The sequence below is a fragment of the Blastococcus sp. SYSU D00813 genome, from assembly GCF_054050735.1.
In genome coordinates, this window is sequence record NZ_JBJGZX010000008.1 from 55,296 (window position 1) to 112,115 (window position 56,820).

Below are 56,820 nucleotides of genomic sequence, written 5' to 3' on the forward strand. Positions count from 1 at the left end.
AACGCCGACGACGAGCACGACCCCGAGGGCGCCACCATCGCCTTCGAGCGGCAGCAGGTCGCCGCCCTGCTCGCCGCCGCCCGCCGCCGGCTGGCCGACGCCGAGGCCGCGCTGGCCCGTCGGGCCGACGGCAGCTACGGCGTGTGCGAGGGCTGCGGCGGCGCCATCGCGCCCGAGCGACTGGCCGCCCGCCCCGCGGCGCGCACCTGCATCACCTGCGCCCGCTGAGCGTGCCGCCGGCCTCCTCGCAGGGCCCGCCGCGAGCCCGCGAGCGGTGAGGGACGAGGGGTCCTCCATCAGCTCACGTACCGCCGGGCCGTCGACCGGCGCTGCGCGGCGTCGAGGGCGGCGAACCGTGCCTCGGCGTGCGGCGGCAGGACCCGCCGCTCCCGGGCCACCCAGCCGGCGCCGCGTGCGGCCGCCAGCAACCCCGCCGCCGTCACCCGGTCCCGCGGCAGCGTCCGCAGCAGGTGGGCGGTGCGGCGCAGCGCCGGCCCCAGCGGCCGGCGCAGCCACGTGGTCCACAGGGTGTTGCGGATGCCGTCGCGGCGACGCCGGTGCGGGTCGCGCGCCCGGCTGGCCTGGTGGTGCACGGTGAGCTGCGGCAGGTAGCACAGCTCCCACCCGGCCGCGGCGAGGTCACCGGCCATGAGCTCCTCCTCGCCGCCGAGCCACAGGCGCGACGAGAACCCGCCGACCGCGTCGAAGGCCTCCCGGCGGACCACCGACGCGCCGGCGAGGAACGACCCCAGCGCCGGACCGGGCAGCCAGGGGGCGCCGGGGACGGGGGAGTCGCGCAGCTCCGGCACGATCGGGTCCTCCGTGCCGCCGGGCTCGATGAGGATCCGCGCGGTCACCACCGCCAGCCGCGGGTGGGCGTCGAGGACGTCGGCCGCCGTGCGCAGCGAGCCCGGCTCCCACCAGGTGTCGTCGTCGCAGAACGCCACGTAGGGGGTGCCCAGCCGGGCGACGCCGACGTTGCGGCCGGTGGCGCCCAGGTTGGTCGGGCTGGCGACGAGCTCCACCTGCGGGAACCGCGTCCGGACGGCGTCGGCCGTGCCGTCGGTCGAGCCGTTGTCGACCACGACGACGTGCGGCTGCTCGGGCAGCGCGAGCAGCCGCTCGAGGGCCAGCAGCAGCTCCTCCCGCCGCTGGTGGGTGATGACGACGACGGCGATCCGCGGGTCGGGGGACGGTTCGGGTGCTGGCGTCGGGGTCGGCCGGTCGACGGTGCTCGTCACCGGGCGCCCTCCAGCAGCCGCCGCTTCGCCAGGACCGGCTCGGGTGCCCGCCGCCGGCGGCGCAGCGCCCGCGGCACCTCGGGCAGGGCGCGGACCAGACCCCGGCGCTCCGCCGTCCCCGCCCGCAGGGCGGCGAGGGCGACCCGCGCCACGTCGCCGGCCGGCAGCCGCATGACCGCGGTCAGCACCCGGGACCGCCAGATGGCGGTGCGCCGGGCGGCCGGGTCGTGCCGGCGCACCGAGGGGTGGTGGTGCACCGTGACGCTGTCGACGTAGGCCAGCCCCCAGCCCGCCGCGGCGAGGTCGAGGCTGAGCCGCTCCTCTTCCCCGGGGAAGCGCACCACCGGGTCGAAGCCGCCCACGGCGAGGAACGCCTCGGTCCGCACCATGGCGCCGCAGGCGACGAAGCCCAGCAGCGACGGGCCGGGCAGGTCCGGCTCGGTGCCCAGCGGGCTGGCCGCCATCTCGGCGCAGACGGGGTCGAGCCGCTCCTCGGGGCCGACCAGGATGCGGGCGTTGAGCACCGCCAGCCGCGGGTGGGCGCGCATGGTCGCCGCGGCGCGGGCCAGGTCGCCCGGCGCCCACCACGAGTCGTCGTCGGCGAAGGCGACGAACGGCGTGCCGGCCGCCTCGGCACCGATGGTGCGGGCCCGTGCGCCGATGTTCTCGGTCAGCGGCAGCACCGTCACGTCGGGGTGGGCGGCCCGCACCGCCTCGACCGAGCCGTCGGTCGAGGCGTTGTCCACGAACACCACCGGCGCCTCGTGCCGCGGCAGCGAGGAGAGCAGGTCCTCCCGCCGGTCCCGGCTCATGACCACCACCGTGACGTCGTCGGTGACCGGCCGGGGCGGGTGCGGGGAGGTGCTGACCACGCCCACCTCCTGCCCGGCCCGGAGCGGGGTCAACCGGTGCGCGGGCTGAACTCCTCGCCCGCCTCCACCGGCGGCAGCGCGGCCGGGTCGGCGAACAGACCGGCGGCGCCCGTGGCGCCGCAGATGGCGTCGGCGGCCAGGACGACGGCGGCCGCCGTCCACGTGGTGCGCTCGACCGGCCAGCGCTTGCCGTCGGCGAAGACCAGGCCGGTCCAGTACGCGCCGTCCGGGTCGCGCAGGTGCTGCATCGCGGCGACCTGCTCGAGGGCGTCGTCGGGCCGGCCGGCGGCGGTGAGCGCCAGCGCGAGCTCGCAGGTCTCGGCGCCGGTGACCCAGGGCCGGTCGGACACGCACCGGATGCCCAGGCCCGGGACGACGAAGGTCTCCCAGCCCTCGGCGAACCGGTCGGTGGCCGCCTCCCCGGTCAGCGCGCCGCCGAGCACGGGGTAGTACCAGTCCATCGAGTACCGGGAGCGGTCGGCGAAGTCGCCGGGGCGGGCGCGCAGGGCCGTGCCGAGGTCGACGGCGGCGAGCTCCCAGTCCGGCTGCGGGTCGCCGACGAGCGCGGCGAGCGCCACGCCGCAGCGCAGCGCCTGGAACAGGCTGGAGTTGCCGGTGAGCAGCGCCGTCGTGTCCGGCGTGCCGTCGGGCCGCAGCGCCCAGCCGATCGCGCCCCCGGGCAGCTGCATGCGGGTGACCAGGTCCAGCCCGCGGCGCACGGCGGGCCAGAGCTCGGCGACCAGGGCGTCGTCCCCCGTCGTGAGCCACCGGTGCCACAGGCCGACCGCGAGGTACCCGGCGTGGTTGCTCTCCACGGCGGGGGAGGTCTCGGTGTAGCCGGCCCCGGGGCCGGCCCGGAACTCGGCGGCCCAGGAGCCGTCGGGCCGCTGGCGCCCGGCGAGCCAGCGGTAGGCCGCCGCCGACCGGTCGTGGCGCCCGCCGACGTCGAGGGCCATCGCGGCCTCGATCGAGTCCCAGGGGTCGAGCTGGCCGCCGCAGAACCAGGGCAGCGCACCGTCGGCGTCCTGCTGGCCGGCGATCCAGTCGACCGTCTGGCGCACCTGCCCGCCCGAGAGGACGCCGGGCAGCTCCGGCAGGTGCGCCCGCTCAGCGCGCAGCGGCCCGCTCCCGCTCGGCTCCGGCGGCGGTCGCCGACCAGCGCCGGGCCGCCGGGGCGCCGGCCACCGCCGCCTCGTCCGCGTCGGCGACCGGCTTGTCCGCGTAGACGACCAGGCTCTTGCCGATCAGGGGGTCGAGGACCTTCTCCGCCGCGCGGGTGACCCAGGGCCGCTTCGTCAGGTCCCAGACCAGCAGCCGGTGGTAGGCGCGGACGGCGGCGTTGTCGCGCTCGACGCCGGTCGCGCACTTGAGCCACCAGAAGGGCGCGTGCAGCGCGTGGGCGTGGTGCCCCGGGCCGGGCTCCAGCCCCACCGCGGTCAGCCGGGCCCGCAGGTCGGCGCCGCGGTAGATGCGGATGTGGCCGCCCTCGTTGGCGTGGTACTCGTCGGACAGGGCCCAGCAGATCCGCTCCGGCAGCCAGCGCGGCACGCTGACGGCGACCCGCCCGCCGGGCTTGAGGACGCGGGCGATCTCGGCCATGGCCGCGGCGTCGTCGGGGATGTGCTCCAGCACCTCGGCGGCGATGACCCGGTCGACGCTGGCGTCGGGCACCGGCAGGTGCAGGAGGTCGCCGCGGACCGCGGTGGCGGAGGCGCCGGCCGGGGCCTCGCCGGCCTCCCCGATGGCGGTCAGCCACCTCCGCGTGGTGCGGACCTCGTCGGTGCCCCAGTCGAGGGCCACGACCCGGGCGCCGCGCCGGAGGGCCTCGAAGGCGTGCCGGCCCTCGCCGCAGCCCAGGTCGAGCAGGGTCATGCCCGGGCGCAGGTCGAGCAGGTCGTAGTCGACGGTCAGCACGGGGGCGTCCTCACTGGTCGGCCTTCTTCCGGTCGAGCACCTCGGCGTACCAGGCGGCGGTGCGCTCGGCCGCGGCGCGCCAGGTGTAGGACGCGAGCACCCGCCGACGGCCGGCGCGGCCGAGCTGCTCCTGCAGGGCGGGGGAGTCGAGCACCAGCTTGAGCGCCGCGGTGAGCTCGTCGACGTCGCCGGCCTTGACCCGGACGCCGGCCTGGCTGCCGACCACCTCGGGCAGCGCGCCGGCGTCGGTGGTGACCAGCGGGGTGCCGCAGGCCATCGCCTCGATCGCCGGCAGCGAGAAGCCCTCGTACAGCGACGGGATCGCCACGACCGCGGCCTGCTGCAGCAGCCGGACCAGGTCGGCCTCGGGCAGCGAGCCGGTGAAGGTGACCGCGTCGTGCAGGGCGAGCCGGTCCAGGGCCGTCTGCGCCGGCCCGCCGGGCCGGGCGCTGCCGACGACGGTGAGCCGGACCGTGCGCTCGGTGCGCAGCTTCGCGACCGCCTCGAGCAGGTGCACCAGCCCCTTGAGCGGGACGTCGGCGCTGGTGACCACCACGATCGAGTCGGGGTCGCGCGGCCGGTCCGCCGGGGGCGGGGTGAACACGTCGGGGTCGATGCCGACCGGGATGACCGAGATCCGCTCCGGCGGCACGCCGAGGTGGGTGCCGATGTCGGTGCGCGAGTTCTCCGAGACGGTCGTGATGGCGTCCAGCCGCGGGGCGACGCGTGCCTGCATGCGGGTGAACGCGTACCAGCGGCGCAGGGTCAGCTTGCGGAACAGCGACGGCGCCGCGGCCAGGTCCAGCTGCCGGTCGATGGCCACCGGGTGGTGCACCGTCGCGACCGTGGGCACCCCGGCCCGCACCAGCCGCAGCAGGCCGTACCCCAGGCACTGGTTGTCGTGGACGATGTCGAACGGGGCGAGCGCGTCGTCCCCCCGGCGCGCCAGGAGCAGCCGCGCGGCGCGCAGGCTGAAGGTGAGCGGCTCCGGGAAGCCGGCGGCGGCCATCGTCGCCCACTCGGCGACGTCGACCCAGTCGCGGATCTCCGACGGGCGGACGATCCGGAAGGGGTCGGGCTCCCGGTACAGGTCGAGGCTGGGCACGCGGACCAGCGGGACGCCGTCGTCGAGCTCGGGGTAGGGCTGGCCGCTGAGGACCTGCACGTCGTGCCCGAGCTCGGCCAGTTCCCGCGACAGCGCCCGGACGTAGATGCCCTGACCGCCGCTGTGCGGCTTGCTCCGGTAGGACAGCAAGGCGATGCGCAGCGGCCGTCCCATGACCCGGACTCTAACGACTCGCTGTTCCAGGCCGGTGCAGCGCGGTCGGGTGCGTGGCCGCGGGGGTCGGTGACAGGGTGGCCGCATGCTGCGCCACGTGGTCGTGTTCACCTGGTCCGCCGACGCCGACGAGGAGCGCCGGGCCGCCACCCTCGCCGAGCTGCGCCGCCTGCCGGAGACGGTCGGCGGGATGACGTCCTTCGCCATCGGTCCCGACGCCGGCCTGCGCGAGGGCAACGCGCACGCGGCGCTGGTGGCCGACTTCCCCGACGCCGCGGCCTGGCGCCGCTATGCCGAGGACCCCGTGCACCTGAAGGTCATCGCCGACCACGTGACGCCGATCCTCGCGTCGCGCACCGCGGTCCAGTACGAGGTCTGAGACCGCACCGACCGGGCACGGGCCACCGACAGGTCCCGCGGGGACGTCCACAGCCCGGCGGTGGGTCCACAGTTCCCCTCGCTGCGCCCGACGGCGGGCCGGGGCGACCCACCGTCGGGGCATGGACGAACCCCCGCGCGCCTCGGTGCGCGTCTCCGGCACGGGTGCGGTCGTGGCCGCGCTGCCCGCCCTGCTCGGCTTCTCCCCGCGCGAGTCCGTCGTCGTCGTGGCGTTGGACGACGACGGGCTGGTCGCGCTGACCGTCCGCACCGACCTGCCCCCGGGGCCCGACCCGGCGCCGACCGTCCGGGACCTGGCCCGCCGGGCGGTCCGCGGGGAGCCGGCCGCGGTGCTGGTGGTGGTCGTGTCGGAGGCGCCGGACGACGCCACGCCCCTGCCGGGGGCGCCGGGCGAGGTGGTGGCCGGTCTGCCGCACCGCGCGGTCGTCCACGACCTGGTGCTCGCGCTGACCGCCCTCTACGTCCCGGTGCACGACGTGCTGCTCGTGCGGTCGGGTCGCTGGTGGTCCTACGACTGCGCGGGCCCCTGCTGCGCGCCCGGGGCCGGCACGCCGCTGCCGGGCGGGGTGTCCCCGGTGGCGGTGGCGGCCATCGCCGCCGGCGCGGTGATCGCGCCGGACCGGGCGGCCCTCGGCGCGCGGATCGCCCGGGTGCCGGGCCCGGACCCCGCCGTCCTCGCGGCGGCCGCCGGGCGGGTGACCGCGGCCGCGGCCGCCGCCGACCGCGGCTGGTCGCTGCTCGTCGAGGCCCTGGAGCTGTGCCGCCCGGGGGCGGCCGCCGCGGTCCCGGACCCCGTGCTGGCCGCGGTGGTGTGGGCGCTGACCGACCGGGACCTGCGCGACCGCGCCCTGGGGTTCGCCCTCGGCGCGGACGCCGCGGCGGCCGAGGTGCTCTGGACCGAGTGCACCCGGCGGGCGCCGGCGCCGCTCGACGCCGCGCCCGCGACGCTGCTCGCTGTCTCCGCGTGGCTGCGCGGGGACGGCGCGATGGCCGACATCGCGCTCGAGCGTGCGCTGGCCAGCCTGCCGGGCTACCACCTCGCCGGGCTGCTGACGCAGGGCCTGGCCGAGTGCCTGCCGCCCGCCGCGCTGCGCGCCGTCATCACCGACGTCGTCGAGCGCGGCACGTGACCCTCAGAGCAGCTCGGGGCGCTCCCAGGCCTGGTCGAGGACGTGCTCTGCCAGGAAGGACAGCACGGTCTCGTACCAGATCGTCGAGTTGCCGGGCGTGAGCACCCAGTGGTTCTCGTCGGGGAAGTACAGGAACCTGGAGGGGACGCCGCGTTTCTGCAGGCCGTACCAGAGCTGCAGCGCCTCACCGATCGGCACCCGGTAGTCCCGGTCGCCGTGGATCACGAGCATCGGGGTGCGGATGGCGTCGACGAAGCGGTGCGGGGAGTGCAGCTCGTAGCGGCGGGGCTCGGTGAACGGGTCGCCCCACTCCTTCTCCCAGTAGTAGGCCGCGTCGGTGGTACCGACGAAGGAGTCGAGGTTCCACAGGCTCGCGTGGGTCACGATGGCGCGGAAACGGTCGGTCTGGGTCGCGATCCAGTTGGCCATGTAGCCGCCGAACGACCCGCCCATCGCCGCCGTGCGCCCGGCGTCGAGGTCGGGCCGCTCGAGCGCGGCGTCGACGGCGGCCATCAGGTCGGTGTACGGCGCCTCGCCCCAAGAGCCCCAGCCCCGCCGGACGAAGTCCTGCCCGAACCCCTGCGACAGCGCCGGGTTGGGCAGCAGGACGGCGTAGCCCCGGGCGGCCATGACCCACGGGCACCAGCGCCACGACCAGGAGTTCCAGCTCATCAGCGGACCGCCGTGGACCCACAGCAGCAGCGGTGCCGGCGACTCGGCCGAGGCGCCCTCGGGCAGCACGAGCCACGACTGCACGCGCGCCCCGTCGGCGGCCGTCGCGACGACCTCGTGGAGGGTGCCGGGCAGCGGCCCCAGCGCACCGGGGGAGGGCAGGCCGGCCGGCTGCTGCATCGGCGTCTCGGGGTCCAGCCGCACCGGCATCGGCGGCTCGTCGTAGGCCGAGCGCAGCGCGTAGAGGGCGGTGCCGTCGCGGGCCACCCGCAGGTCGCTGTAGGCGCCGTCGGCGGTCAGCCGCACCGGCTCGCCGCCGGCGACGGGCACGCGGAAGAGGGCGTGCCGGCCGTCGTCGTCGGCGAGGAAGTAGACGACCGACCCGTCGGCGCCGAACTGCGGCGCGCTGGGCCACCGGTCGAACCCCGGGGTGAGGTCGCGGGCCTCACCGCTGCCGACGTCGACGAGCAGCAGCGTGTAGTCCGGCGGCTCGGTGTAGCTCGACAGCGCCTCGCGGACGCACACGACCGCCGAGCCGTCGGGGGAGAAGCGGGCGGAGTAGACGTCGGCCAGCGGGTCGTCGACCAGCGGCCGGGACTCCCTGGTGGCGGTGTCGAGCACCGCGACGCGGTTGCGCTGGCCGGCCGGGCCGTCGGGCATCGACTCGACGTACAGCAGCAGCGTGCCGTCGGGGGAGAGGGCGGGGTCCTCCCCGCCGCCGGCCGGCGGACGGGCCCCGGGCGTCAGGTCGCGCAGCGCGACCGGCTGCGGCGCCGCGGCGGAGGGGTCCTCCGCGGGCAGCTGCCCCGCCCAGTAGAGGTGCGAGGTCTCGGGGCCGAGGTCGCTGTCCCAGTAGCGCACCGGGTAGCGCTCGTGGAGCACCGCGGTGACCCCGGCGTCCTTGCGCGCCTTGCGCCGGGCGGCCTCCTGCTCGGCGTCGGTGGCGCCCGGCATGGCGCGGGCGACGACCACGACGTCCCCGCTGTCGGCGGCGACGGTGACCGCGCCGACCCCACCCGGGTGACCGACGACGAGCCGGGCCTCGCCGCCGTCTGCCGGCAGGCTCCACAGCGCGGGCTTCGGGTCACCGGTGTCCGCGCCGGCGTCGGGGTCGGGCCGGGCGGAGGTGAACAGCAGCGAGCCGTCGGGGGCGAAGACCGGCGCCGACTCGCCGGGGGCGCTGCGGGTGAGCCGCCGCGGGGCCCGCCGGCCCTCGGGGTCGACCTCCCACAACGCCGAGACCCACTTCTTCCGCTCGGGGTCCAGGGTCTGCACCGAGACCGCGAGCCGCCGCGCGTCGGGGGACAGCGCCAGTCCGGTGACCCGCGGCAGGGCGACGAAGTCGGCCAGCCGCTCGAACGGGTTCGTGGCGGGGGCGTCCCCCGCGGGGGCGGCGGGCTCGGCGGGGGGAGTGGCGTCGGGGGAGCTCACCCCGGCCACCGTAGTGAGCGGGGCCGACACGCGCCGGAGCCGCCGTCCCCGGGGGGACGACGGCTCCGGGATGCGTTGGTCGGGCTAGAGCAGCGGCGCCGCCTGGGCGGGCGTGAGCTCCTCGTCGAGCGCGTTGACGAACACGTGCTGGGCCACGCCGGCGGGCAGCAGCTCGCCGTCGACGCTCACCGTGTCGCGCTCCACCCGGGCCAGGACGGTCGCACCCGGCCGCAGTCCCTGCTCGGCCAGGGAGCGGATGAGGTCGGTGTCCTCCTGCAGCTGCTCGCTGATCCGGCGGATCTCCACCCGGCGACCGTCGGGCGTGGCCGTGGTCGACAGCAGGGTCAGCGCGTCGAGCACCGCCGAGGTCTCGCCGCCGACCGGCGCCGCCGGGGACTCGCCGCCGAGCTCGTCGAGCCCGGGGATGGGGTTGCCGAAGGGGGAGACCGTCGGGTTGCCGAGCAGGGCGAGGAGCTTCTTCTCCACCGCCTCGCTCATGACGTGCTCCCAGCGGCAGGCCTCCTCGTGGACGTCGGCGTACTCCAGGCCGATGACGTCGACCAGCAGGCACTCGGCCAGGCGGTGCTTGCGCATGACCGCGGTCGCCAGCCGGCGGCCCTCCTCGGACAGCTGCAGGTGCCGGTCGCCCTCGACGGTGAGCAGGCCGTCGCGCTCCATGCGGGCCACCGTCTGGCTCACGGTGGGACCGCTCTGGTGCAGGCGCTCGGCGATGCGGGCACGGAGGGGGACGACCCCCTCCTCCTCGAGCTCGAAGATGGTGCGGAGGTACATCTCCGTGGTGTCGATCAGGTCGTTCACAGCTCTCCTCCGTGTCACCGCCCATCGTACGGGCGGGCACCGACTTCCCGGGCTCGCCGGAGCAGGTGAACGGCGCCACGCCACGCCGGATTCCCGGCGGTAGCGTCGGGCACCCCGGGACCGGGCCCGACAGCGGGCGCGCGGCCCGCACGACCGGCGAGGAGGACGGCGCATGAGCGACTCGCTCGCCGTGATCTGGGACGACGCGCTGCTCGGTTACACGATGGGCGGCGAGCACCCCATGCACCCGGTGCGGCTCGACCTCACGGTGCGGCTGGCCGACGGCCTCGGCGTCCTCTCCGGCGACCGGGTCACCGTGGTGAAGCCGGCGCCGGCCGACGAGGAGCTGCTCACGCTGGTCCACGACCCGGCGTACCTGGAGGCCGTGCGGCGCGCGCCGGCCGACCACGGCGTCGGCCACGGCCTGGGCACCGACGACAACCCGATCTTCGCGGGCATGTACGACGCCGCGGCGCTGATCACCGGCGGCAGCGTCCAGGCCGCCCGCATGGTGCACGAGGGGTCGGCGCAGCACGCGGTCAACATCGCCGGCGGCCTGCACCACGCCATGCGCGACCGGGCGTCGGGCTTCTGCGTGTTCAACGACGCCGCGGTGGCCATCGCCTGGCTGCTCGCGCAGGGGTACGAGCGGATCGCCTACGTCGACGTCGACGTGCACCACGGCGACGGCGTCCAGGCCGCCTTCTACGACGACCCGCGGGTGCTGACGATCAGCATCCACCAGACCCCCCTCACGCTGTTCCCGGGGACCGGCTTCCCGGAGGAGACCGGCGACCCGGACAAGGCGCTGGGCAGCGCGGTGAACCTCGCGCTGCCCAACGGCACCGACGACTCGGGCTGGCTGCGGGCGTTCCACGCGGTGGTCCCCGGCGCGCTGAAGGCCTTCCAGCCGCAGATCCTGGTCACCCAGTGCGGCTGCGACGCCCACCACGAGGACCCGATGGCCGACCTGGGGCTCACCGTCGACGGCCAGCGGGCCAGCTACCGGGCGCTGCACGACCTCGCCCACCAGCTGTGCGACGGGCGGTGGGTCGCCCTCGGCGGCGGCGGGTACGGGCTGGTGCGGTGCGTGCCGCGGGCCTGGACGCACCTGCTCGCCGAGGCCGGCGGCGACCCGCTGGACCCGGCCACGGAGATCCCCGGGTCGTGGCGGGAGGACGTCGTCCGGCGCGGGCTGCGGGCCCGGCCGCCCACGCACATGACCGAGGGGGGCTACACCGGCTTCGCCCACTGGGACCCGTTCACCGAGTCCCGCGTGGACCGGGCCATCCTGCGCACCCGCCGCGCCTCCTACCCGTACTTCGGCCTGGACCCGGACGACCCCCGTGACTGAGGACCCCGTCCTCCTCACCACTCGCGAGCTGGCGGCGAGCCTCGGGACGGGGCCGAGGGCGCTGCTGGGCGGCCGGAGGCCGATGTGACCCCTGACGACGAACCACGTCCGCCCGCGCACTGGGAGGCCGACATCGTGGCCGCCGACGGCGGCACGGTGCACCTGCGCCCCATCCGGCCCAGCGACGCCGCCGGCCTCGAGGGCCTCATGGAGCGCAGCTCCGACCAGACCCGCTACTACCGGTTCTTCGGCCCGGTGAAGCGGCTGAGCGAGCGCGACCTGCGCCGGTTCACCCACGTCGACCACGACAACCGCGTCGCCTTCGTGCTGCTGCTGGGCGACCAGCTGATCGGCGTCGGTCGCTACGACCGCTACCCCGACACCGACGACGCCGAGGTCGCCTTCCTCATCGAGGACGCCCACCAGGGCCGCGGGCTGGGCTCGGTGCTGCTCGAGCACCTGGCGGCCGCGGCGCTGGAGCGCGGGATCAAGCGGTTCGTCGCGGAGGTGCTGGCGCAGAACAACCGGATGGTCCGGGTCTTCCTCGACGCCGGCTACACGCCCACCCGCACCTACGAGGAGGGCGTCGTCCACCTGGCGTTCCCAATCGCACCGACCGAGGCGGCGCTGGCCGTGGCCTCGGAGCGCGAGCAGCGCAGCGAGTCCCGGTCGATCGCCCGGCTGCTCACGCCCTCGTCGGTGGCCGTCGTGGGCGCCAGCAACGACGAGGGCAAGATCGGCAACGCCGTCCTGCGGCACCTGCTGGCGTACGGGTTCGACGGCCCGGTCTACCCGGTCAACCCCGGCGCCCGGCACGTGCGCGGCGTGCCCGCCTACGCCGGGCTGGAGGACATCCCCGGCGACGTCGACCTCGCCGTCGTGGCGGTCCCCGCCGAGGAGGTCGCCGGGGTGGTCGAGGCCGCCCGGCGCAAGAAGGTGCACGGCCTGGTGGTCATCTCCGGCGGCTTCGGCGAGTCGGGGGAGGAGGGGCGGGCCCGCGAGCGGGCGCTGGTCAGCGCCGCGCGCGCCTCCGGCATGCGGGTCGTCGGCCCCAACTGTCTGGGGCTGGTCAGCACCGACCCGTCGGTGCGGCTCAACGCCAGCCTCGCGCCGCAGGTCCCCGGCCGCGGCCGGGTCGGCTTCTTCGCCCAGTCCGGGGCGCTGGGCGTGGCGCTGCTGGAACGGGCGCGGGCCCGCAACATCGGGCTGTCCAGCTTCGTCTCGGCCGGCAACCGCGCCGACGTCAGCGGCAACGACCTGCTGCAGTACTGGGCCACCGACCCCGGTACCGAGGTCGTGCTGCTGCACCTGGAGAGCTTCGGCAACCCGCGCAAGTTCGCCCGGCTGGCCCGCTCGGTGGGGCGCACCAAGCCGGTGGTCGCGGTCAAGAGCGGCCGGCACGTGCGGATGACGGCGGGCCTGGCGGGCACGTCGGTCGCGGTGCCGGAGGAGTCGGTCGCGGCGCTGTTCGCCTCGGCCGGGGTCATCCGGGTGGAGACGCTCGCGCAGCTGTTCGACGTCGGCACGCTGCTGGCGCACCAGCCGCTGCCGGCCGGCGACCGGGTCGCCATCGTCGGCAACTCGACGGCGCTGGGCGTGCTGGTCGCCGACGCCGTCCTCGAGGAGGGCCTCGAGCTGGCCCACGACGTGCCGGTCGACGTCGGCACCACCGCCGGACCCGGGGCGTTCGCCGCCGCGCTGCGGCGGGAGGTCGAGGACGACGCCGTCGACGCGGTGGTGGCGGTCTTCCTGCCGCCGCTGGCGCAGCACGCCGAGCAGTTCGGCCGGGCCCTGCTGGAGGTGGCGCGGACCTCGCCGAAGCCGGTGGTGGCCACCTTCCTCTCCACGGAGGGGATCCCGCCGGAGCTGACCGTGCCCGGCGAGGACGGCTCGCCCGCGCGCGGCTCGGTGCCGTCGTACTCGACGCCGGAGCGGGCGGTGATCGCGCTGGCGAAGGTCGCCGAGTACGCGCGGTGGCGGCGCCGTCCGGTGGGCGAGCTGCCGGAGCTGGCCGACGTCCGCGAGCCGGCGGCCCGCGCGCTGGTGCAGGGCGTGCTGGCCGAGACGCCGGAGGGGCGGGTGCTCACCGACGACGAGCTCATCCGGCTGCTCGGCGCCTACGGGCTGCCGCTGCTGCGCACCCGCACCGCCACCAGCGACGCCGAGGCCGCGGCGGCCGCCGACGCGATCGGCTACCCGGTGGTGCTGAAGTCCACGGCGCCGTGGCTGCGCCACCGCACCGACCTCGGCGGGGTGCGGATGGACCTGACCGACGCCGCGGCGGTCCGGGCGGCGTTCCGTGCCATCCCGGCCGGCGACCCGGTGATCGTGCAGGAGATGGCGGCGCCGGGGGTGGCGACCGTCGTGGAGATCGTCGACGACCCGTCCTTCGGCGCGCTGGTCAGCTTCGGCGTCGGCGGCGTGGCCACCGAGCTGCTGGGCGACCGGGCCTACCGGACGCTGCCGCTGACCGACCTCGACGCCGCCGAGCTGGTGCGGGCGCCGCGGGCGTGGCCGCTGCTCAACGGGTGGCGGGGCTCGGAGCCGGTCGACGTCGCCGCCCTGGAGGACCTGCTGCTGCGCGTGGCGCGGCTGGCCGACGATCTGCCCGAGGTGCTGTCGCTGACGCTGGACCCGGTGATCGTCGGCCCGGCGGAGCCCTGGCACGGCGGGCGCTCGCTGGTCATCGCCGGCGCGACCGCCCGCGTCGGGCAGCCGACCGCCCGCGTCGACCCCGGCCCCCGCCGGATGCGCTCACCCGGCGTCTGACCGTCGCCGTGACCGGGTGAGCTGGTCGTCGCGGCCGGGGACGGCGAGAGCCCGCCACCCCGGACGGGGTGACGGGCTCTCGCGGACCCGGGATCAGGCCAGGTAGTCGCGCAGGGCGTCGGCGCGCTGCGGGTCGCGCAGCTTGGCCATCGTCTCCCGCTCGATCTGCCGGACCCGCTCGCGGGACAGGCCGAACTGCTTGCCGATCTGCTCGAGCGTCCGGGGCTGGCCGCCGTCGAGGCCGAAGCGGAGGACGACGACGTCGCGCTCGCGCTCCTCCAGCGTCTGCAGCACGTTCCGGACGTCGCCCTTCATCATCTGGAAGGCGACGGCGTCCTCGGCGACCGCGGCGTCGGCGTCCTCGATGAAGTCCCCGAGCCGGGACTCCTCGTCGGCACCGACGGTCTGGTCGAGGCTGACCAGGTCGCGGCTGTACTCGAGCAGCTCGGTGATCCGCTCGGGCGTCATGTCCAGCTCGAGGCCCAGCTCCTCGGCGGTGGGCTCCCGCTCCAGCTCCTGGTGGATCCGGCGGCGGGTGCGCACGACCTTGTTGACCTGCTCGGCCAGGTGGACGGGCAGGCGGATCGTGCGGCCGGAGTCGGCCATGGCGCGGGTGATCGCCTGGCGGATCCACCACGTCGCGTAGGTCGAGAACTTGAAGCCCTTGGTGTAGTCGAACTTCTCGACCGCACGGATCAGGCCGACGTTGCCCTCCTGGATGAGGTCCAGGAACGTCATGCCGTGGCCGGTGTAGCGCTTGGCCACCGACACCACGAGCCGGAGGTTGGCCTCCAGCAGGTGCCGCTTGGCGGCCTTGCCGTCGGCGGCCAGGGCCTTGTAGTCGCGCTGGAGCGAGGGGGTGAGCTGCCGCTCGGTGAGCAGCCGCTCGGCGTACAGGCCCGCCTCGATGCGCTTGGCGAGCTCGACCTCCTGCTCGGCGGTGAGCAGCGCGGTCTTGCCGATGGTGTTCAGGTACACGCGCACGAGGTCGGTGGACACCAGGCCGCTGGTGTCGGGCTCGCGGCGCGGCGAGCGGACCTCGAGGGCGTCGTTGGGGGAAGACTGCAGCAGCGTCACGATGTGTCTTCGTCCTTGCCTCTGGTTCGGATGCCCTGCCGGACGTCGATGGCGGCTGGGCGACCGGGCGTCGAATGTGAGGGCCCCGGTGCCGGCCGGCCGCCCTCGCTGTTCTCGTCTGTGTGGTACGCCCTGTCTAACGGCGGCGACGGGCCTCGGTGTTCCACAACAGGACCGTTCACAGCCAACCCACAGGACGTGTGTTGCGTCACCGGTCCGTACCCCGCCTGAGGCGGGTCGAACTACACGAGTGGGAGTTCAGACCTCGAGCAGCAGGGTCATCGGTCCCTCGTTGACCGAGGAGACCAGCATCCGCGCGCCGAACACCCCGGTGGCCACCGTCGCGCCGCGCCGCCGCAGCTCGGCGACCACCTCGTCGACCAGCGGCTCGGCCACGTCGCCGGGCGCCGCGTCGGTCCAGGACGGACGGCGGCCCTTCCTCGTGTCGCCGTAGAGCGTGAACTGGCTGACGACGAGGACGGGCAGGCCCAGGTCGGCGGCCGAGACAGCGCCCTCCTCGGAGGGGAAGACCCGCAGCTCGTGCACCTTGCGGGCCAGCTCGCGCGCCCGGGCGGCGTCGTCCTCCCGCCCGACGCCGACCAGCGCCAGCAGTCCCCGGCCGATCTCGCCGACGACGGCGTCCTCCACCGTCACAGCCGCTGAGACGACCCTGCTCACGACCGCGCGCACCGGCCCATCCTCGCCGGGGCCGGAGCCGGCTGCCCGGTCCCGCCGTTGCGTACGGTCGTTCCTCTGACCTCACTGCCCGCCCCCGACGACCCCCGCACCATGCGCGAGCGGATGCTCGCCGGCGACCCCTGGGCTCGCTGACCTACCACTTCGGCTCCCTGACCGGGGGGCCCGCTCCGCCGGCGGCTGCTCGAGGAGCTGCTGGGCGCCGTGGGCGATCACCATCGGGGCTGCTGGCCGCGGCGTTCACCCGGCACGTCGACGCCGTCGCGGCCCGGTTGGACGAGCGCATGCGGGCCGCCTCGGACCGTACAGCGGCGCTGGACGCGCTGGCCGACCACCTCACCTGCGACCTGCCGGCCTCCGGCCGGGACCTCGTCCTCGCCGTGGAGCTCTACACCGCGGCGGCGCGCGACCCGGCCCTGCGCACGGTCACGCAGGACAGGATGTCGCGCAGCCGCCGCAGCCTCGAGCGGCACCTGGACCCGGTGACCGCCCGCGAGGCGGACGCCCTGGTGGAGGGCCTGGTGCTGCACAGCGCCCTGTCCACCGACCCGATGGACGCCGCGCAGATCCGCGCGGCGCTCCTCCGGTTGGCCGGCTGAGCGGCGGCCCGAGCGGGCGAGTCGGGCTGGATGGCGCGGCGCCCGACCTCCGCCGCACCCGGGCCCCGCGCGTCGACGGGTCGCTCGGCCGCGACCCGCTGGCCCTGCTCGTCGGGGTGCCTGACACAGCCACAGGGCGGCAGCGACGTCGCCGTCGTGTGGGAGGGCACGGAGGCTGAGGGCACGGAGCGACGGCCGCGCCGGGGGGTCGCGCTCACCGATCTCCGAACCACGAGCGGCGGAGAGGGCAGCAGCGAGCGAGCCGCGGTGTCCCGACCGGTGCCCGCGTCCACACCCGCCAGGACGCCGCTGCGCAGCACAGGTAGTCAGGACCAGGCTCGTCGACCTGCGCTGACGCGTCGGGGCAGCTCCCTGCTTGGGCGTCCCCACCAGGCGAGCCACCGTCCGGACGGCGGGGCACTCCTCCCCTGTCGAGCACCTCCTGCAGCCGCCATCCTGCAGGCTCCGCCGTCCGTCGGGGCGGCGCCGGAGGAGGACCTATGGATGCCGTTCGCATGGCAGACGAGTGCTTCAGGGCGTTCGCGGCCGGAGATCAGGAGCTCCTGGCCCGGACCTTGCACCCCGAAGCCGTCAATCACATGTCCACCGACGAGCCACCGGCCTGCGCCCAAGTCGGCCTCCCGGGCTTCATGGCCAGCAGCGCATGGCTGCGCCTGGCCTGGCCCGGCTTCGGCTTCGAGCTCATCGAGACCGCGGCCGACGACGAGCGGGTCATCACCCATGTCTGGATGCGCGGGCGCCAGACCGGCCCGTTCGTCGTCTTCCCGCCCGGGGCTGAGCCGGTCGCCTTCCCGCCCACCGGACGGTCCTTCGCCGTTCGCCAGTGCCACATCTACCGTCTCCGCGACGGGCTGTTCGCCGAACACATCGCCGTGCGTGACGACCTCGGGATGATGACGCAGCTCGGCCACTTGCCGCCCGCACCGGCAGCGATCGCCCGCATGGCGCGCTTCCGCGTGAGCGGAGCGCACGGACGGGCGGTGACCGAGGCGGTCAACGTCGCGCAACAGGCCGCCGACGCCGCTCGGGGGTTCGTCCGGCAACCCGGCTGAGCCGCTTGACGGCGCTCCGCTGCGCCGGTCGTGGTCGCCTGGAGGAGCTCCGCGTGCGGACGACACCGGGACCGGTTCCTGCCGCGGAGCTCCGTCTCGGTGTCGTGGTGAGCAGCTGGGCCGAGGGAGTGGTCAGCGGATGCGGACCGAGGTCGACGGTGTCGGAGCCCAGCCGGGAGGTGCCAGCCACTCCCCCTGACTCTCGCGTAGGGGTCGGTCCCGCCCGCCCGTGCCGCCTGGCTCCGTCGGAGACAGGGGGCACCCGCCCCGCCTGGGAGGCGCTCCTTCTGGCGGGTGGTTGCGCATGGTCGGCCCTACGGCACCATCTCCCGTGTGCCGACCCTGACCCTGACCCAGGACCCGCGCGCCGACGAGCTGCTCGGCCGCGACCCGCTGGCCCTCCTCCTCGGGATGCTGTTCGACCAGCAGTTCCCCATGGAGCGGGCGTTCTCCGGTCCGCGGCTGCTCGCCGACCGGATGGGCGTGGAGACGCTCTCGGCGGCGCAGATCGCCGACACCGACCCCGAGCGCGTGGCCGCCTGGTTCCAGGGCCCGCCCGCGGTGCACCGCTACCCGGGCTCGATGGCCGCCCGCGCCCAGGCGGTGTGCCGGCTGCTGGTCGAGCGCTACGACGGCCGGGCCGAGGCGCTGTGGGCCGACGCCCCGGACGGGGAGGCCCTCCTCCGGCGGGTCGGGGAGCTGCCCGGCTTCGGTGCGCAGAAGGCGAAGATCTTCGTGGCGCTGCTCGGCAAGCAGTACGGGGTCACCCCGGCGGGCTGGCGGGAGGCCGCCGGCGAGTACGGCGAGGAGGGGTCGCGCCGCTCGGTCGCCGACATCACCGGCCCGGAGTCGCTGGCCGAGGTGCGCCGCACCAAGCAGGAGAAGAAGCAGGCCGCGAAGACCGCCGCGGCGTCCTGACCGGGCTCGCAGAAAGGCCCCGGAGGCACCTGCATCGTGCGCGATCGGGTGGCACGATGGGCGCCAGGAGCCGGGGGCTCCGGGGCCGACGGACATGCTCGCCGACTCCTCGCCACCACCCCCGGCCGGTCCAGGGAAGGGCACCCGTGGCCTCCAGCGAGCAGTTCGCACGACTCCGGCGAGCAGAGCCGGTGCTGATCACCGAGGCGGCGCCGAGCCTCGCCGAGCAGCACGCCGCCCGGAAGCGCCGCTACGTGATCACCATGGCGGTCCGCCTGGTCAGCGTCGTGCTGGCGGCGGCGTTCTACCAGATCCTGTGGCTGGCGATCGCCTTCGCGGTCCTGGGCACGGTGCTGCCGTGGGTCGCCGTCGTCATGGCCAACGACCGGCCGCCGAAGAAGAAGATCGACCCCAACCGCTACCGCCCGCCGGCGCCGGACCGGATCCTCGACGACCCGGCCGCCACCCGCCGGGCCATCGAGCCGGGCCGGGTCATCGAGCACTAGCCCGGGGCCGGCTCAGCCGCGCGGGGAGACCTCCGCCGGGGTCGTCACGTGGTGGCGGCCCAGCGGCAGCATCAGCGGCGCGCCCGACGTGGGGTCCAGGACCACCCGGCTGTCGAGCCCGAAGACCGCGCGCACGCACTCCTCGGTGAGCACCTCCGTCGGCGTGCCGACGGCGTGCACCCGCCCCTGGGCCATGGCGACCAGGTGGTCGGCGTAGCGCGCCGCCAGGTTCAGGTCGTGCAGGACCATGACGATCGTCGTTCCGCGGGTGCGGTTCAGGTCGGTCAGCAGGTCCAGGACCTCGACCTGGTGGGCGACGTCGAGGAACGTGGTCGGCTCGTCCAGCAGCAGCAGGTCGGTCTGCTGGGCCAGGGCCATCGCGATCCACACCCGCTGCCGCTGTCCGCCGGACAGCTCGTCGACCGCCCGGTCGGCCAGCGCGACCGTCTGGGTCGCCTCGAGGGCGGCGGCCACCGCGGCGTCGTCCTCCCGGCTCCACCGGGAGAAGACCCCCTGGTGCGGGTGCCGGCCGCGGCCGACGAGGTCGGCGACGGTGATGCCCTCGGGGGCGATCGGCGACTGGGGGAGCAGCCCGAGCGTGCGGGCCAGCTCCTTGGCCGGCATCCGGTGCACCGCCCGGCCGTCGAGCAGGACCTGCCCGGCCCGCGGCGACAGCAGCCGCGACATCGACCGCAGCAGCGTCGACTTGCCGCAGGCGTTGGCGCCGACGATCGCCGTGATGCGGCCGGCGGGGACGGCGAGGTCCAGGCCCTCGATCACCGTGCGCTCGCCGTACGCGAGGGTGAGCTCCTCGGCGGTGAGCGAGTGGGTGGCGGTCACAGTGAGCCTCCGGCCCGGTTCGTGCGGATGATCAGGTAGATGAGGTACGGCGCGCCCAGCACGCCGGTGACGACGCCCACCGGGTAGCGCGTGCCCAGCGCGAACTGCCCGACGAGGTCGGCCACCAGCACCAGCAGCGCCCCGACCAGCGCGGCGGGCACCAGCAGGGAGCCGTTGGGCCCGACGACGCGCGCGGCGATCGGCCCGGCGAGGAACGACACGAACGCGATCGGCCCGCAGGCGGCCGTGGCGAAGGCGACCAGGCCGACCGCGCAGACGATGGCGACCAGCCGGGTGCGCTCGACCCGGACGCCGAGCGCGGCGGCGGTGTCGTCGCCCAGCTGCAGCGCCGACAGGTCCCTCGTCTGCGTGAGCAGCAGCGGACCGAGCACCACCAGCGCGACCAGTGCGGGCAGCACCGCCGTCCACGTGGCGCCGTTGAGGCTGCCGGTCAGCCAGCGCAGCGCCTCCTGGTAGTCCCACTGCCCGGCCTTGGTCAGCACGTACTGGATGACGCTGTTGAGCATGGCGCCGACGCCGATGCCGATGAGGATCAGGCGGGTGCCGGCGACCCCGCCCCTGGAGGCCAGGCCGTAGATCACCAGCGCGACCCCGAGGGCCGCCGCGACGGCCAGCGTGGAGACGGTCGCCCCGTCCAGCGACAGGACGACGATGCCGATGACGGCGGCCGCGCTGGCGCCCGAGCTGATGCCGATCACGTCCGGGCTGGCCAGCGGGTTGCGCAGCATCGTCTGGAAGGTGACGCCGGCCAGGCCGAAGCTCAGCCCGGCGACGACGGCGAGGACCGCGCGGGGCAGCCGCAGCCGCCCGACCGTGAAGGTGGCGCCGGGCACGCGCTCGCCCAGGACCACCCGGACGACCTCGTCGATGGGGTAGGACGTCCGCCCGACCATCAGGGTCAGGACGAACGTCGCGACGACGAGCACCGACAGGACGGTGATCACCAGCCGGCGGCGGGAGGAACGGCGGACCCGGTCGCGGGCGACCGCCTCGACGGTGGCGGGCGGGGCGGGGACGACGGCGGTCACAGCTCCCGGACCTTCTGCCGGCGGACGACGGCGATGAAGAACGGCGCGCCCACCAGCGCGGTGATGATGCCGACGTCGAGCTCGCTCGGGCGGGCCACGACGCGGCCGAGCACGTCGGAGGCGACCAGCAGGCAGGAGCCGGCCAGGGCCGAGAAGGGCAGCAGCCACCGGTGGTCCACGCCGACCAGCAGCCGGCACAGGTGCGGCACCACGAGCCCGACGAACCAGATGGGGCCGGCGACCGCGGTCGCCGCGCCGCAGAGCACCACCGAGCCGAACGCCGCAAGCGCGCGGGCCCGGGCGACGCGCTCGCCGAGCCCTGCCGCCAGCTCGTCGCCCAGCGCCAGGGAGTTGAGGCTGCGGGCCGAGAGCAGGCTGACCGCCAGGCCGGTCACCAGGAACGGCAGCACCGGGGTGATGGTGTCGAAGGTGGCGCCCCCGACGCCGCCGACCTGGAAGGACTGCACGCTGGCGGCGATGTCGCCCCGGGGCAGCGCGATGGCGGTGATGAACGACGTCAGCGCGGCGGAGGTGGCGGCCCCGGCCAGGGCCAGCTTGAGCGGCGTCGGGCCGCCGCGGCCCAGCGAGCCCACGGCGTAGACGAAGACCGCCGCGAGGGCGGCGCCGGAGATCGCCGTGAAGACGATGCTGGTCGCGGTGAAGAGCCCGAACCAGGCGATGCCGGCGACGACGGCCAGCGAGGCGCCCATGTTGATGCCCAGGACGCCCGGGTCGGCCAGGGGGTTGCGCGTCACGCCCTGCATGACCGCGCCGGCGAGCCCGAGCGCCCCGCCGACCAGGACGGCCAGCACGGTGCGGGGGATGCGCTTGGTGACCGCCGCCTCCTCGATGGTCTCCGAGGACCCGCCGAGCGCGGCGAGGACGTCGGACCAGCCGACCCCGCGCGAGCCGATCGCCACCGAGGCGGCCGCGAGCAGGACCAGGACCGAGAGGACGACGAGCAGCCACAGGAACCGGACCGACCCCGGACGTCGCCGGGTGGCGGCGGCCGGGGTCGGGACGGGGTGGACCGAGGTCACGGAGCGGGGATCACGCGGCCGGGGACCCGGCCTTGTCGGCGGCCGCGGCGAGCAGGCCCACGTAGTCCTCGAGCACCCAGGAGATCGCCAGCGGGGTCGGGTTCGCGGCGGTGCCCAGCGGGGTGTCGGGCAGCAGGACGATCGCGCCGTTGGCGACGGCCGGCATCTGCGACAGCAGCGGGTCGCCGCTGAGCGCGTCGACCAGCTCCTGGTCGCCGTAGGTCACGATGATCTCGACGTCGTCCAGCGTGTCGATCTGCTCGGCGCTGATGGTCCCCGAGAACTGCTCGGGGTCGGTCGCCGCGGCCGCGACGCTGGCCGGGGTGGCCAGGCCCAGGTCCTCGAAGAAGGCGCTGCGGGTGTCGAACGGCGTGTAGTAGCTGACCTCGCTCAGGTCGGTCGTGTCGACGTGGGTGAGGAACATCGTCGAGCGGCCCTCGAGCTGCGGGTACTGCGCGACGGTGTCGGCGATCTCGGCCTCGAGGTCGGCGACGAGCTGCTCGCCCTCCTCGGCCATGCCCATGCCCGCGGCGTTGATCTCGATCATCTCCCGCCACGGGGTCGCCCACGGCGCCTCGGGGAACGCGATGGTCGGGGCGATCTCGCTGAGGGTGTCGTAGTCCTCCTGGGTCAGCCCGGAGTAGCCGGCCAGGATGACGTCGGGCTCGGTGTCGGCGACCGCCTCGAAGTCGATGCCGTCGGTCTCGTCGAACAGCACCGGGGTCTCGGCGTCCAGCTCCTCGAGCCGCTCGGAGACCCACGGCAGCAGGCCGTCGCCGTCGTCGTCGCCGAAGTTGGCCGCGGCCATGCCGACCGGGACGACGCCGAGGGCCAGCGGGACCTCGTGGTTGGCCCACTGCACCGTGGCCACGCGCTCGGGGGTGCCCTCGATCGTCGTGGTGCCGAAGGCGTGCTCGATCGTGATCGTGTCGCCGCCGCCGGAGGCGTCGTCCGACGAGTCGTCGCCGCAGGCGGCGAGGCCGCCCACCATCAGGGCGGCGGTGGTGAGCGCGGCGAGGCGCGGGGCGCGGCGCATGGGGTCCTTCCGGTCGGGGGACGGCGCGGTGCGCGCCGGGCGGTCGGCACCTCGCGGCCCGGGGGGAGTGGGCCGCCGCCCATCCGGAGATGGAGAGGTGAGGCTCACCGAACTTAGGGCACCCTAGCCTCAGTTCCGGTCACGATCAGGTCACGGTTGGCCGGTCAGCGGGCGCCCGGACGCCGCACCACCTCGGCGGCCACGGCCGCGCCGCGGTGGAGCAGGCGGGCAGGGTCCGCGTCCCCGTCGGCCAGCCAGGCCGCGAGCAGACCGGCGGTGAAGGCGTCGCCCGCGCCGGTCGTGTCGACCACCGCCGTCGCCGGCGCCGGCCGGTGCACCAGGGCGTCCCCGGCGCACCACAGCGCTCCCTCGGCGCCCAGGGTGACCGCGACCGCGGCGTGCCGCGCGGCCAGGGCGCGCGCGGCGTCGGTGACGTCCGCGCAGCCGGTGAGCAGCCGCGCCTCGTCGGCGTTGGGCAGCAGCAGCGTCACGCCCGCGGTGTCGGCCAGCCAGCGGTCGACCCCGTGGGCGGCCAGCGGCCCGGTGGAGGCCGGGTCGACCGAGGTCGTGGCCCCGCCCGCCGCGGCCGCGGCCAGCGCGGCGAGCCCGGCGGCACGCGGCCGCGGGTCCAGCAGCGTGTAGCCCGACAGGTGCAGGTGCCCCCCGGCCGCCGGGGACGGCACGTCGTCCGGCGCGAGGTCGAGGTTCGCGCCGCGGTCGGCGAGCATGCTGCGCTCCCCGCCGGGCTCGACGAGGCTGACGATGGTGCCGGTGACGCCGCCGGCCACGGTCCGCACCGCGACGTCCACCCCGGCCGCGGCGAGCTCGGCCACCAGCGCGGCGCCGGCGGGGTCCGCCCCCACGCAGCCGGCGAAGGTCACCGGGACGCCCTGCCTGGCCAGGTGCACGGCGACGTTCGCGCCGGCGCCGCCGCCGCGGCTCCGGATGGCAGCCGGCCGGTCGGACCCGGGCGCCGGCTCGCCGGAGAGGACGGCGACGACGTCGGTGGCGACGTCGCCGACGACCACGACCGGTCGCACGGCGCTCAGGCCGGCAGCGCGGCCAGCGCGGCGGCGATGCGGCCGGCGAGCTCGGCGTTGCGCAGCACCAGCCGCACGTTGACCTCGAGGGTGGCGCCGGCGCTGGCGCGGTGCAGGTGGTCGAGGACGAACGGGGTGACGCCCTTGCCGCGCACCCCGGCGGCCTCGGCGGCGGCCAGCGCGTCGGCGATGACGCGGTCGTGCAGCTCGGGGTCGAGCTGCTCGTCGACCGGCAGCGGGTTGGCGACGACGACGGCCCCCGGAGCCAGCCGGCGCCGCGCGGCGAGCACGGCAGCGGCCTGGGCGGGGTCCTCGACCGACCAGTCCAGCGGCGAGCCCGAGTCGGCCACGTAGAAGCCGGGGAAGCTGCGGGTGCGGTAGCCGATGACGGTGACCGACAGGCTCTCCAGCCGCTCGAGGGTGGCCGGGACGTCGAGGATGGACTTCACCCCCGCGCAGACGACGGCCAGCGAGGTCCGCGACAGCGCGGTGAGGTCGGCGGACTCGTCGAAGGTGTCGACCGACTGGCGGTGCACGCCGCCCAGGCCGCCGGTGGCGAACAGCCCGATGCCGGCGCGCTCGGCCAGCAGGGCCGTGCTGGAGACGGTGGTGGCGCCCGACAGGCCGAGGGCGGCGGCCACGGGCAGGTCGCGGACACCGAGCTTGGCCAGGTCGGGGTCGGCGCAGACCCGGTCGACCTGCTCGGGGGTCAGGCCCACGTGGGGGACGCCGTCCAGCACCGCGATGGTCGCGGGCACGGCGCCGCCGGCGCGGACGGCGGCCTCCACCTCGTCGGCCGCGGCCCGGTTGTCGGGGCGGGGCAGGCCGTGCGCGAGCAGGGTGCTCTCCAGCGCGACGACGGGGGCGCCGGAGGCGAGCGCGTCGGCGACCTCGGAGGACACCTGGAGCGGAGGGGAGGGGAGTGGTGCTGTCACCCTGTCATCATGGACGGCGGTGTCCGGACCTCCGGACGAGCCCCGTCCCCCCGATCCTGGGAGCCTGTCGTGAGCAGCACCGACCTCCTCGAGAAGCCCGACGTCCGCGAGGGCGACACCGGCAACGCCAACGAGGTCTTCCACTACGTGCGCAAGAACAAGATCGCCGAGAGCGCGGTCATGGGCACGCTGGTGGAGGCGCTGTGCGGTGAGGTCTTCCCGGTGACCAAGAGCCCGAAGCCGGGCAGCCCGGTCTGCCCCGCCTGCAAGGAGATCTACGAGCAGCTCCGCAAGGAGTGAACGGCTAGAACTCGTCCAGGCGGCGGGCGCGCTCCAGCTTCTCGGCGCGCCGCTGCTGCCGCCGCTTCTCGTGCCGCCGCAACGGCGCCGGCCAGCGGTCCTGGATGGTGGCGTTCAGCTCGGCGCCGAGCAGGATCGCCATGCCGAAGAAGAAGCAGAAGAGCAGGACGGCGATCGGGGTCGCGAGCGCGCCGTAGGGGAGCGCGGTGACGAGGATGTCGGCGATGTAGACCCGCAGCAGCGTGGCCGCCACGACGAAGAACCCGATGGCCAGCAGGGTGCCGAGCAGGTGCCGCCGCCAGGGCAGCCGGCGCGGCAGGATCACGTGGTAGAAGCTGGTGAGCCCCAGGACCAGCCCGATCAGCACGATGGGGCCGTAGACGGCGTTCACCAGGACGGTCGCCGTCCCCTGCCAGTCCGCGGGGAGGAGGTCGACGAGCAGGCCGGGCCCCAGCACGAGCAGCGGCAGCGTGAGGACGGCCAGCAGCAGGCCCACGACGAACAGCCACAGCGCCATGAGGCGGGTGGCGATCGGCCCGCGGACGTCGCGCTGGCCGTAGGCGATGACGATCGTGTTCATGAACGTCGCGGTGGCCGAGGAGCCCGCCCAGAGGGTGAGCAGGAAGCCGAGGCTGACGACGTCCAGCCGCCCGGAACCCAGGATGTCGGCCAGCGTCGGGCGCACCAGGTCGTCGACGACGTCGGTGGTCAGCGCGTTGGCCGAGGCGTCGACCAGCTGGTCCTCGATGCGCGTGACCGCGTCGCCGCCGATCCAGTCGCCGAGGTAGCCCAGCGACCCGAGCAGGGCGATGAGCAGCGGCGGGATGGCCAGCACCTGCCAGAACGCCGCCTCGCCCGAGAGCCCGAGGATGCGGTCCTGCCACGCCTTGGCGATCGTCCGGCCCAGGACCTGCGCCGGCACCCGGACCGGCGCCGTCCACCGGGACGGCGACCGGGTCCGGCCGGTACCCGAGGCGGTGCTGCCGGACGGAGTGCTGCCGGACGGAGTGCTGCCGGACGGCGTGCCGCCGGACGGGCCGGCCTCCGGCGGGAGGTCGGCGGGCTCGCCGGCGTGCGCCGGGGAGCCCCCGGGCAGCACGGCGCTCATCCGCCCAGTGTGCACGCCGGACCTGCGGGGAGCGGGACGGCGAGGGGTGTCGCGGCCTGCGGGACCCTCCCGGTCAGGCGGCCCGTCGTCCGGCCGGCCGGCGTCCGGCGGGTCCCGGCGCCGGTGCCGGGGCCGACGCCGGCGGCGCGCTGGGGTCCGGCGCGGTCGGGTCGGGCTCCGGGGCGACCGGCACGCACCGGATGTTGTCCTCGGCCGCGTAGGAGGTGCTGAACGTCTCCCGGCGGATCTCCTCGCGGGTCTGCAGGTCGCGGAAGATCCGGGTCACGGTCACGTCGAAGCCCTGGACGCCGGTCTGCGAGATGCAGGACCCGTCGTCGGGCTTCTCCAGCGACCGGGGCGAGCGGTAGTTGGTCCGCGGGCCCTCGACGGCCTCGACCTCGTAGCGCTTGGTGCCGTAGAAGGTGACGGTGATCGACCCGCCCCCGCCGGCGGCCGGCACCCACTGCGTGTCGACGAAGACGCCGGTGTCGGAGTCGTTGCGCCACTGCAGGTCGATCTGGCCCTCGAAGACCGTCGCCTCCCGCCCGGCGGGGTAGCGGCTGATGTAGAACGTGTGCGGCTTGTGGTAGACGTCCTCGAGCCCGGCGAAGAACACCGCGTTGAACATCGTGGTGGCGAACTGGCTGATCCCGCCGCCGACGGCGGTGGACAGCTGCCCGCCGCTGATGACGTTGGCCGGCACGTAGCCCTGCGCGGTGCCGCGCGGTCCGGTGTAGGTGTTGAGGCTGAAGGTCTCCCCGGGGAGCACCAGGGCGCCGTCGACCTCCTCGGCGACCACGCGGATGTTCGTGCCGCTGGCGCTGTTGCCCGTCGAGGTGGTGAAGCTGCTGATCTCCTCGCGGATGCCCAGCGCCTGGGCCTCCTCGGTCGTCAGGTCGGCCGGGACCGGCCCAAGCTCGGCGGTCACCGCGCGCGGCGCGGGGGAGGGCAGGACGTCGACCAGCGCGGTCGCCAGCGACGCGGGGTCGATGCCCGTGCCGTCGACCGACGGGACGACCTGCACGGCGCCGCCGACCACCTCGAAGCGGGCGTCCTGCGCGGGCTCGCCGAAGGCGGTGAGGTCCTCGCCCATCGCCTCGGCCAGCCGCGCCGGGTCGATGCCGACGGCGAGCTGCCCGTCCTCCTGCGGCGTGAAGGTCAGCGAGGCCGCGATGGCCTCGACGGGCACCTCGACGGAGGCGCTGCCGTCGGAGCTGTCCACCGTCACCGGCGCGGCCAGGCCCGGCGCGACGACCTCGTCGAGGACCCGCTGCGCCTCCTCGGCGGTCACCGCGAACGGGACCTCCTCGACGGGCAGCTCGATCGGATCCGCGGGGTCCCCGGTGGCCAGCGCGGCCTCGATGGCCTCGACCGCGCCCTCCCGGTCGAGCAGGCTGCCCGCGACGGGCGGGGTGACGGTGGCGGTGGTGCCCTCGATGGCGATGCCGGCGTCGACCGGCACCAGGTCCACCTCGTTGGCGAGGGCGTCGACGCGGGCGACGACGGCCTCCTCACCGCTGAGCACCGGGTCCACCTCGCGCTCGGTGAAGAAGCTGGTCAGCCGGGTCCAGGGGTTGAGCGGCTGCCCGGAGGCGGCGTCGACGGTCGCGTCGACGTCCAGCGCGACACCGGCCTCGGCGGGCAGGAACGGCGCGGTCACCTCGCCGGCCTGCAGCGTGTGCTCGGCGGAGATCCGCTCCTGCAGCTGCCCGAGCTCGCGAGCGGCCTCGTCGGGGGAGAGGCCGCCGATGTCCACCCCGGCCACCACGGTGTTGCGCGGGACGTCGTCGCCGGCCACCAGCACGTCGACCCCGTAGGCGCCGCCGAGGACGGCGACCGCCGCGGCGGGGACCAGGACGGCGGGACGCCGCCACCAGGGCCGGCGGGGTGCCGCAGCGGCGCCGTCACCGCCGCCCGGGGGACCGTCGGACCCGCCGGGCGCGGGGGCGGGGCCCGCTGCCGCGGGACCGGCGGCGGTGGGGTCGAGGGGCGCGCCGAGGACCGCGGTCGAGTCCGCGGCCGCGGGCGCCGGCGCGGCGGGGGCCGGCAGGTGCTCCACGGGCGTCGTGGTGTGCTGCGCGCCGGGCCGGCCGGCGGCCGCGTCCGGGGAGGAGGCGGCGGCGACCTGGCCGGGCGCCTGCCCGGGGGCGAAGCGGATGTCGGCGGTCTGGTCCCACGCGGCCGGCGCGGGCTCCGCCGGTGGGGCCGGCTCGCCGGCGAGGACGGGCGCGGGGGGCGCCGTGCGGTCGGCCGGGACGGGACCCCGGTCGCGGGGCACCGGGCGGGTCTCGTCGGAGAGCCCGGCGTCGGCGTCCGGGGCCTCGGCGGCCGGGGTCTCGGCTGCCGGGGTCTCGGCTGCCGACGCCGCGGTCCCGGCCGGGGACGGGGTGTCGCCGGGGGCCGGCGTCGGGTCGGCCGGCGTCGCGTCGGCCGTCACCTGGTCGGCCGGCGTCGGGTCGGCCGTCACCTGGTCGGCCGGCGTCGCGTCGGCCGTCACCCGGTCGGCCCCGGCCTCGCCGGACGGCTCCGCGGGACGGGCCGGCTCGGGGGCGGCGGGGACGGCGTCCTCGAGACGGGTCGTCTCGTCGGCGGACACGTGCTGCTGCGGCATGGGGTGTTCCTCGGGTGGCCGTCGACCGGTGCTACCCGGGAACGACGGAGCCGCCGGGCCCTCGTCCGCGTCACGCGAACGGGGGACACCGGCGGCGGCGTCGGGTGAGGGCTTCATCGCTGTACGCGACGATAGCGCCTCGATCGGGTGAGGTCGGGCTACTCGCCGTCGGTCTCGATGATGTCGGCGGCGATGTCGCGCAGCTTGCCCTCGTACTCACGGGCGTGGTGCCCGCAGAACACGAGGTCGCTGCCGCTGGGGAGGACGACCCGCACCTTGGCCAGCGCTCCGCAGCGGTCGCAGTGGAAGGGGACGACGAGGTCGTCGGCGGGCGTGGTCGTCGTCAGCGTCTGGGTCATCTGGGTCATCACTCGCTCTCTACCGCACGGACCCGCGGCTGCGGATCGGCCTCCTGCACAGCGCCAGGATGGCCTCCCGTGTTCCCGGGCCGGCGCGTCGACCGCGGGACCCGCCGTCGTGGCGGGGACCCCGTGACCGGTGGTGCCGGTGGGTCCAGCAGGGACTCATCACTGGGTGGTGCTGATCTGTCGTCGGTCGGTCTGTCGTGGTTCCGTGCGCCGGGTTGCTCCGGCAGTGGGTCCGCTGCTGCTCTCTGCGTCCCCAACGCTACGCCGGATACCCGTCCGGTGTGGTCGTACACCGCCCACCCGGCACCAGAGGGTGAGATCGTGACCTCACCGAAACAGAGGTCACACCGGAGACACCGGCACCACACGTCCCCGCCGCACGACGACGGCCGGCGCCCCGAGGGGGCACCGGCCGTCGTCGGTCGTCCTCGCTCAGTCCAGGTAGTCGCGCAGCACCTGCGAGCGGCTGGGGTGCCGCAGCTTGGACATGGTCTTGGACTCGATCTGGCGGATCCGCTCACGGGTCACGCCGTAGACCTGGCCGATCTCGTCGAGCGTGCGCGGCTGGCCGTCGGTCAGGCCGAACCGCAGCCGGACGACGCCGGCCTCCCGCTCCGACAGCGTCTGCAGGACGCTGGTCAGCTGGTCCTGCATGAGGGTGAAGCTCACCGCGTCGACCGCGACCACGGCCTCCGAGTCCTCGATGAAGTCGCCGAGCTGGCTGTCGCCCTCGTCGCCGATGGTCTGGTCGAGGCTGATCGGCTCCCGGGCGTACTGCTGGATCTCCAGCACCTTGTCCGGGGTGATGTCCATCTCCTTGGCCAGCTCCTCCGGCGTCGGCTCGCGGCCGAGGTCCTGGAGCAGCTCGCGCTGGATGCGGCCGAGCTTGTTGATGACCTCGACCATGTGCACCGGGATGCGGATGGTGCGGGCCTGGTCGGCCATGGCGCGGGTGATCGCCTGGCGGATCCACCACGTCGCGTACGTGGAGAACTTGTAGCCCTTGGTGTAGTCGAACTTCTCGACCGCGCGGATCAGGCCCAGGTTGCCCTCCTGGATCAGGTCCAGGAACGCCATGCCGCGGCCGGTGTAGCGCTTGGCCAGGGAGACCACGAGGCGGAGGTTGGCCTCCAGCAGGTGGTTCTTGGCGCGCTCGCCGTCGCGGACGATCCAGTTGAGGTCGCGGCGCATCTGCGGGGAGAGCTTCTGGCCCTCCTCCTCGACCTGGCGCAGCCGCTCGGCCGCGTAGAGACCGGCCTCGATCCGCTTGGCGAGGTCGACCTCCTCCTCGGCGTTGAGCAGCGCGACCTTGCCGATCTGCTTGAGGTAGGCCCGGACCGAGTCCGCCGAGGCGGTCATCTCGGCGTCCTTGCGGGCCTGCCGCAGCGCCTCGGACTCCTCCTCGTCGTCCCACTCGAAGTCCCCGCCCTCGGCGGTCTCCTCGGCGGCGGCCTCGTTCTCAGGGCCGTCGGGGCCGGCGACGACGGTCTCGTCGATCTTGAGACCCTCCCCGCCGTCGACGACGGCGACCGCGGAGTCCTCGGTCGCGACGGCGGTCAGCACGGCGCCGCCCTCACCCGCGCCGGGCGACGGGGCGATGCTGGGCTTGGTACGGCTCTTGGTGGTGCCGGTCTTCGCCGGGGCCTTCTTGCTGCGGGCCGCGGGAGCGGCCTTGCCGGCGGCCGTCCTCGAGCGACTCGCGGTGCTCGCGGCGGCGGTGTCCGGTGCTGGCGTTTCGGCGGGCACTCAGGGTTCCTTCCCGTGCTGGGTCCCGTTCCCCGGGGGACCGATCGGCTCCCGGGTAGCGGCCTCGACCGCGTCGGCGGGCGCGAGGGGGGACCCCGGTGCCCTGCGCGGCGTTTGACCGGCGCGCGGCTGGGGGATGCCTCTCGGCTGGAGCGACGGGGCGGGGCTCTTCCATTGTAACGACGCCGCGGTCCGGTTCCACCGCGTTCGCCGTCGCGACCTCGCCCGGAGGGGGCGTCGGCCCGCCCGCGGCCGTCACCGGTCCGGGTGACCGGGCCCCCCGGGCCGCGCGGATCAGCGGCCGATGCGCTCGGCGGCGGCCAGCGCCGCGCCGACGATGCCGGCGTCGTTGAGCAGCTGCGCGGGGACGACCGGCGTCCGGGTGGACAGCAGCGGCACCCACTTGTCCGACTTCTTGCTCACCCCGCCGCCGACGATGATCAGGTCGGGCCACAGGCCCGCCTCGAGGACGTCGAGGTAGCGGTCGACGCGGCGCGCCCACTCCGGGTAGCTCAGGTCCTCCCGCTCCCGCGCCGAGGCCGAGGCGCGGGCCTCGCCGTCCTCGCCGTCGACCTGGATGTGGCCGAACTCGGTGTTGGGCACGAGGACGCCGTCGGTGAAAAGCGCGCTGCCGATGCCGGTGCCGAAGGTGAGCATGAGCACCACGCCGTCGTGGCCGCGGCCGGCGCCGTAGCGCATCTCGGCGATCCCGGCGGCGTCGGCGTCGTTCAGCGTCTGCACGGTGCCGGGGATCCGCTCCTCGACGCCGGCGGCCAGGTTCGTGCCCAGCCAGCTCTTGTCGACGTTGGCCGCGGTGTGCGCGACGCCCTTCTTCAGGACGCCGGGGAAGGTCACGCCGACCCGCTCGGTCCAGCCGAAGCGGTTGGTGATCTCGGCGACCGTGTCGCAGACCGGGTCGGGCAGCGAGGGCTGCGGGGTGGGGATCCGCACCCGCTCGCCGACGAGCTCCCCGCGGTCGAGGTCGACCACGCACCCCTTGATGCCGCTGCCGCCGATGTCCACGCCGAACCCCTGCACGGCGTCAGACTATGCAGGACGGGGAGGATCGCCGCGTGACCGCGCACCCCTCTCCCGCCGTCCTGCTCGACCTCGCCGTGGCGACCGCCCGGGATGCCGCGGAGCTGATCGCCCGCGAGCGCGCGGGCGCCGGCGCGCAGGTCGACACCAAGTCCAGCCCGACCGACGTCGTCACCGCCGTCGACCGGGCCGCCGAGGAGCTGATCACCTCGCGGCTGCTCGGCGCCCGCCCGGGCGACGGTCTGCTCGGCGAGGAGGGGGGCGAGCGGCCGGGGACCACCGGGGTGCGGTGGGTCGTCGACCCGGTCGACGGCACGGTGAACCTGCTCTACGGCCTGCCCGCCTTCGCCGTGTCGATCGCGGCGGAGGTCGACGGCCGGGTGGTCGCCGGGGTCGTGCACAACGTGCTGACCGGCGAGGTCTACACGGCCACGGCCGGCGGAGGCGCGCACGAGACGTCGCCGGCGCGGCCGGAGCCGACGCGGCTGAGCGCGAGCAGCCCGTCGTCGCTGGAGCAGACGCTGGTGCTCACCGGGTTCGGCTACCGGGTCGAGCAGCGCCGGGCGCAGGGCGCGGTGGTCGCCGAGCTCCTGCCGCGGGTGCGGGACATCCGCCGGCACGGCTCCGCGGCGCTGGACCTGTGCACGGTCGCCGCCGGGCGGGCCGACGCCTACTACGAGCTGGGCCTCAACGCGTGGGACCACGCGGCCGGGGCGCTGGTGGCCGCCGAGGCGGGTGTGGTGGTCACCGGGCTGCCCGGGCGCGCGTTCGCCGACCCGATGGCCGTCGCGGTCGCCCCCTCGGTGGCCGGGCCGTTCGTCGACCTGGTGGCCCGCCTGCACGACGCCTGAGCCGGCCGCGCTGCAGGGGCCCGCCGCGAGCCGGCGAGCGGGGGGCGGCGGGGCCCTCCGTCAGGCGGCGACGTCCGACTCGCACTCCGCCGCGGCCTCGGAGGCGGGGTTGAGGACCGCGGCCACGTCCTCGGGGGTCGGCAGGCCGGCGAACTCCGGCCCGATGACGACGTCGACCAGGTCCGTGGCGCGGGTGTCGACCCAGTCGCCCGCGCCGGGCAGGTACACGCTCATGTAGGCGGCGGCGTCGTTGCCGCGGGGGCCGTGGCGGAGCTCGCCGACGCCGGTGACCTCGCGGTCGGTGGGGTCGTTGGCGATCTCCTCCACCACGAACCCGCGCCCCTGCAGGTCCGCCGCGACCTGCTGCGCGAGGCCGGCGGTGTCCGTGGCGTTGAAGACCCGCAGGCGCACCGTGGTGGGGTCCAGCTGCGGCGGGGCGGTGGAGGCGACGGCGCAGGCGTCGGCCTGGCGCTCCTCCTCGGCCGCGGCGTCGCCGAAGACCTTCCACCACACGCCGAGCGCGGCGATGGCGAGGACGAGCAGGAAGATCAGCGGGGGGAGGGGACGGCGGCCACTGCGCGGCCGGACCGCCGGGCGGTCGGTGGTCGTGCTCACCGCTGTTCCAGTCCCACGGCGCGGCAGTCTAGGCGCGGGTGCGCCGGCTAGATCGCACCGTCGTCCAGCGCGGCGCGTCCCCGCTCCACGCAGCCGTCGATGCGGTCGGCGTAGCCGCTGGTGTCCTTGCCGGCCATGGCGCCGGCCTTCGAGCGGGCGACGATGCCGGCCACGATCGCCGCGAACTTGAAGAACGCGAAACCGACGTACCAGTTCAGGTCGTCCAGGTGGATGCCGCTGCGCCGGGCGTACCGCTCGGCGATCTCCCGCCGGGTGGGGAAGCCGGGCAGCGCGGTCACGGGGCTCTGCACCGCGGCGGGGTCCTCGCCGGCCTCGGGCCAGTAGATGAAGAGCATGCCGATGTCGGTGAGCGGGTCGCCGAGGGTGGACATCTCCCAGTCCAGGACGGCGCGGATCCGGCCGGGCGAGTCGGGGTCGAGCAGGCAGTTGTCCAGCCGGTAGTCGCCGTGCACGACGCCCGAGCGCTGCGTGGCCGGCACCGTCTCGGCCAGCCGGGCCGCGAGGGCGTCCATGCCGGGGCGGTCCTGGTCGCGGGTGGCGTCCCACTGCTTGGTCCAGCGCCGCACCTGGCGGGCGGTGAAGCCCTCGGGGCGGCCGAAGTCGCCGAGCCCGACCGCCTCGGGGTCGACGGCGTGCAGGTCGGCCAGCACGTCGACCAGGCCCTCGCCGATGGCCCGGCGCTGGGCGGGCTCGTCGGCGTAGCCGGGGGGAAGCGCGTCGACCACGTGCACGCCGTGGACCTTCTCCATCACGTAGAACGGCGCGCCCAGCACGGACTCGTCGGTGCACAGGTGCAGCGTCCGCGGCACCGGGACGGCGGTCCCGCCCAGCGCGGAGATGACCCGGTGCTCGCGCTGCATGTCGTGCGCGGTGGCGAGCACGGCCCCGGTCGGCGGCCGGCGCAGGATCACCGCGTCCGCCGCCGAGCCGCCCTCCGGGGTCACCGTGTAGGTGAGGTTGGACATGCCGGCGGCGATCAGGTCGACGGTCACCCGCTCCCAGCGGCGGTCGTCCAGCGCGGTGGCGAGGTAGGGCCCGACGACGGCTGGATCAGCACCCACGGAGGTCGACACCGCCGCAGGGTAACCTCTGGCGCTCCGCGGCCCCCGGGCCCGATCCGGCGCCCAGGTGTCGGTCGACGGCAGCCGGGCACAAACCGGGACCGCACGGCGTTGGGGGGCCTGCCGGTCCTCCGTGCGCCGCGTCCGTCGCTGGTACACGGGGTGCCCGGCGACGGACCACCGCCGGCCGGCGAGACACGCCGGGCGGCGGGACCGACCACCCGGCCGCTCGCGCGGCCGGCCAGGGCGGCGGCGCCACGAGCGCCGCCGTCGACGAGGCGGGCGACAGCCCGACAGGACCCCGGAGGAGGGGCACATCCCATGGCCACCGACTACGACGCCCCGCGCCGCAACGAGGCGGACGAGCTCGGCGAGGACTCGCTGGAGGAGCTCAAGGCGCGGCGCGCGGAGGCGCAGTCCTCGTCCGTCGACGTGGACGAGACCGACTTCAACGAGAACCTCGAGCTCCCGGGCGCCGACCTGAGCAACGAGGAGCTGACCGTCCGGGTGCTGCCCAAGCAGGAGGACGAGTTCACCTGCTCCCGCTGCTTCCTGGTCCAGCACCGCAGCCGCCTGGCCGCCACCAAGGGCGACCAGCTGTACTGCCGGGACTGCGCCGCCTAGTCGGCCGCGGGTCCGTGAGCGAGCACCACCGCACCGGCCCGGCGCGGGACGTCCCGCCGCCGCGGCCGGTCCCCGCGCCGGGTGGGCCGGACGCCGAGAGCGGCCCGGCCCGCGCGGCGCGCCTGTTCGCCGAGGCGGTCACCGGGCTGCTGGGCGACCAGCGGGCCGGCGGCCGGACCGAGGCGACCGGTCCCGGCGGCGCCCGCGCCGCCGGGAGCACGCTGCGCGACGTCGCGGCGGCCGTCGCGGCCGCTGTCGGCTCGGCCCGCGGACGGCGGGCCGGGGCAGCGACCGGGTCGGGCGACGACGCCGCCTGGGCTCCGGGCGCGCTGCTCGGCGACCTGCTGGCCGCCGCCGTCCCGCGGCTGCCGATCCGCGACGCCGCCCGGCTGCGCGCGGCGTACCCCGGCGCCTCCGACGAGGAGATCGCCGACGCGCTCGTCCAGCGCGCCGGCCGGCTCACCGCCGCGGTCGGCGCGGCCACCGGCGGGCTGTCGGCGGCGCACTGGTTCGCGCCGCCGTCGATGGTGGCGCTGCCGCTGGAGCTGGCCGCCGAGACCGCCCTGACCGCGGCCGTCGAGGTGGTCCTGCTCGGCGAGCTGCACGAGCTGTACGGCCGCGCGCCGGCCGGCGACGCGCGCGAGCGGGCGATGGCCTACCTGGCCAGCTGGTCGGCGCAGCACGCCGTCGACCGGGCCGGGGGCGCCGGCCTCGGGACGGTGCTGGGCAGCGCCGGCTTCCGGGCGCTGCGCCGCCGCCTGGGCCGCCGGCTGGCCCGCAGCGCCCCCGCCGCCGCGCCGCTGCTGGCGGGTGCCGCCCTGGGCGCGCGGGGCAACCGCAAGGCGACGGAGACGCTGGCGCGGCGGGTCCGCGGCGATCTGCGCACCCCGCCGTCGTCCTAGGGCCGTCCGCGCACGGCGGTCCTCCTAGGATCGCAGTCGTGCTGCCACCGACCTCCCCGCCCGGTCCCGCCGACGTGGAGGTCCCGGTGCGGCTGGCCGGGCCGGCCGCCGTCCTGCCCCGCTACGCCCTGCCCGGCGACGCCGGCGCCGACCTGTCGGTGGCCGAGGACGTCGAGCTGGCCCCGCTGCAGCGCGCACTGGTGGGCACCGGCGTGTCCGTGGCCATCCCGGAGGGGTACGCCGGGTTCGTGCACCCGCGGTCGGGCCTGGCCCACCGGCTGGGGCTCAGCCTGGTCAACGCGCCGGGCACCATCGACGCCGGCTACCGGGGGGAGATCAAGGTGAACCTGGTCAACCTCGACCCGGCCACGCCGCTCACGCTGCGCCGCGGCGACCGGGTGGCCCAGCTGGTCGTGCAGCCGGTCGTCCGCGCCCGGTTCGTGCCGGTCGACGAGCTGCCCGGCACCGAGCGCGGTGCCGGCGGGCACGGCTCCACCGGCGTGGGCCTCGCTGACGACGACACGGAGGCCTGAGATGCCGTTCGGACGGCGGCGCAACCGCATCGACCGCAGCCTGCGCGAGAAGGGCGTCCCGCCCGAGCCGCAGGTGCGGGTGCGCGAGGTCGAGGAGACCACCGGGCCCTACGACGAGGCCGACGCGCCCTCCGACGGCGTGGCCCGTGTCGACCTGGGCTCGCTGCGGCTGCCCGCGGTCCCCGGCACCGAGCTGCGGGTCGACCTCAACCAGCAGCAGAAGGTCGTCGGCGCCACGCTCCGCTACGGCGACTCCCTGCTGCAGGTCTCGGCCTTCGCCGCCCCGCGGGCCGGCGGCATCTGGGACGACGTCCGCGCCGACCTCGCCCGCAGCGCCTCCGGGCAGGGCGGCAGCCTGAAGGAGGTCGACGGGCCGTTCGGGCCGGAGCTCGCCGGGCACGTGCGCATGACCCCCGTCGCCGCGGCCGGCCAGCCCGCGCCCGCCCCGGTGCGCCGGGCCACCCGCTTCCTCGGCGTCGACGGCCCGCGCTGGTTCCTGCGCGGCATGATCAGCGGCCCGGCCGCGGAGAACGCCGAGGCCGCCGCGCCGCTGGAGGACGTGTTCCGCAGGATCGTCGTCGTCCGCGGGACGGAGCCGATGCCGGTGCGCGAGCAGCTGCCGCTCACCCTGCCGCCGCAGGCCGCCGCCCAGGTGGCCGCGCAGCAGGCCGCCCGGCAGCAGGCCGCCGGCCGGCCGGCGGCTGCGCCGGCCACCCCGCCGCCGCAGCAGGCGTGACCACCGTGGCGGCCTACGGGCCGCACCCGGACCAGTTCCTCGAGCTGACCCTGCCCGCCGGCGCGGCGCCCGCGCCGGTCGCCGTGGTGCTGCACGGCGGGTTCTGGCGGGCGGCGTACGGCGTCGAGCTGGCCCGGCCGCTGGCCGCCGACCTCGCGGCCGCGGGCTTCGCCGCCGTTGCCGTGGAGTACCGCCGGGTGGGTGCCGACGGCGGGTGGCCGCGGACCGTCGAGGACGTCGCCGCCGCGCTCGACACGCTGCCCGGGCTGGCGGAGGAGGGCGCCGGGGCCGGCCGGCTGGACCTGACCGACGTCACCGTGGTCGGCCACTCCGCCGGCGGGCACCTGGCCGCCTGGGCCGCCGGCCGCGCGCTGCTGCCGCCCGGCGCGCCCGGCGCGGCGCCGCGGGTGCGGGTCACCGCCGCGGTGCTGCAGGCCGGCGTCCTGGACCTCGGCCGCGCGCACGCCCAGGACCTCGGGCGCGGGGCGGTGCGCGACCTGCTCGGGGGACCGCCCACCGCCGGGGTCCTGGCGCTGGCCGACCCGGTGCGGCTGGTGCCCACGGGGGCCGACGTCCTGTGCGTGCACGGCACGGGCGACGACGTCGTCCCGCCGGAGCAGAGCGAGCGGTACGCGGCCGTGGCGCGGGCGGCGGGGGACCGGGTCGAGCTGCGCCTGCTGCCCGGCGACCACATGGTGCTGATCGACCCCTCCGGGCCGGCGTGGGCCGCGGTCCGGGACTGGCTGCGGACCCGCCGCGGCGGCGGTCCTGCCGGGACTACCCTGGACCCGTGACAGAGACCCGGCCGGCCGGCTGGTTCACCCGGACGCTCCAGCGGCTCACCGCAGACGACCAGACCCGCGACGCGGAGCTGCTCCGCGAGGAGGTGGCCAGCGCCGGCTGCGAGGCCGTCAGCGCCTGCCGCAAGGGCGCGGTCGTCACCGTGACCGGCCGCCTCCGGTCGGTCGTCTACACCCCGCGCGAGACGGTGCCCACGCTCGAGGCGGAGCTGTTCGACGGCTCCGGCTCGGTGACGCTGGTCTGGCTGGGCCGCCGCCGGATCCCCGGCATCGAGCCCGGCCGCACGCTCACCGCGCGCGGCCGCTTCGGCTCCTTCGAGGGCCGCGAGGTCATCTACAACCCCTGGTACGAGCTGGGCGTCGGGTGACGGCTGCGGCCGGGAGCGACCGCCCTCCCGCGGGGGCGACGGGGGAGGAGCAGGCCGGCCCGGCGGAGGCCGTCGCCGCCACGCGCGCCGGCGTCTTCGACCGGCACCTCGTGCTCGACCAGCTCGGCGGCTGGCGCGGCATGCTCGACGCCAGCCTCCCCACGGTGGCGTTCATCGTCGCCAACTCCCTGGGCGGCCTGCGCGTCGGCATCTGGAGCGCGCTGGGCGTCGCCGTCCTCGTCTTCCTGCTGCGCCTGGTCCGCCGGGAGAGCGTGCAACAGGCCTTCAGCGGCCTCTTCGCGGTCGGCGTCGCCGTGGCGATCGCCGCCTACTCCGGCCAGGCCCGGGACTTCTACGTCATCGGGATCATCCGCAACGCCGCCATCGGGGTCGTGCTGCTCGGGTCGGTCCTGGTCCGCTGGCCCCTGGTCGGGGTCATCGCGGAGTTCCTCGCACCCAGCCACCTCGGCGCCATGGCCCGGCACACGGCGCACCCGCCGGGGATGCGCGGCCGGCTGCACCGCGCCTCGGCGGCGCTGCGCCCCGCCGAGCGCGACCCGCACACCGGCGAGCGCGCCGCCGACCCGGAGGCCGAGTGCCACTGGCGCGACGACCGCCGGCTGGTGCGCGCCTACGGCTGGCTGACCGTGATGTGGGGCGCGGTCTTCCTGGTCCGGGCCGCGATCACCGGCCCGCTGTACTTCCAGAGCGAGGACGGCGACGCCACCGTGCTCGGCGTCGTCTCCCTGCTGCTGGGCATCCCCGTGACGGTGGTCGAGCTCGCCGTGACCCTGTGGGTGGTCGCCCGGCTGCACCACCACCGCGCCCCGGCCACCGGTCAGGCCCCGTCCGGAGGCTCGCCCCGAGCCGGCGAGGGGTGAGGGGGACGGGGTCCTCCCGCTAGACCGGCCGGCCGGCGGAGAGGACCTCCTGCAGCTGCTCCTCGACGTCGGCGTGGGTGACGAACAGCAGCTCGTCGCCGGCCTCCAGCGGCTCGTCGGGTGACGGCGTGATCACCCGGTCGCCGCGCAGCACGGCGGTGAGCACCGTCTCCCGCGGCAACGGCACGTCGCGCAGCGGCCGGCCGACCCACGGGGTGTCCTCGGCGAGGGTGATCTCCACCAGGTTGGCCGCGCCCTTGCGGAAGGTCATGAGCCGGACGACGTCGCCGACGGTGACGGCCTCCTCCACCAGCGCCGCGAGCACCCGCGGGGTGGAGACGGCGACGTCGACGCCCCAGGCCTCGGTGTAGAGCCACTCGTTGCGCGGGTCCTTCACCCGGGCCACCACCCGGTTGACCGCGAACTCCGTCTTGGCCAGCAGCGACACCACGAGGTTGGCCTTGTCGTCGCCGGTGGCCGCGACCACGACGTCGCAGGTGGCCAGCTGCGCCTCCTCCAGGGAGGAGACCTCGCAGGCGTCGGCCTGCACCCACTCGGCGCCGGGCACCGCGCGGGTGCGCACCTTCCTGGGGTCCTTCTCGATGAGCATCACGGTGTGCCCGTTGCTCAGCAGCTCCCCGGCGATGGAGCGGCCCACCGCGCCGGCGCCGACGATCGCGACGCGCATCAGTGCTCGCCTCCCTCGGGGCCGCGCTCGACGACCTCGTGCACCCGCGGGGTGATCGCGTCGGTCGCGGCGAGGACGAGCTGGTCGCCGTCCTGCATCACGGTGGACGGCGTGGCCAGCCGGGCCTCGCCGAACCGGACCACCCAGGCCGCCCGCGCACCGGTGGCCTTCTCGAGCTCGGTGAGCTTGCGGCCCACCCAGCCGTCGGTGACCGTGACCCGCAGCATCAGCACCTGACCGGTGGGCTCGCGCCACAGCTCGTTGACCTTGACCGACAGCAGCTCGCGCAGCAGGCGGTTCACCGTCCACGGGACGGTCGCGACGCTGGGGATGCCCATCCGCTCGTAGACCTCGGCCCGCTTGGAGTCGTAGATGCGGGCGACGACGTGCTGGACGCCGAAGGTCTCGCGGGCCACCCGGGCGCTGATGATGTTGGAGTTGTCGCCGCTGCTCACCGCGGCGAACGCGCCGGCGGAGTCGATGCCGGCGTCGAGCAGCGTCTGCCGGTCGAAGCCGAGCCCGGTCACCTGCCGGCCGGCGAAGTCCGGCCCCAGCCGGCGGAAGGCCTCGGGGTCCTGGTCGATGACCGCGACGCTGTGGCCGACCTCCTCCAGCCGCCGCGCGATGGCCGAGCCGACGCGGCCGCAGCCCATGACGACCACGTGCACGTGTCGCTCCCTGGTTCCACCGTGCGGGCCCTCGCCCGTACCGCGCGCGAAGCTACACCCGCGCGGGGGGCCGGGGCGCCGCCTGCGGGTGTCCTCCCTCTCACGGGCGGTGTCGCGGCGCGCCGGGGCCCGCCGTCCGTACCATCGCCGCCGTGCCATCGCTGTCCGACCTCGGACAACTCCCGAAACGGCTCGTCCTGGGGCGCCCGGTCCGCAGCGACCGCGCCGGCGAGTCGCTGCTCCCGAAGCACCTGGCGCTGCCGATCTTCGCCAGCGACCCGCTGTCCTCCGTGGCCTACGCCACGCAGGAGGTGCTGATCGTCCTCACCCTCGCGGGGACGGCGTTCCTGTTCCTCGCCCCGTGGCTGGCCGTGGGCGTCGTGATCCTGCTGGCGACCGTCGTCCTGTCCTACCGCCAGGTGGTGCGCGCCTACCCCTCCGGCGGCGGCGACTACGAGGTCGCGATGAAGAACCACGGCCAGTTCGCCGGCCTGACCGTGGCCAGCGCGCTGCTCGTCGACTACGTGCTCACCGTCGCCGTCTCGGTGTCGGCCGGCACGGACAACATCATCTCCGCGTTCCCGTCGCTCAACGAGCACCGCGTGGCGATCGCGCTCGGCCTGGTCGCGGTCCTGGCCGCGGCCAACCTGCGCGGCGTCCGGGAGTCGGGCAAGACCTTCGCCGTCCCGACGTACCTGTTCGTCGCCGGCATCATGGTCATGATCGTCACCGGGCTCATCCGGGACTTCTTCACCGACGACCCGGTCCGCGCCGAGAGCGCGGCCTGGAGCATCACCCCCGAGCCCGGCTACGAGAACGTGGCCGGCCTCGCCCTGGTCTTCTTCGCGCTGCGCGCCTTCGCCTCCGGCTGCACCGCGCTCACCGGGGTGGAGGCGATCGCCAACGGCGTCCCGGCGTTCCAGCCGCCGAAGAGCAAGAACGCCGCCACCACGCTCGCGCTCATGGGCGGCATCGCCGCGACGATGTTCGCCGGGGTGACCGCGCTGGCCCTGCTGGCCGACGTCCGGTACGCCGAGCACCCCTGCGACCTCGAGGGCTTCGCGAACTGCGAGACCGAGCCCCAGCGCACCGTGATCGCCCAGCTCGCCGCGGCGACCTTCGGCGGGGACACCTCCGTCGGCTTCTTCTACGTGCAGGCGTTCACCGCGCTCGTGCTGATCCTCGCGGCCAACACCGCCTTCAACGGGTTCCCGCTGCTGGGCTCGGTGCTGGCGCAGGACCGCTTCATGCCCCGGCAGCTGCACACCCGCGGCGACAAGCTCGTCTACAGCAACGGCATCCTGCTGCTCGCCGGGTTCGCGGGCCTGCTCATCGTCGCGTTCCAGGCCGACCCGAACCGGCTGATCCAGATGTACATCGTCGGCGTCTTCACCAGCTTCAGCATCGGCCAGTGGGGCATGGTGCGGCACTGGAACCGGGAGCTGCGGTCGGAGACCGACCCGGCCGCCCGGCGGCGCATGCGGCGCTCGCAGACGATCAACACCGTCGGCGGCTCCCTGACCAGCGTCGTCCTGGTGATCATCATCATCACGAAGTTCACCCGCGGCGCCTGGCTGGTGCTGCTGGTGATGCCGGTGCTCTTCCTGCTCATGCGGGCGATCAACCGGCACTACTCGCACGTGTCCGAGCAGCTCGTGCCCGACCCCGACTCGCGGATGCTGCCGAGCAAGGTGCACGCCATCGTGCTCGTCTCCAAGGTGCACAAGCCGACCCTGCGCGCGCTGGCCTTCGCCCGGGCCACCCGCCCGGACGCGCTGACCGCGCTGACCGTCAACGTCGACGACGCGGAGCTGCGCGGGCTGCAGGCCGACTGGGAGCGCTACGACATCCCGGTGCCGCTCACGGTCCTCGAGTCGCCGTACCGGGAGATCACCCGGCCGGTCGTCGACTACGTCAAGGCCATCCGCCGCAAGAGCCCGCGCGAGCTGGTGGTCGTCTTCGTGCCGCAGTACGTGGTCGGGCACTGGTGGGAGAACCTGCTGCACAACCAGAGCGCCCTGCGGCTGCGCGCCCGCCTGCAGTTCCAGCCCGGCGTGATGATCACGACCGTGCCGTGGCAGCTGGAGAGCTCCGTCGGCCGTGGCGACGACGACGGACGGCGCGGCGGCCCGGCACCCGGCGACCTGCGCCGCGGCATCACCGACGACGCCGACGTCACCCCCTATGGGTGAAGGACCCCGTCCTCCTCATCCCTCGCAGGCTCGGGACGAGCCTCGGGACGGGGCCGGAGGGCGTCGAGCGAAGCGCGATCGGGGGCTCGGGTGGGCGGGCCGCCGGTTCGAGGTCGAGGTCGGCCCGGTGGCGCACGGCGGGCACTGCGTGGCCCGGCACGAGGGGCGCGTCGTCTTCGTCCGGCACGCGCTGCCGGGGGAGCGGGTCGTCGTCGAGGTGACCGAGGACCGCCAGCCCGGCTTCTGCCGGGCCGACGCCGTCGAGGTGCTCGAGGCCTCCCCGCACCGGGTCGAGCGGCCGTGCCCGTACAGCGGCCCCGGGCGGTGCGGCGGCTGCGACTGGCAGCACGTCGCCTTCGCCGAGCAGCACCGGCTCAAGGCCGCCGTCGTCCGGGAGCAGCTGACCCGCCTGGCCGGCCTGGGCGACGACCCGGTCGTCGCGGGGCTCGAGGTGGAGGAGCTCCCGGGCGGCCCGCTGCGCTGGCGGTCCCGGGCGCGGTTCGCCGTCGACCGCGCCGGGGCGGCCGGGCTGCGCCGGCACCGCTCGCACGACCTCGTGCTGCTCGACGACTGCCCGATCACCCTCGAGCCGGCCGCCGCGGCCGTGCTGGGCCGCCGCTGGCCCGGCGCCGGCGCGGTCGACGTGGCGGTCGACTCGACCGGGGCGGTGACGACCACGCGGCTGGACCGGCGCGGCGCACCGACGTCGACGCGGGTGCTGCGGCCCGGGGGAGACCTGCCCGCCGAACCGGCCATGCGGGCCGCCCGGGCGGCCGGGGGCCGGGACTGGGAGGTCGAGGGCACCGGCTTCTGGCAGGTGCACCCGGCCGCGGCGGACGCCCTGGTCGCCGCCGTCTCCAGCTACGCCCGCGCGACGGCGGGGGAGACGGTGCTGGACCTCTACGCCGGGGCCGGGCTGTTCGGCGGCGCCCTGGCGCCCGCCGTGGGCGCCGGGGGCCGGGTGGTCTGCGTCGAGGCCGACGCCGGTGCCTGCGCCGCCGCCGAGGCCAACCTCGCCGGCCTGCCGCAGGCCGAGGTGTGGCAGGGGGAGGTGGACGCCGAGGGCCTCGCCGAGCTGCTGGGCGAGCATGGGGACGCCCCGTCGGTCGTGGTGCTCGACCCGCCGCGCGCGGGCGCCGGTGCCGGGGTCAGCCGGGTGCTGGCCGGCTCGGGCGCCCGGGCCGTCGTCTACGTGGCCTGCGACCCCGCCGCGCTGGCCCGGGACGTCGCCGTGTTCGCCGGGGAGGGGTGGTCGCTGACCGCGCTGCGGGCCTTCGACGCCTTCCCGATGACCGCCCACGTGGAGTGCGTGGCGCTGCTGGAACCGGCCGCCTGACACCGGGCGGTGCCGGGGCCGGGGCGGCCGACGGCTACGGTCGTCGGGTGACCACCTGGGAGTACGCCTCGGTCATCACGGCCAACGACGCGGAGTCGCAGCGCGCGGGGGTGAGCGTCAAGCTCCCCGGCGGCACGCTGGAACGGCAGGCGGGGGACACCAGCTCCGTCCTCAACCGGCTCGGCGGCGAGGGGTGGGAGCTCGTGAGCTACCACTCCAGCGGCGCCGGCACGTGGGGCTTCGAGCAGTTCTGGCTCAAGCGCCCGATCGACTGAGCGCGCCGGGTCGAACGTCTGTTCGACCGGTGGGGCATCATGGTGCGGTGGACGCCGGACGGGACCGCCTGCCACCGGGCTGGCCGGACGACGTGCGGCCACCGGGCGCCCCCGACTGGGAGCGGACGGCGGTCGCCTGGCTGTTCGACCTCGTGCCGCCGGACTACCGCGCCCACGAGGTGCTGCGGCGGTACCCGGTGCTGCTGGCCCGGTTCGCCGCCGACCACGTGACCGCCGGGCTCGAGGCGGCGCGCGCGGGCTGGCGCACCGTGCGGGTCGAGCTGGCCGACCACCTGCCGGCCGAGGCGATGGAGGCGGCGATGACCGCCTACGAGCGCGAGGGCGCCCGCCTGGCCGGCGCCGCGCGGGGCGTGGCCGTCGTGGCGGCGGCGCTGCGCGGCGAGCGCTGGGTGCCGCGGCTGTAGCGAGCGGGTGTGACCCCGCATCCACCTGTCCCGCTCGACCGGAAGGACCGGTCGTACGCGGATACAGTGGACGCGGCTGCGTCCGCGTCGCCCAGCACCCTGCCGCCGTCAGAGAGGACGCTGACCACCTCGTGTCGCTCCTGCGCTCGCTCCGCGGTCCCGCCGACCTCCGGGGTCTGCCCGCCGACCAGCTCCCGGCGCTGGCCGCGGAGATCCGCGACGCCCTGGTCACCAGCGTCGCCCGCACCGGCGGCCACCTCGGCCCCAACCTCGGTGCGGTCGAGCTGACCATCGCCCTGCACCGGGTGTTCGACTCCCCGCGCGAGCCCGTCGTCTTCGACACCGGCCACCAGTCCTACGTGCACAAGATGCTCACCGGGCGGGTCGACGACTTCGAGCGGCTGCGCCAGCGCGGCGGGCTCTCGGGCTACCCGAGCCGGGCCGAGAGCGAGCACGACTGGGTGGAGAACAGCCACGCCTCCACCGCGCTCTCCTACGCCGACGGGCTCGCCAAGGCCTTCGCCATCCGCGGCGACTCCCGGCCGGTCGTCGCCGTGGTCGGCGACGGCGCCCTCACCGGCGGCATGTCCTGGGAGGCGCTGAACAACATCGCCTCCGCGCGGGACCGGTCGGTGGTCATCGTCGTCAACGACAACGGCCGCTCCTACTCGCCGACCATCGGCGGGGTCGCCGACGCGCTGGCCACCCTGCGGCTGCGCCCCGGCTACGAGCAGGCGCTGCTGCAGGTCCGCCACGCGCTCAACCGCGCGCCGGTGCTGGGCTCGGCGCTGTACGACGCCCTGCACGCCATCAAGAAGGGCCTCAAGGACGTCCTGTCCCCGCAGGGCATGTTCGAGGACCTCGGGCTCAAGTACGTCGGCCCGGTCGACGGGCACGACGTCGAGGTGCTCGAGTCGGCGCTGCGCCGCGCCCGCTCCTTCGGCGGGCCGGTCATCGTGCACGCCGTCACCACCAAGGGCTACGGCTACCCGCCGGCCGAGACCGACCAGATCGACGCCTGGCACGCCACCGGGGTCTTCGACCCCGACAGCGGCGCGGCCGTGCGCAAGACCGGGCTGGCCTGGACCGACGCCTTCGCCGACGAGCTGGTGCGGATCGGCGGCGAGCGGTCCGACGTCGTCGCGGTCACCGCCGCGATGCTGCACCCGACCGGACTCGCGCCCTTCGCCGAGCGCTTCCCCGAGCGGACCTTCGACGTCGGCATCGCCGAGCAGCACGCGCTCACCTCCGCCGCCGGCATGGCCATGGCCGGGCTGCACCCGGTGGTCGCCGTGTACTCGACGTTCCTCAACCGGGCCTTCGACCAGCTGCTGATGGACGTCGCGCTGCACCGCCAGCCGGTCACCGTCGTGCTCGACCGGGCAGGGGTCACCGGCGACGACGGGGCCTCGCACAACGGCATGTGGGACATGTCGATCCTGTCGGTGGTGCCGGGTCTGCGGCTCGCGGCCCCGCGCGACGAGGCCACCCTGCGCGAGGCGCTGCGCGAGGCCGTCGCGGTGACCGACGGGCCGACCGTCGTCCGCTTCCCCAAGGGCGTGCTGCCCCCGGACCTGCCGGCGCTGGAGCGCCGCGGCCCTGTCGACGTGATGCGCCGGGCCGAGCGCCGGGACGTGCTGCTGGTCGCCGTCGGCTCGATGGTGCCGATGTGCCTGGCCGTCGCCGAGCGCGCCGCCGACCACGGCGTCGACGTCACCGTGGTGGACCCCCGGTGGGTGCTGCCGGTGTCCGACGATCTCGCCACGCTGGCCGCGGGCTACCGGCTGGTGGTCACGGTCGAGGACGGCGGGCGGGCCGGCGGCGTGGGGACGACGCTCACCCAGGTGCTGCAGGACCGCCAGTGCGACGTCCCGGTGCGGACGCTGGGCCTGCCCCAGCGCTTCTTCGACCACGGCAGCCGCGGCCAGGTGCTCGCCGACGCCGGGCTGACCGAGCAGGACGTGGCCCGGCGGATCGTGGAGTGGACGGCGGTGCTCGCCGACCGCAGCGAGACGCGGGTCGCCGAGCCGGTGGACGGCGCCCAGGCGTGAGCGGGCTCGCGAGCGCAGCAGGGGGCGGAGCACCTCCCGGCACGACGCCGACGAGCGCCGGCGAGGAGGGCTCGTGACGGCCTCCTCCGGCGAGTGGGTCATCGCCGAGATCCAGGTGGCGCCCTCGCCGCCGGGCACCCCGGAGGACCCGCACGCGCACGTGGAGGCGGCGATCGCGGTGATCGCCGGCTCGGGGCTGCGCTACGAGGTCGGCGCGCTCGGCACCACGCTGGAGGGCGAGGCCGACGTCGTCTGGGACACGCTGCGCGCCGCGCACGAGGCGATGATGCTGGCCGGGGCGGACGGCGGGCTCTCGCACGTCAAGATCGCCTCGGTGCAGCGCGACATCGACAGCCTCACCCGCAAGTTCCGCTGAGGGCTCCCGGCCCGGGTGGGGCGGCCCGCGCCGTCCTCCCTCGCCGCGGGCCGTGGGGGAGGACGCCCGCCGACCGGGTCACCTGAGGGTGGCCGGAGGCGGGCGCGGACGGACGACGGCCCGGGCTCCTCGCCGTCGAGGAGCCCGGGCCGTCGCGGTCGGTGCGGTGCCGGCTACGCCGGCAGCGAGGCGACGCCCCGCGGCAGGAAGCGCGAGCCGGTGACCTGCTCGGAGACACCGGCGCGGTCGAGGTGGGCGGAGATGCCGCCCAGCCAGAACGGCCACCCGGCGCCCAGGATCATGCACAGGTCGATGTCCTGCACCGCCTGCACGACGTCCTCGTCGAGCATCAGCCGGATCTCCTGGGCCAGGGCCTGCAGCGCCCGGTCGCGGACCTGCTCCTCGGTGAGCGGGGAGTCCCCGGCGTCGATGCCCTCGAGCTCGGGGTCGACGACGCCCGGCGCGCTGTACACCGACGACTTGCCCAGCTCGACCATCTTGCGCAGGCCCTCGCCGACGGAGAACCGGTCGGGGAACGCCTCGTGCATGCGCTCGGCCACGTGCAGCGCCACCGGCGGGCCGACGAGCGTGAGCAGCTCGAACGGCGTCATCGGCAGGCCCAGCGGGTCCAGCGCGCGGTCGGCCACGGCCACCGGGGTGCCCTCCTCGACCGCGGCGGTGATCTCGCCGAGGAAGCGGGTGAGCAGCCGGTTGACCACGAACGCCGGGGCGTCGGCCACGAGCACGCAGCTCTTCTTCAGCGACTTCCCGACGGCGAAGGCGGTGGCCAGCGTGGCGTCGTCGGTCTGCTCGGCGCGCACGACCTCCAGCAGCGGGAGGACGGCGACCGGGTTGAAGAAGTGCAGCCCGACCACGCGCTCCGGGTGCTCGAGCTTCGAGGCCATCTCGGTGACCGACAGCGCCGAGGTGTTGGTCGCGAGCACGCACTCGGCCGAGACGACCGCCTCGACCTCGGCGAACACCTGCTGCTTGACCGACATCTCCTCGAACACCGCCTCGATGACGAGGTCGGCGTCGGCGAAGACGTCCTTGGACAGCGAGCCGGTGACCAGGCCCTTGAGCTGGTTCAGCTTGTCCTGGTTCAGCCGGCCGCGCGCCGCCAGCTTGTCGAGCTCGCCGTGCACGTAGGCCACGCCCTTGTCCACGCGCGCCTGGTCGATGTCGGTGAGCACGACCGGCACCTTCAGCTGCCGCACGAACAGCAGGGCCAGCTGCGAGGCCATCAGCCCGGCGCCGACGACGCCGACCTTGGTGACCTTGCGGGCCAACGCCTTGTCCGGCGCGCCTGCCGGGCGCTTCGCCCGCTTGTTGACCAGGTCGAACGAGTACAGCGAGGCCCGCAGCGGGTCGCTCATCAGCAGCTCGGTGAGCGCGTCGTCCTCGGCGGCGGTGCCGGCGGTGAACGCCTCGCCGTCGACGCCGTTGCGCGCCAGGTCGAGCAGGTCGACCGACCGCACGGCGCCGGGGGAGGCGTTGCGCGTGCGGCCGGCGACGATCGCCCGGGCCCGCTCGATCCCGGCGTCCCACGCCGACCGGTCGACCTCCGGCCGCTGCACGGTCACCGACCCGTCGAGCACGCCGACGGCCCACTCGAGCGAGCGCTCGAGGAAGTCGGCCGGCTCGAACAGCGCGTCGGCGATGCCCAGCTTCGCCGCCTTGGGCCCCGGGGTCATCTTGTTCTGCGCCAGGGCGTTCTCGACGACGATCGTCACGGCCTGGTCGATGCCGATGAGGTTCGGCAGCAGCTGCGTGCCGCCCCAGCCGGGGACCAGCCCGAGGAAGGCCTCGGGGAACGCGACGGCCGCGCCGCCGCTGATCGTCCGGTAGTGGCAGTGCAGGGCCAGCTCCAGGCCGCCGCCGAGCGCCACGCCGTTGATGAACGCGAACGTCGGGATCGTCGAGTCCTTGAGCCGCCGGAACACCCGGTGGCCGGTCTGCGCGATCTCCCGCGCCGCCGCCTCGTCGGTGACCGACGGGACGCCGGAGAGGTCGGCGCCGACGGCGAAGATGAACGGCTTGCCGGTGACGGCGATGGCCGCCGGCGCCGGGGTGTGCGCCGCGACCTCGTCCAGGGCGGCGTCCAGCGACGCGAGGCCGCCGGGGCCGAAGGTCGAGGGCCGGGTGTGGTCGTGCCCGTTGTCCAGGGTGATCAGCGCGATCTCCCCGGCCAGGCCCGGGTACGCGAGGAACCGGACCTTCGCCTCGGTGACGACCTCGTTCTCGAAGACGGCGGTCACTTCTCGGACCCCTCCCAGTTCGGGTTCTCCCAGATGACGGACGCGCCCATGCCCAGGCCCACGCACATCGCGGTCAGGCCGTACCGGACGTCGGGGCGCTCGGCGAACTGCCGCGACAGCTGCGTCATGAGGCGGACGCCGGAGGAGGCCAGCGGGTGGCCGACGGCGATGGCGCCGCCCCACGGGTTGACCCGCTCGTCGTCGTCGGCGATGCCGAAGTGGTCGAGGAAGGCGAGCACCTGGATGGCGAAGGCCTCGTTCAGCTCGAACAGGCCGATGTCGTCGATCGACAGGCCGGTGCGGGCCAGCGCCTTCTCGGTGGAGGGCACCGGGCCGATGCCCATGACCTCGGGCTCGACGCCGGCGAAGCCGTAGCCGACCAGCCGCATGCCGATCGGCAGGCCGAGCTCCTCGGCGACCTCCTCGGCGGCCAGCAGGCAGCCGGTGGCGCCGTCGTTGAGGCCGGCGGCGTTGCCCGCGGTCACGTGGCCGTGCGACCGGAACGGCGTCTTGAGCGTCGCGAGCTGCTCCAGCGTGGTGCCCGGGCGCGGCGGCTCGTCGACGGTGGCCAGGCCCCAGCCGTGCTCCTGCGACCGGGTCGCGACGGACACGAGCTCCGGGCCGATCTGCCCGTTGGCGACGGCCTTGGCGTACTTCTGCTGGCTGGCCAGGGCGAACGCGTCGGCGCGCTCCTTGGTCAGGTGCGGGAACCGGTCGTGCAGGTTCTCGGCGGTGGACCCCATGACCAGGGCAGAGGGGTCGACCAGCTTCTCGCTGACGATCCGCGGGTTGGGGTCGACGCCCTCGCCCATGGGGTGGCGGCCCATGTGCTCCACGCCGCCGGCGATGGCGACGTCGTAGGCGCCGAAGGCGATGCCGCTGGCGGTGGTGGTCACGGCGGTCATGGCGCCGGCGCACATGCGGTCGATGGCGTAGCCGGGGACCGACTTCGGCAGGCCGGCCAGGAGGGCGGCGGTGCGGCCGATGGTCAGGCCCTGGTCGCCGGTCTGGGTGGTGGCGGCGATGGCCACCTCGTCGACGCGCTCGGCCGGCAGCGACGGGTTGCGTCGCAGGAGCTCGCGGATGACGCGGACGACGAGGTCGTCGGCGCGCGTCTCGGCGTAGATGCCCTTCGGGCCGGCCTTGCCGAAGGGGGTGCGCACGCCGTCGACGAAGACGACCTCACGCAGCGAGCGGGACATGAGACCTCCGCAGGAGTGGGAGCCCGCCCGGGGGCCGGGGGGCGCCGCTCAAGTTACCCGCCGGTAACCGCGGGGTCGAGCCGGGGGCGCGGTGCCCCTGCCCCCTTCGCGGGAGGTGCCGCGGTGGCGGCCGGGCCGGCCCCGGGCGCGGCGGACCCGAGATGACGGCCGCGTTACGAGACCGTGACCAACGGGTGGGTCCCCGGGCTTGACGCGCCCCCGGTGTTAGCGCTCACACTGGCCTCGCTCGTGCGACGACGAGCCTGCGCCCGGTCGAGCGCGCAGACATCTCGAGGAGGAGATCACGTGGGTAGAAGGCTCGGCTTCACGGCCCTCGGCGCCACCCTGGCGCTGACCCTGGCGGCGTGCGGCGGCGAAGGTGCGGGCGGCAGCGGAGGTGCCGGCAGCGGCGACTCCGACGACCTCACCATCGGCGTCTCGATGCCGACCCAGACGTCGGAGCGGTGGATCGCCGACGGCGAGAACGTGCAGGAGCAGCTCGAGGCCGAGGGCTACGAGGTCGACCTGCAGTACGCCAACGACGACATCCCGACCCAGTCCCAGCAGATCGACCAGATGATCACCGAGGGTGCCGACATCCTGATCATCGCGGCGATCGACGGCACCGCCCTGGCGGGTCAGCTGGAGAACGCGGCGGCCAACGACATCCCGGTCATCTCCTACGACCGGCTGATCCGCGACAGCGAGAACGTCGACTTCTACGTCACGTTCGACAACTTCGAGGTCGGCGTCGCGCAGGCCAACGCGCTGCTGCGCGGCCTCGGGCTGCAGAACGAGGACGGTTCGCCGGGCACCGCGACCGGTCCGTTCAACATCGAGCTGTTCGCCGGTTCGCTGGACGACAACAACGCCTTCTTCTTCTTCGACGGCGCCATGTCGGTCCTGCAGCCGCTGATCGACAACGGCACGCTGGTCGTCAAGTCGGGTCAGACCGAGATCGAGCAGGTGGCGATCCTGCGCTGGCAGCAGGAGACCGCCCAGCGCCGGATGGAGGACCTGCTGACCTCCACGTACAACGACGGCTCCCGGGTCGACGGCGTCCTCTCGCCCTACGACGGCCTCTCCCGCGGCATCATCACCGCGCTGGAGAACGCCGGCTACGGGCCGACGATCGACGCCGCGAACCCGATGCCGATCGTGACCGGTCAGGACGCGGAGATCGCCTCGGTCAAGCTCATCCAGGACGGCGTCCAGAGCTCGACGATCTTCAAGGACACCCGACTGCTGGCCGAGCAGGCCGTCATCGCCGCCCAGGCCTTTGCCGAGGGCAACGAGCCGGAGGCCAACGACACCGAGACGTACGACAACGGCGTCAAGGTCGTCCCGTCCTACCTGCTGCCGGTCGTGACCGTCTTCGCCGACGACATCCAGGCGGAGCTGATCGACACCGGCTACTGGACGGCGGACGAGGTCGCCAGCGGCCAGGCGGACTGACCTCCGCCGCACGACCCGGCCGGGTCCGGTAGCACGGCTGCCGGGCCCGGCCGGCCCCACCCCCGCACCACGCACTCCCCAAGCGCGGACGACGCGCCGCCCCCGGTCGGCGCACACTCTCTCCACCCCACGCGGCGCCCCCGACGCGCCGACGACAGGACGACGAGGTCCCATGGACGACCACATCCTGCAGATGCGCTCCATCACCAAGACCTTCCCCGGCGTCAAGGCGCTGGAGGACGTGAACCTGGCGGTCCGCCGCGGCGAGATCCACGCGATCTGCGGCGAGAACGGTGCCGGCAAGTCGACTCTGATGAAGGTCCTCTCCGGCGTCTACCCGACCGGCAGCTACGACGGCGAGATCGTCTTCGACGGGCAGCCGGTGACCTTCAACGGCATCCGCGACAGCGAGCACGTCGGGATCGTCATCATCCACCAGGAACTGGCCCTGGTCCCGTTCCTGTCGATCGCCGAGAACATCTTCCTCGGCAACGAGCGGCGCGGGCGCGGTGGTCTCATCGACTGGAACCGGGCCAACGCCGAGGCCGGCGAGCTGCTGCGGTCGGTGGGCCTGGACGAGAACCCCGTCACCCCGGTCGGTCAGCTGGGCGTGGGCAAGCAGCAGCTCGTCGAGATCGCCAAGGCGCTGTCCAAGGACGTGCGCCTGCTGATCCTCGACGAGCCGACCGCGGCGCTCAACGACACCGACTCGGCGCACCTGCTGGACCTGCTGCGCCGCCTCCGTGACCGCGGCATCACCTGCATCATGATCTCGCACAAGCTGAACGAGATCACCGCCGTCTCCGACAACGTCACCGTCATCCGGGACGGCCGGACCGTCGAGACCCTGAGCCTGCACGCCGGCGAGGTCACCCAGGACCGCATCATCCGCGGCATGGTCGGCCGCGACCTGGAGAGCTACTACCCCGAGCGGGAGTCGCACCCGGGCGAGGAGGTCCTGCGGGTCGAGGACTGGACGGTCTGGCACCCGACGCAGGAGCGCACGGTCGTCGAGGGCGCGAACCTCACCGTGCGCGCCGGCGAGGTCGTCGGGATCGCCGGACTCATGGGCGCCGGACGCACCGAGCTCGCGATGAGCCTGTTCGGGCGTGCCTACGGCCGCAACATCACCGGCCGGCTGTTCGTCCACGGCCGCGAGGTCCGGCCCCGGAACGTCGCCGAGGCGATCGACGCGGGCATCGCCTACGCGACCGAGGACCGCAAGCACTACGGCCTCAACCTCATCGAGGACATCCGCCGCAACGTCTCCGCCGCCGCCCTGGGCAAGCTCGCCAGCAAGGGCTTCGTCAACGGCAACGAGGAGGTCAAGGTCGCCGAGGGCTACCGGCGCGACATGAACATCAAGGCGCCGAGCGTCACCTCCGTGGTCGGCAAGCTCTCGGGCGGCAACCAGCAGAAGGTCGTGCTGTCCAAGTGGCTCTACACCGACCCCGAGGTGCTGATCCTCGACGAACCGACCCGGGGCATCGACGTCGGCGCCAAGTACGAGATCTACACGATCATCAACCGGCTGGTCGCCGCCGGGAAGGCGGTGCTGGTCATCTCGTCCGAGCTGCCCGAGCTGCTCGGCATCTGCGACCGCATCTACACCCTGTCGGCGGGCCGGATCACCGGTGAGGTCCCGGTCGCGCAGGCCACCCAGGAGAACCTGATGGAGCTCATGACCAAGGAGAAGGAGCTCGCGGCATGACCAGGACCGTGCCCCCGTCGTCGGAGCCCGAGGCCACGTCGGCGACCGAGCCCAAGGACGTCGCGCCCGCCGTCGCGCTGCGCACCGGGACCAGCGACGTCCGCACGCTCATCACGAGCAACCTGCGGCAGAGCGGCATCTACGTCGCCTTCGTGGTCATCGTCGCCCTGTTCGCGATCCTCACCGAGGGGACGTCGCTCTCGCCGGGCAACGTCACCAACATCGTCCTGCAGTACTCCTACATCCTGATCCTGGCCATCGGCATGGTCATCGTGATCATCGCCGGCCACATCGACCTGTCGGTCGGATCGGTGGTGGCGCTCACCGGAGCCGTCTCGGCGGTCCTGGTGATCCGCGAGGGCCTGCCGTGGTGGGTCGGCGCTCTCGCCGCCATCGGCGTGGGCCTGGCGATCGGCGCCTGGCACGGCTTCTGGGTCGCCTACGTCGGCATCCCGGCGTTCATCGTCACCCTCGCCGGCATGCTGCTGTTCCGCGGCCTGACCCTGCAGGTGCTGGACAACATCTCGTTGTCCCCCTTCCCGCGCGAGTACGGGAAGATCGCCAGCGGCTTCCTCAACGGGCTGCTGGGCGGCAACGGCTACGACGCGTTCACCCTGCTCATCGGCGCCGTGGCGGTCGCCGGCTACGCGGTCAGCAACTGGCGCACGCGCACGGCCCGCATCAAGTACTCGCAGCCGGTCGAGTCGTTCCCGCTGTTCGTCGCGAAGATCGTCGCCGTCGGCGCGGTCGTCATGGCCTTCGCCTGGCAGCTGGCCCACGCCCGCGGCCTGCCGATCGTCCTGATCATCCTGGCGGTGCTGATCCTGGCCTACGGCGTGATCACCAAGCGGACCGTGTTCGGCCGCCAGGTCTACGCGATCGGCGGCAACCTCGCGGCCGCGACCCTGTCGGGCGTGAAGGTCCGGGCGGTCAACTTCTGGATCTTCGTCAACATGGGCTTCCTCGCCGCGATCGCCGGCGTGGTCTTCTCCGCCCGGTCCAACGGTGCCCAGCCCAGCGCCGGCAACATGTTCGAGCTCGACGCGATCGCAGCCGCGTTCATCGGCGGCGCCGCCGTCACCGGAGGCGTCGGCACGGTCGTCGGGGCGATGGTCGGTGGTCTGATCATGGCCGTGATGAGCAACGGCATGCAGCTCATGGGCGTCGACCAGTCGATCCAGTCGGTGGTGAAGGGCCTGGTCCTGCTGCTGGCCGTCGCGTTCGACGTCTACAACAAGCGGCGGGCCGGCGCCGCCCGCTGACGGCGGCGGGGTGGCTCCGCGGCCCGGCCGCGGAGCCACCCCGCCGGCACCTCGCACCAGGACCGGTCGCCGGTCGTACCGACGTGGACGGAGGGTTGGTCGTGCAGCCGGACGCAGCACCGCGGGCACTGGTCATGTCCGACGTCGCCGCCCGGGCGGGGGTCTCCCACCAGACGGTGTCCCGGGTGATCAACGGGCACCCCAACGTCGCCCCGCACACCCGCGAGCGCGTCGAGGAGGCCATCCGGGAGCTGGGGTACCGGCCGAACACCGCGGCCCGGGCGCTGGTCACCGGATCGACGCGGACGCTGGGCTTCGTCACCGTCAACGTCAACCAGTACGGCCCGGCCCAGACCCTCGTGGGGCTGGAGCAGGCCGCTCGGGCGGCCGGCTACTCCCTCAGCGTGACCGTCCTGGACGAGGCGACGGCCGACGAGGTGCGGCAGGCGGTGGACCGGCTGGTGGGCCAGTCGGTCGACGCGGTGCTGGCGCAGGCCACGTACGACGCCGCCGCCGAGGCGCTGCACCACGTGCACACGCCGGTCCCGCTGGTGACCGTGCAGAGCGGCGGCGCCGTGGAGGACCCGGCGGTGGGCGTCGACCAGATCGCCGGTGCCCGGCTCGCCACCCGCCACCTGCTCGACCTCGGGCACCGGACCGTGCACCACGTCACGGGGCCGCCGGACTCCAAGGAGGCCCGCGACCGCGTCATCGGCTGGCAGCAGGAGCTGCGGGCCGCCGGCGCACCGGTCCCGCAGCACCTCGCCGGCGACTGGACGCCGGCGTCCGGCTACGCGGTCGGACGCGACCTGGCCGCTCGTGTGCGCGGGGGTGAGGAGATCACCGCGGTGTTCCTCGCCAACGACCAGATGGCCCTGGGCCTGCTGGCCGCCTTCCACGAGGAGGGGCTGGACGCCCCGCGCGACATCAGCGTCGTCGGCTTCGACGACCTGCCCGAGGCGCCGTACTTCACCCCGCCGCTGACCACGGTCCGGCAGGACTTCGCCGAGCTCGGCCGCCGGGCCGTGGAGACCGTGCTGGCCCGGCTCCGCGGCGAGGAGCCGCACCCGGAGCCGGTCCCGCCGGTGCTCCTCGTCCGGTCCAGCACCGGGCTGGCACCGGTCCGGGCCGGTTCACGGGCCTGAGCCCGGGCAGTGGCGCCCGTCGCTGTTAGCGTTAACATCCCGGCGGTCGCGGACGCCCCGCCGGCGGTCGGGGACCGCCGGACCGACGAGGTACGGATGCCGGACGCGGGGCGGCCGACCGACACAGGAGCCACCGGAGCGTGGCGAGAGGGGGACGGGCGATGACGACCGACGCCGCTGCGGTGATCGGCGCGGGCCGGACGGCACTCGGGATCGAGCTGGGCTCGACCCGGATCAAGGCGGTGCTCGTCGGCCCGGACCACGCCCCGCTCGCCGTCGGCAGCTCCGACTGGGAGAACCAGTTCGTCGACCGGCGCTGGACGTACTCGCTGGAGGCCGTCTGGGCGGGGGTGCAAGCGAGCGTCGCGGCGCTGGGGGAGGACGTGCGCCGGCGCCACGGGGTGGAGCTCGCGGGGGTCGGCGCACTGGGGGTGTCGGCGATGATGCACGGCTACCTGGCGTTCGACGCCGACGGCGAGCTGCTCACGCCCTTCCGCACCTGGCGGAACACCGACACGGGCCCG

At 75.1% G+C, this 56,820-nt stretch carries 55 protein-coding genes (2 of these 55 running past the window's edge); 29 read left to right on the forward strand and 26 right to left on the reverse strand.

Going from position 1 to position 56,820, the window contains the following annotated elements; genetic code table 11:
• Positions 1 to 228: the 3' portion of a TraR/DksA family transcriptional regulator gene (locus ACI8AX_RS07775; RefSeq protein ID WP_456549219.1), read on the forward strand. The gene continues 102 nt to the left of window position 1, outside the view; only the last 228 of its 330 coding nucleotides appear in the window; its start codon lies beyond the left edge, outside the window; the stop codon is at positions 226 to 228.
• Between the two features lie 68 nt (positions 229 to 296).
• On the opposite strand, the gene ACI8AX_RS07780 is transcribed toward ACI8AX_RS07775, so the two are convergent.
• The 5 genes from ACI8AX_RS07780 to ACI8AX_RS07800 are packed head-to-tail and all read right to left on the reverse strand — an operon-like array spanning position 297 to position 5,306.
• On the reverse strand, positions 297 to 1,241 hold the full coding sequence (locus ACI8AX_RS07780) for a glycosyltransferase family 2 protein (RefSeq protein WP_456549220.1): 945 nt from the start codon (positions 1,239 to 1,241) through the stop codon (positions 297 to 299).
• A complete protein-coding gene (locus ACI8AX_RS07785) occupies positions 1,238 to 2,113 on the reverse strand; it encodes a glycosyltransferase family 2 protein (RefSeq protein ID WP_456549221.1) in 876 nt (291 codons plus the stop codon). Before ACI8AX_RS07785 ends, ACI8AX_RS07780 begins: the two co-directional genes overlap by 4 nt.
• A 29-nt stretch (positions 2,114 to 2,142) precedes the next feature.
• A complete protein-coding gene (locus ACI8AX_RS07790) occupies positions 2,143 to 3,174 on the reverse strand; it encodes a prenyltransferase (protein ID WP_456549222.1) in 1,032 nt (343 codons plus the stop codon).
• Positions 3,175 to 3,220: 46 nt separating this feature from the next.
• Positions 3,221 to 4,027 carry a class I SAM-dependent methyltransferase gene (locus ACI8AX_RS07795; RefSeq protein WP_456549223.1) on the reverse strand — a complete coding sequence of 269 codons (807 nt, stop codon included), beginning with the start codon at positions 4,025 to 4,027 and terminating at the stop codon, positions 3,221 to 3,223.
• Positions 4,028 to 4,037: 10 nt separating this feature from the next.
• Complete coding sequence (locus ACI8AX_RS07800) at positions 4,038 to 5,306, reverse strand: glycosyltransferase family 4 protein (protein ID WP_456549224.1); 1,269 nt, start codon at positions 5,304 to 5,306, stop codon at positions 4,038 to 4,040.
• An 85-nt stretch (positions 5,307 to 5,391) separates the two neighbouring features.
• Between ACI8AX_RS07800 and ACI8AX_RS07805 the strand changes: the two genes are divergently transcribed.
• Positions 5,392 to 5,685 (forward strand): Dabb family protein, encoded by a 294-nt coding sequence (locus ACI8AX_RS07805; protein ID WP_456549225.1) that lies wholly within the window; start codon positions 5,392 to 5,394, stop codon positions 5,683 to 5,685.
• Positions 5,686 to 5,806: 121 nt separating this feature from the next.
• The gene (locus tag ACI8AX_RS07810; RefSeq protein ID WP_456549226.1) at positions 5,807 to 6,835 is read left to right on the forward strand and encodes a DUF4192 domain-containing protein; all 1,029 of its coding nucleotides are present in this window, start codon (positions 5,807 to 5,809) and stop codon (positions 6,833 to 6,835) included.
• A 3-nt stretch (positions 6,836 to 6,838) separates the two neighbouring features.
• Here ACI8AX_RS07810 and ACI8AX_RS07815 read toward each other — a convergent pair whose 3' ends face one another.
• Both ACI8AX_RS07815 and ACI8AX_RS07820 read right to left on the reverse strand, forming a co-directional pair.
• Positions 6,839 to 8,938: a prolyl oligopeptidase family serine peptidase gene (locus ACI8AX_RS07815; protein ID WP_456549227.1), complete on the reverse strand. Its 2,100-nt coding sequence runs from the start codon at positions 8,936 to 8,938 to the stop codon at positions 6,839 to 6,841.
• Between the two features lie 84 nt (positions 8,939 to 9,022).
• Entirely contained in the window at positions 9,023 to 9,757 is a 735-nt protein-coding gene (locus ACI8AX_RS07820; RefSeq protein WP_456549228.1) for a metal-dependent transcriptional regulator, read from the reverse strand.
• A 172-nt stretch (positions 9,758 to 9,929) separates the two neighbouring features.
• Between ACI8AX_RS07820 and ACI8AX_RS07825 the strand changes: the two genes are divergently transcribed.
• Positions 9,930 to 11,111 carry an acetoin utilization protein AcuC gene (locus tag ACI8AX_RS07825; RefSeq protein ID WP_456549229.1) on the forward strand — a complete coding sequence of 394 codons (1,182 nt, stop codon included), beginning with the start codon at positions 9,930 to 9,932 and terminating at the stop codon, positions 11,109 to 11,111.
• 84 nt (positions 11,112 to 11,195) lie between these two features.
• On the forward strand, positions 11,196 to 13,880 hold the full coding sequence (locus ACI8AX_RS07830; RefSeq protein WP_456549230.1) for a bifunctional acetate--CoA ligase family protein/GNAT family N-acetyltransferase: 2,685 nt from the start codon (positions 11,196 to 11,198) through the stop codon (positions 13,878 to 13,880).
• A gap of 93 nt (positions 13,881 to 13,973) precedes the next feature.
• Here the strand turns inward: ACI8AX_RS07830 and sigB are convergent, their stop codons facing one another.
• Together sigB and dtd are read right to left on the reverse strand one after the other, a co-directional pair.
• Positions 13,974 to 14,957 carry an RNA polymerase sigma factor SigB gene (gene sigB / locus ACI8AX_RS07835; RefSeq protein ID WP_456549231.1) on the reverse strand — a complete coding sequence of 328 codons (984 nt, stop codon included), beginning with the start codon at positions 14,955 to 14,957 and terminating at the stop codon, positions 13,974 to 13,976.
• 258 nt (positions 14,958 to 15,215) lie between these two features.
• Positions 15,216 to 15,647 (reverse strand): D-aminoacyl-tRNA deacylase, encoded by a 432-nt coding sequence (gene dtd, locus ACI8AX_RS07840; protein WP_456549232.1) that lies wholly within the window; start codon positions 15,645 to 15,647, stop codon positions 15,216 to 15,218.
• A gap of 290 nt (positions 15,648 to 15,937) precedes the next feature.
• On the opposite strand from dtd, the gene ACI8AX_RS07845 reads away from it, so the two are divergent.
• The 4 genes from ACI8AX_RS07845 to ACI8AX_RS07860 all read left to right on the forward strand — a co-directional run bounded on the left by ACI8AX_RS07845 (position 15,938) and on the right by ACI8AX_RS07860 (position 18,749).
• Positions 15,938 to 16,252 (forward strand): TetR family transcriptional regulator C-terminal domain-containing protein, encoded by a 315-nt coding sequence (locus ACI8AX_RS07845; protein ID WP_456549233.1) that lies wholly within the window; start codon positions 15,938 to 15,940, stop codon positions 16,250 to 16,252.
• 500 nt (positions 16,253 to 16,752) lie between these two features.
• Entirely contained in the window at positions 16,753 to 17,325 is a 573-nt protein-coding gene (locus ACI8AX_RS07850; protein WP_456549234.1) for an ester cyclase, read from the forward strand.
• A gap of 333 nt (positions 17,326 to 17,658) precedes the next feature.
• Positions 17,659 to 18,243 (forward strand): HhH-GPD-type base excision DNA repair protein, encoded by a 585-nt coding sequence (locus ACI8AX_RS07855; protein WP_456549235.1) that lies wholly within the window; start codon positions 17,659 to 17,661, stop codon positions 18,241 to 18,243.
• Between the two features lie 191 nt (positions 18,244 to 18,434).
• On the forward strand, positions 18,435 to 18,749 hold the full coding sequence (locus ACI8AX_RS07860) for a DUF3099 domain-containing protein (protein WP_456549236.1): 315 nt from the start codon (positions 18,435 to 18,437) through the stop codon (positions 18,747 to 18,749).
• 12 nt (positions 18,750 to 18,761) lie between these two features.
• On the opposite strand, the gene ACI8AX_RS07865 is transcribed toward ACI8AX_RS07860, so the two are convergent.
• From ACI8AX_RS07865 to ACI8AX_RS07890, 6 genes are all read right to left on the reverse strand, one after another.
• Complete coding sequence (locus ACI8AX_RS07865; protein WP_456549237.1) at positions 18,762 to 19,589, reverse strand: ABC transporter ATP-binding protein; 828 nt, start codon at positions 19,587 to 19,589, stop codon at positions 18,762 to 18,764.
• Positions 19,586 to 20,638 carry a FecCD family ABC transporter permease gene (locus tag ACI8AX_RS07870; RefSeq protein WP_456549238.1) on the reverse strand — a complete coding sequence of 351 codons (1,053 nt, stop codon included), beginning with the start codon at positions 20,636 to 20,638 and terminating at the stop codon, positions 19,586 to 19,588. The genes ACI8AX_RS07865 and ACI8AX_RS07870 overlap by 4 nt, the downstream gene beginning before the upstream one ends.
• The gene (locus ACI8AX_RS07875; protein ID WP_456549239.1) at positions 20,635 to 21,678 is read right to left on the reverse strand and encodes a FecCD family ABC transporter permease; all 1,044 of its coding nucleotides are present in this window, start codon (positions 21,676 to 21,678) and stop codon (positions 20,635 to 20,637) included. The genes ACI8AX_RS07870 and ACI8AX_RS07875 overlap by 4 nt, the downstream gene beginning before the upstream one ends.
• Before the next feature lie 10 nt (positions 21,679 to 21,688).
• Positions 21,689 to 22,714 carry an iron-siderophore ABC transporter substrate-binding protein gene (locus tag ACI8AX_RS07880; protein ID WP_456549240.1) on the reverse strand — a complete coding sequence of 342 codons (1,026 nt, stop codon included), beginning with the start codon at positions 22,712 to 22,714 and terminating at the stop codon, positions 21,689 to 21,691.
• A gap of 164 nt (positions 22,715 to 22,878) precedes the next feature.
• Positions 22,879 to 23,754 (reverse strand): carbohydrate kinase family protein, encoded by an 876-nt coding sequence (locus ACI8AX_RS07885; protein WP_456549241.1) that lies wholly within the window; start codon positions 23,752 to 23,754, stop codon positions 22,879 to 22,881.
• Between the two features lie 5 nt (positions 23,755 to 23,759).
• Positions 23,760 to 24,689 carry a pseudouridine-5'-phosphate glycosidase gene (locus ACI8AX_RS07890; RefSeq protein ID WP_456549242.1) on the reverse strand — a complete coding sequence of 310 codons (930 nt, stop codon included), beginning with the start codon at positions 24,687 to 24,689 and terminating at the stop codon, positions 23,760 to 23,762.
• A gap of 69 nt (positions 24,690 to 24,758) precedes the next feature.
• On the opposite strand from ACI8AX_RS07890, the gene ACI8AX_RS07895 reads away from it, so the two are divergent.
• Complete coding sequence (locus tag ACI8AX_RS07895) at positions 24,759 to 24,989, forward strand: DUF3039 domain-containing protein (protein WP_456549243.1); 231 nt, start codon at positions 24,759 to 24,761, stop codon at positions 24,987 to 24,989.
• 4 nt (positions 24,990 to 24,993) lie between these two features.
• Here the strand turns inward: ACI8AX_RS07895 and ACI8AX_RS07900 are convergent, their stop codons facing one another.
• From ACI8AX_RS07900 to ppgK, 5 genes are all read right to left on the reverse strand, one after another.
• Positions 24,994 to 26,097 (reverse strand): YihY/virulence factor BrkB family protein, encoded by a 1,104-nt coding sequence (locus ACI8AX_RS07900; protein WP_456549244.1) that lies wholly within the window; start codon positions 26,095 to 26,097, stop codon positions 24,994 to 24,996.
• A gap of 73 nt (positions 26,098 to 26,170) precedes the next feature.
• A complete protein-coding gene (locus ACI8AX_RS07905; protein WP_456549245.1) occupies positions 26,171 to 28,708 on the reverse strand; it encodes a VanW family protein in 2,538 nt (845 codons plus the stop codon).
• Between the two features lie 158 nt (positions 28,709 to 28,866).
• Positions 28,867 to 29,076: a DUF7455 domain-containing protein gene (locus ACI8AX_RS07910; protein WP_456549246.1), complete on the reverse strand. Its 210-nt coding sequence runs from the start codon at positions 29,074 to 29,076 to the stop codon at positions 28,867 to 28,869.
• Between the two features lie 432 nt (positions 29,077 to 29,508).
• Entirely contained in the window at positions 29,509 to 30,822 is a 1,314-nt protein-coding gene (locus ACI8AX_RS07915; protein ID WP_456549247.1) for an RNA polymerase sigma factor, read from the reverse strand.
• A gap of 294 nt (positions 30,823 to 31,116) precedes the next feature.
• Positions 31,117 to 31,860, reverse strand: a complete 744-nt coding sequence (gene ppgK, locus ACI8AX_RS07920; protein ID WP_456549248.1) for a polyphosphate--glucose phosphotransferase — start codon at positions 31,858 to 31,860, stop codon at positions 31,117 to 31,119.
• Positions 31,861 to 31,895: 35 nt separating this feature from the next.
• On the opposite strand from ppgK, the gene ACI8AX_RS07925 reads away from it, so the two are divergent.
• Positions 31,896 to 32,711 (forward strand): inositol monophosphatase family protein, encoded by an 816-nt coding sequence (locus tag ACI8AX_RS07925; protein WP_456549249.1) that lies wholly within the window; start codon positions 31,896 to 31,898, stop codon positions 32,709 to 32,711.
• Between the two features lie 60 nt (positions 32,712 to 32,771).
• Here the strand turns inward: ACI8AX_RS07925 and ACI8AX_RS07930 are convergent, their stop codons facing one another.
• Positions 32,772 to 33,326: a LytR C-terminal domain-containing protein gene (locus tag ACI8AX_RS07930; protein WP_456549250.1), complete on the reverse strand. Its 555-nt coding sequence runs from the start codon at positions 33,324 to 33,326 to the stop codon at positions 32,772 to 32,774.
• Positions 33,327 to 33,373: 47 nt separating this feature from the next.
• Positions 33,374 to 34,420, reverse strand: coding sequence for a phosphotransferase family protein (locus ACI8AX_RS07935; RefSeq protein WP_456549251.1), 1,047 nt, complete (start codon positions 34,418 to 34,420; stop codon positions 33,374 to 33,376).
• A gap of 309 nt (positions 34,421 to 34,729) precedes the next feature.
• Here ACI8AX_RS07935 and ACI8AX_RS07940 point away from each other — a divergent pair, with 309 nt between their 5' ends.
• The 7 genes from ACI8AX_RS07940 to ACI8AX_RS07970 are packed head-to-tail and all read left to right on the forward strand — an operon-like array spanning position 34,730 to position 39,252.
• Positions 34,730 to 35,032 (forward strand): DUF4193 domain-containing protein, encoded by a 303-nt coding sequence (locus ACI8AX_RS07940; RefSeq protein ID WP_089306675.1) that lies wholly within the window; start codon positions 34,730 to 34,732, stop codon positions 35,030 to 35,032.
• A 14-nt stretch (positions 35,033 to 35,046) separates the two neighbouring features.
• Positions 35,047 to 35,934: a hypothetical protein gene (locus ACI8AX_RS07945; RefSeq protein ID WP_456549252.1), complete on the forward strand. Its 888-nt coding sequence runs from the start codon at positions 35,047 to 35,049 to the stop codon at positions 35,932 to 35,934.
• A gap of 38 nt (positions 35,935 to 35,972) precedes the next feature.
• A complete protein-coding gene (gene dut, locus ACI8AX_RS07950) occupies positions 35,973 to 36,467 on the forward strand; it encodes a dUTP diphosphatase (protein WP_456549253.1) in 495 nt (164 codons plus the stop codon).
• Position 36,468: 1 nt separating this feature from the next.
• Positions 36,469 to 37,203 (forward strand): DUF3710 domain-containing protein, encoded by a 735-nt coding sequence (locus ACI8AX_RS07955; RefSeq protein WP_456549254.1) that lies wholly within the window; start codon positions 36,469 to 36,471, stop codon positions 37,201 to 37,203.
• Entirely contained in the window at positions 37,200 to 37,997 is a 798-nt protein-coding gene (locus ACI8AX_RS07960) for an alpha/beta hydrolase family protein (RefSeq protein ID WP_456549255.1), read from the forward strand. Before ACI8AX_RS07955 ends, ACI8AX_RS07960 begins: the two co-directional genes overlap by 4 nt.
• Positions 37,994 to 38,371: an OB-fold nucleic acid binding domain-containing protein gene (locus ACI8AX_RS07965; RefSeq protein ID WP_456549256.1), complete on the forward strand. Its 378-nt coding sequence runs from the start codon at positions 37,994 to 37,996 to the stop codon at positions 38,369 to 38,371. The genes ACI8AX_RS07960 and ACI8AX_RS07965 overlap by 4 nt, the downstream gene beginning before the upstream one ends.
• A complete protein-coding gene (locus tag ACI8AX_RS07970) occupies positions 38,368 to 39,252 on the forward strand; it encodes a DUF3159 domain-containing protein (RefSeq protein WP_456549257.1) in 885 nt (294 codons plus the stop codon). Before ACI8AX_RS07965 ends, ACI8AX_RS07970 begins: the two co-directional genes overlap by 4 nt.
• Positions 39,253 to 39,271: 19 nt before the next feature.
• Here the strand turns inward: ACI8AX_RS07970 and ACI8AX_RS07975 are convergent, their stop codons facing one another.
• Complete coding sequence (locus ACI8AX_RS07975) at positions 39,272 to 39,940, reverse strand: potassium channel family protein (RefSeq protein WP_456549258.1); 669 nt, start codon at positions 39,938 to 39,940, stop codon at positions 39,272 to 39,274.
• Entirely contained in the window at positions 39,940 to 40,608 is a 669-nt protein-coding gene (locus ACI8AX_RS07980) for a potassium channel family protein (RefSeq protein WP_456549259.1), read from the reverse strand. Before ACI8AX_RS07980 ends, ACI8AX_RS07975 begins: the two co-directional genes overlap by 1 nt.
• 152 nt (positions 40,609 to 40,760) lie before the next feature.
• On the opposite strand from ACI8AX_RS07980, the gene ACI8AX_RS07985 reads away from it, so the two are divergent.
• The 6 genes from ACI8AX_RS07985 (at position 40,761) to ACI8AX_RS08010 (ending at position 47,263) form a co-directional block, all read left to right on the forward strand.
• Positions 40,761 to 42,800, forward strand: a complete 2,040-nt coding sequence (locus ACI8AX_RS07985) for an APC family permease (RefSeq protein WP_456549260.1) — start codon at positions 40,761 to 40,763, stop codon at positions 42,798 to 42,800.
• 127 nt (positions 42,801 to 42,927) lie between these two features.
• Complete coding sequence (locus ACI8AX_RS07990; RefSeq protein WP_456549261.1) at positions 42,928 to 44,136, forward strand: class I SAM-dependent RNA methyltransferase; 1,209 nt, start codon at positions 42,928 to 42,930, stop codon at positions 44,134 to 44,136.
• A 47-nt stretch (positions 44,137 to 44,183) separates the two neighbouring features.
• A complete protein-coding gene (locus ACI8AX_RS07995; protein WP_456549262.1) occupies positions 44,184 to 44,411 on the forward strand; it encodes a DUF4177 domain-containing protein in 228 nt (75 codons plus the stop codon).
• 47 nt (positions 44,412 to 44,458) lie between these two features.
• Positions 44,459 to 44,836: a hypothetical protein gene (locus tag ACI8AX_RS08000; RefSeq protein ID WP_456549263.1), complete on the forward strand. Its 378-nt coding sequence runs from the start codon at positions 44,459 to 44,461 to the stop codon at positions 44,834 to 44,836.
• Positions 44,837 to 44,967: 131 nt separating this feature from the next.
• Complete coding sequence (gene dxs, locus ACI8AX_RS08005; RefSeq protein WP_456549264.1) at positions 44,968 to 46,887, forward strand: 1-deoxy-D-xylulose-5-phosphate synthase; 1,920 nt, start codon at positions 44,968 to 44,970, stop codon at positions 46,885 to 46,887.
• Positions 46,888 to 46,960: 73 nt separating this feature from the next.
• A complete protein-coding gene (locus tag ACI8AX_RS08010; protein ID WP_456549265.1) occupies positions 46,961 to 47,263 on the forward strand; it encodes a thiamine-binding protein in 303 nt (100 codons plus the stop codon).
• A gap of 173 nt (positions 47,264 to 47,436) precedes the next feature.
• Here the strand turns inward: ACI8AX_RS08010 and ACI8AX_RS08015 are convergent, their stop codons facing one another.
• Together ACI8AX_RS08015 and ACI8AX_RS08020 are read right to left on the reverse strand one after the other, a co-directional pair.
• Positions 47,437 to 49,521 carry a 3-hydroxyacyl-CoA dehydrogenase NAD-binding domain-containing protein gene (locus ACI8AX_RS08015; protein WP_456549266.1) on the reverse strand — a complete coding sequence of 695 codons (2,085 nt, stop codon included), beginning with the start codon at positions 49,519 to 49,521 and terminating at the stop codon, positions 47,437 to 47,439.
• Positions 49,518 to 50,723: a thiolase family protein gene (locus ACI8AX_RS08020; RefSeq protein ID WP_456549267.1), complete on the reverse strand. Its 1,206-nt coding sequence runs from the start codon at positions 50,721 to 50,723 to the stop codon at positions 49,518 to 49,520. Before ACI8AX_RS08020 ends, ACI8AX_RS08015 begins: the two co-directional genes overlap by 4 nt.
• Positions 50,724 to 51,029: 306 nt before the next feature.
• Here ACI8AX_RS08020 and chvE point away from each other — a divergent pair, with 306 nt between their 5' ends.
• From chvE to ACI8AX_RS08045, 5 genes are all read left to right on the forward strand, one after another.
• Positions 51,030 to 52,178: a multiple monosaccharide ABC transporter substrate-binding protein gene (gene chvE / locus ACI8AX_RS08025; protein WP_456549268.1), complete on the forward strand. Its 1,149-nt coding sequence runs from the start codon at positions 51,030 to 51,032 to the stop codon at positions 52,176 to 52,178.
• 172 nt (positions 52,179 to 52,350) lie between these two features.
• On the forward strand, positions 52,351 to 53,889 hold the full coding sequence (gene mmsA, locus ACI8AX_RS08030; protein WP_456549269.1) for a multiple monosaccharide ABC transporter ATP-binding protein: 1,539 nt from the start codon (positions 52,351 to 52,353) through the stop codon (positions 53,887 to 53,889).
• On the forward strand, positions 53,886 to 55,151 hold the full coding sequence (mmsB, locus tag ACI8AX_RS08035; protein WP_456549270.1) for a multiple monosaccharide ABC transporter permease: 1,266 nt from the start codon (positions 53,886 to 53,888) through the stop codon (positions 55,149 to 55,151). The genes mmsA and mmsB overlap by 4 nt, the downstream gene beginning before the upstream one ends.
• Before the next feature lie 101 nt (positions 55,152 to 55,252).
• Positions 55,253 to 56,296, forward strand: coding sequence for a LacI family DNA-binding transcriptional regulator (locus ACI8AX_RS08040; RefSeq protein WP_456549271.1), 1,044 nt, complete (start codon positions 55,253 to 55,255; stop codon positions 56,294 to 56,296).
• 161 nt (positions 56,297 to 56,457) lie between these two features.
• Positions 56,458 to 56,820: the 5' portion of a xylulokinase gene (locus ACI8AX_RS08045; protein ID WP_456549272.1), read on the forward strand. The gene runs 1,236 nt beyond the window's last position; only the first 363 of its 1,599 coding nucleotides appear in the window; its start codon is at positions 56,458 to 56,460; the stop codon falls past the right edge of the window.

Excerpts from the sequence above, each read along its gene's own strand:
- ACI8AX_RS07800 (WP_456549224.1), bottom strand. The coding sequence starts at position 5,306 with ATGGGACGGCCGCTGCGCATCGCCTTGCTGTCCTACCGGAGCAAGCCG.
- ACI8AX_RS07805 (WP_456549225.1), top strand. The coding sequence starts at position 5,392 with ATGCTGCGCCACGTGGTCGTGTTCACCTGGTCCGCCGACGCCGACGAG.
- ACI8AX_RS07810 (WP_456549226.1), top strand. The coding sequence starts at position 5,807 with ATGGACGAACCCCCGCGCGCCTCGGTGCGCGTCTCCGGCACGGGTGCG.
- ACI8AX_RS07825 (WP_456549229.1), top strand. The coding sequence starts at position 9,930 with ATGAGCGACTCGCTCGCCGTGATCTGGGACGACGCGCTGCTCGGTTAC.
- ACI8AX_RS07845 (WP_456549233.1), top strand. The coding sequence starts at position 15,938 with ATGCGGGCCGCCTCGGACCGTACAGCGGCGCTGGACGCGCTGGCCGAC.
- ACI8AX_RS07850 (WP_456549234.1), top strand. The coding sequence starts at position 16,753 with ATGGATGCCGTTCGCATGGCAGACGAGTGCTTCAGGGCGTTCGCGGCC.
- ACI8AX_RS07880 (WP_456549240.1), bottom strand. The coding sequence starts at position 22,714 with ATGCGCCGCGCCCCGCGCCTCGCCGCGCTCACCACCGCCGCCCTGATG.
- ACI8AX_RS07900 (WP_456549244.1), bottom strand. The coding sequence starts at position 26,097 with ATGAGCGCCGTGCTGCCCGGGGGCTCCCCGGCGCACGCCGGCGAGCCC.
- ACI8AX_RS07905 (WP_456549245.1), bottom strand. The coding sequence starts at position 28,708 with ATGCCGCAGCAGCACGTGTCCGCCGACGAGACGACCCGTCTCGAGGAC.
- ACI8AX_RS07910 (WP_456549246.1), bottom strand. The coding sequence starts at position 29,076 with ATGACCCAGATGACCCAGACGCTGACGACGACCACGCCCGCCGACGAC.
- ACI8AX_RS07940 (WP_089306675.1), top strand. The coding sequence starts at position 34,730 with ATGGCCACCGACTACGACGCCCCGCGCCGCAACGAGGCGGACGAGCTC.
- ACI8AX_RS07955 (WP_456549254.1), top strand. The coding sequence starts at position 36,469 with ATGCCGTTCGGACGGCGGCGCAACCGCATCGACCGCAGCCTGCGCGAG.
- ACI8AX_RS07975 (WP_456549258.1), bottom strand. The coding sequence starts at position 39,940 with ATGCGCGTCGCGATCGTCGGCGCCGGCGCGGTGGGCCGCTCCATCGCC.
- ACI8AX_RS08020 (WP_456549267.1), bottom strand. The coding sequence starts at position 50,723 with ATGTCCCGCTCGCTGCGTGAGGTCGTCTTCGTCGACGGCGTGCGCACC.
- mmsA (WP_456549269.1), top strand. The coding sequence starts at position 52,351 with ATGGACGACCACATCCTGCAGATGCGCTCCATCACCAAGACCTTCCCC.
- mmsB (WP_456549270.1), top strand. The coding sequence starts at position 53,886 with ATGACCAGGACCGTGCCCCCGTCGTCGGAGCCCGAGGCCACGTCGGCG.